Below are 56006 nucleotides of genomic sequence, written 5' to 3'. Positions count from 1 at the left end.
GTGGACCGGGACTGGCTGCTGGCGCTGCCTGCCATCATCCGCAACCATGTCGAGCGCGGGCGGCATGTGCACCTGATCGTGGAAAATGAAAACAACGATGCCGGCCTGCTGCGCGCAGGCTATCGGGCCCAGTGGAATGATGATGCCCATAACGCCCTGCATGTGCTGCTGACCGGCGAGGACGAGGGCTATTATGGCAATTTCGCCCCCGATCCGGCGCCCGCGCTGGCGCGCGTGCTGGCCGAGGGCTTTGCCTTTCAGGGCGAGGTGCAGCCGGTCAACGGCAAGGCAAGGGGCAGCCCGAGTGCCGACCTCGCCCCGGACCGCTTCATCATCTTCCTGCAAAACCATGACCAGATCGGCAACCGTGCGCTAGGCGAGCGGCTGGGCGTGCTGGCCACGCCACAGGCCCTGCGCGCGGCCTACGGGCTGGTGCTCCTGTGCCCGCAGGTCCCGATGCTGTTCATGGGCGAGGAATGGGGTTCGCACCAGCCCTTCCTGTTCTTTACCGACTACAACCCGGCGCTGGGGCGGATCGTGCGCGAGGGGCGGCGGCAGGAATTTGCCGGTTTCTCGCATTTTGCCTCGGCGGAAAAGCGCGACACCATTCCCGACCCCAACGCGCCCGAAACCTATGCCGCCTCGCGCCTTGACCCCGCCGAGCGCGATAAACCGGCCCACAGGGAATGGAACGCGCAGATTGCGCAACTGCTGGCCCTGCGTCACGCCGAGATCACGCCCCGCCTGCCCGGCGCGCGCGCCATGGGGGCGCAGGTTCTGGGCACGGGAGCGGTTTTTGCCCGGTGGCGCATGGGCGATGGGGCGGTGCTGTCCATTGCCCTCAACCTGGCCGATGCGGCAGTGCCGCTGCCAGACATGCCGCAGGGGCGCTGCCTGCATGCGGTGCTGCCGCACGGGGCGGACCTGTTCTCCGCAACCCTGCCCCCTTATGCCATGATGGCCTGCCTGAACGAGGCCGAGGATGAATAACCGCACCCTTGTCGAGCGCGCCCGCCATGCCGGGCTGAGCCTGCGCTGGCGCGATGCTGCAGGCGAGATGCACCGCGTCTCGAACGAGAGCCTGCGCCGCCTGCTGGCCGTGCTGGAAGGCCATGCCCCTGCGCCACGCCCGCGCGGGGCATTGCCCGCCATGGTGGTGGGCGTTGCAGGCCAGGCCACCGTGCTGCCCCTGCCACCGGATGATGGAGGGGGCCGGTTTCGCCTCGTGCTGGAAAATGGCGCGCAGATCGAGGGCAGCCTGCGCCTGATGCGTGGCCACCCCGCACTCCCCCCCGTGGGGGTATGCGGCTACCACCGGCTGGAAGTGGGGGATACGCCCACCACCCTGGCCATAGCCCCCGCATCCTGCCCGCGGGTGAGCCGGATATGCGCAGGCGGCAGCGTGCGCCCATGGGGGCTGGGCACGCAGGTTTACGGCCTGCGCATGGCGGGCGATGGGGGGATCGGGCATTTTGGCGCGGTCGAAACCCTGGCCCGCGCAGCTGCAGCACGCGGGGCGGATGCGCTGGCCATCAGCCCGGCCCATGCCATGTTTGCAGCCCGCCCCGGGCAGTACAGCCCGTATTCACCCTCATCGCGCCTGTTCCTCAACGTGTTGCTGGCTGATCCGCATGCCGTGTTTGATGCCGCAACCGTGCAGGCCGCCGTGGTCAAGGGGGGCGCGGCCTATGTCGATACGCTCAGGCAACTTGAGGATGCGCCGCTGATCGACTGGGTGCGGGCCAGCACGTGTCGCTACCAGCTGCTCAGGCGGCTGTATGATGACCGGATCGCGGCCAGCCCGCCACAGGCCATGCGCGACTTCCGCGCGGCGGGCGGTAAAGCGCTCGAGCAGCATGCCCTGTTCGAGGCGTTGCATGCCTATTTCGCCACCCGTGGCGAACGCGGCGGCGACTGGCGGCGCTGGCCCGTGGCCATGCGCCAGCCCGACAGCCCCGAAGTGGCGCGGTTTGCGCAGGAATTCGCCCATGACGTAACCTTCCATGTGTTCGTGCAGTGGCTGGCGGCCACCAGCCTAGCCCGGGCCTGTACGGGCGCGCGCTCAGCGGGCATGCGCATCGGCCTGATCAAGGACATGGCGGTGGGCGTGGACCCGACGGGCAGCGAATGCTGGGCGCGCCAGTCCGAATTCCTGCTGGGTGCCGGTATCGGCGCGCCGCCCGATGCGCTCAGCCCGCTGGGGCAGGACTGGGGGCTGACCACGTTTTCACCCGCCGGGCTGCGGGCCACGGGCTACCGCGCCTTTATCGACACGCTGCGTGCGGGCTTCGCCCATGGCGGGGGCTTGCGCATCGATCATGTCATGGCGCTGGAACGGCTGTGGATCATACCGCAGGGCGGTGCTTCGGCGGAGGGGAGTTACCTGTCCTTTCCCGTGCGCGACCTCATGCGGCTTGTCGCCCTTGAGGCCATGCGCGCCGATGCCATGGTGATTGGCGAGGACCTGGGCACGGTCACCACCGCCTTTCGCAAGGCGGCGGGGGCACATGGCATCATGGGCATGAACGTGCTGTTTTTCGAGCGCACGCCGCAGGGCGTGTTCAAGCCACCCGCCACGTGGTCGCCCCATGCCACGGCCATGACCACCACCCATGACCTGCCCACGGTGGCAGGCTGGTGGCAGGGGACGGATATTGCCTGGCGCGAGAAACTGCACCAGCTTCCCCCGGGCCTCGACCCCAACACCGTGCATGACGAACGTGAAAATGACCGCACCGCCCTGTGGTCCGCCCTGATGCAGGACCGGCCCGCACCGGCTGCCCGGGGCAGGTGCGCGCAAAGGCCCCCGCCCAACGCCACGGGCGCGGCAAGGGTGGTGGAGGAGGCCATCGGCTTCGTGGGCCGGGCCGCGTGCCCGCTGGCCCTCGTGGCGGTGGAGGACATGCTCGGCCTTGCCGAGCAGCCCAACCTGCCCGGCACCACGAGCGGCCACCCCAACTGGCAGCGCCGCTACCCCGCCATGACCGCAACCCTGCTGTCGGGGCATGATACGCGCAGGCGCTTCAACCGCCTGCGCGCGGGGCGTGCCCATGAATAGCGCCATTCCGGCCGCCCTGGTGCGGGCTACGCTGCGGCTGCAGTTCCGCGCGGGCATGACGATCGATGACGCCACGGCCCTCGTGCCGCAATTCGCCCGCCTTGGCATAAGCCATCTGTATGCCTCGCCCCTGTTTGCCGCGCGCCCCGGCTCGACCCATGGCTATGATACCGTGGCCTATGATCGCATCGACCCTGCGCTGGGCGGCGAGGCGGCACTGGTGCGCCTGGCCGACCGGCTGCATGCCCACGGCATGGGGCTGATCCTTGATATCGTGCCCAACCACATGGCCGTTGATGCCCATAATGCGTGGTGGATGGATGTGCTGGCCTGGGGGCAGGCTTCGGCACATGCCACATGGTTCGACATCAACTGGCATGACCCGGACCCGGATCTGCGCGGGCGCGTGCTGCTGCCCTTCCTTGATCGCCCGCTGCCCGAGGCAATGGCGGCAGGCAGCCTTGTCCTGCGCCATGACGGGGATGGGGGGCTGTTCCATATCCATCACCATGAGCACAGCTTTCCGCTGAGCCCGGCCAGCTACGCATGCCTGCTGGCGCAGGTGGGGGCACCCGGCGCGCTGCTTGCGGCCTTCACCACCGTGGCGCTGCGCGGCGGCCCGGGGGCGGAAGCGGATTCTGCGCTGGCGGCCCTGCGGCACTGGGCGGCAACACAGCGCGGGCAGGCGGCCATGGCGCGGCTTGCCAGCCTGCATGATGGATGCGACCCCGCAGGCCATGCCCGCCTCGAGCGCCTGCTGGCCATGCAGCCATGGCGTCTGGCCTGCTGGCGTGATGCCGCGACACGGATCAACTGGCGGCGGTTTTTTGACATTACCGGCCTCGTGGGCGTGTGCGTGGAGCGCGCCGAGGTGTTCGAGGCCGTGCATGGCTATCTGTTCTCGCTTTACCAGCGCGGGCTGGTTGATGGCGTGCGGGTCGATCACATTGATGGGCTGGCCGCTCCCGCCGCCTACTGCCAGCGCCTGCGTGCCCGGCTTGACGCGCTGGCCCGCCTGCGCCCCGAAAGCGCCCTGCCGGGGGCGGCCATTTACGTGGAAAAAATTCTTGCCACCCACGAGAGCCTGCCTGCCGCCTGGCCGGTGGCGGGCACCACGGGCTATGACTTCATGGATCAGGTTTCCGCCGTGCTGCATGATGCGCGCGCGGCACCTGTGCTCGATCGGCTGTGGGCGGCGTGCGGGCCGGATGCCAGAGCCTGCGGCCTGATTGCGCGCGAGGCCCGAGCTCAACTGCTGGCTGAGGGTTTTGCCGCCGAATTCGCGCATCTGGCCCGCCTGCTGGCCACGGCGCTGAGGGCAGGGGGAATGGACTGCCCGCCTGCGGGCCTGCGGACGGTGCTTGAGGCCGTTCTGCTCTCCTTCACGTCCTACCGCACCTATTTTGGCGATGAGGTGGTGCAGGACCATGCCGAAGATGGCGCGGCGCTGCACGCTGCGGCAAAGACCGCCCGGCCACGGCTGGAAGGCGGCCTTGAACCGGTTCTTGATGCGGTAACGGGCATCCTGTCGGCCCGGCCGGAGCACGCGCCCGCAGCCTGCATGCGCCGCGCCGAGCAGGCCTTCGAGCACCTGACCGCACCGCTGGCCGCCAAATCAACGGAAGATACGACCTTCTACCGCTACGTGCGCCTGATCTCGCGCAATGAGGTGGGGTCCGACCCCGCACGGCTTGGCCTTGCGGTTGCGGATTTCCATGCGGGCTGCACCGCGCGCGCGCGCCAGCACCCTGCCGCCATGCTCACGACTGCGACCCATGACCACAAGCGTGGCGAGGACAGCCGCGCCCGCCTGGCCGTGTTGAGCGAGATGGCGCCACAGTGGCACGCGCAGGTCAGCGAATGGTTTGCCCGCAATGGCGCGCAAACGGCTATCGGGCCGGACCGCATTGATGAACTGATGCTGTACCAGACCATGCTCGGCGCGTGGCCGCTCACCCCCTTTGCCAGCGAGGATGCGCGTAAGGCGTGGTGCGAGCGGATCGTGCAATGGCAGACCAAGGCCCTGCGCGAGGCCAAGCGCCATACCAACTGGCTCGACCCCGACATGGCCTATGAAGAAGCCTGCGCGGCCTTTGTGCGCCGCCTTGCCGCCAACCCTGCTTTCATGGCGCAGATGGAGGGGGTGGTAGCCCGGATTGCCCCGGCGGGCGCGCTCAACGGGCTGGCGCAGACCCTGCTGCGGCTGACCACGCCCGGCGTGCCGGACCTGTACCAGGGCTGTGATTTATGGGATTTCAGCCTCGTTGACCCCGATAACCGCCGCCCGGTTGATTTCGGCCTGCGCCATGCGCTGCTCGAACACGCGGGCAGTTTTGATGCCTCCGCTGCCTCATGGCGCACGGGGCAGGTCAAGCTCGACCTGATCCGGCGCATCCTGTCGTTTCGGGCCCGTTACCCGGACCTGTTTGCCCACGGCCGCTACCAGCCGCTTGAGGTGGAAGGAGCGGAGCGCGAGCACGCCATTGCCTTCCTGCGCGAGCATGACGGGTTCAGCCTGCTGGTGGTGGCCCCGCGCCTGCCGCTGGGCATGGACGTGCAGGCCGATACGCTGGCCGTAGGGCGCGACATGGCGCTGCGCGTGATCCTGCCGCAGCCAGTCGGCCCGTGGCACAGCCTGCTGGGTGCCGTGCCACTTCAGGCCGCCGTGCCGTTTACGCGCGGGCAGGTGCCCCTTGTCTGCCTCGTGCATGATGCGGGTGGCCGGGGACTGCCGTGAAATCAGGCGGTGGCGAGGGAACGCAGTTCGGTAAAAAGGATTTCCTTGCCGTCATAAACCGGTCGATCGTAGCTGAAACCAGTCAGGCGCTGGATCACGCTGACCGGTACACCAAAAAACATATCCACGCTTGTGTTCATGTTGGCCTTGGTACGGGCTGCCATCGATGATGGCCCTGCTTTCGGGCGGCAGGGTACCGGTGCACTCAAGGTTGTCGCACCTCTTGTGGCCATCGTAGGTAATATTCCACGAACTGCACATCCTGCCGTAATCATCATAATCATACCCGAAGCCGACGCTCATCATGGTTGTTTCCAGCACGCAGCAGCCCACGATGCTGTGCCTGCCCCTGAACGGCAGGTGAACCGGCTCGCTGTCGGGCAGGTATTCACACTGGCTGGACCACGGGATGGTCCACCCCGTGGGCCTGTCGGCAATGGAAAAATCGGCCTTGCGTGCCTCATCCCTGATCCCGGTATCCTCGAATTCCATAAGGGCCAGTATTTCTTCCCGGCTGACACCATGAAACGCAGGACAGGAGGAATTGAAGCCCATTATTTAAATCCCGAATATCATAAGCAGGTTATTATAGACAAAATATGCCATAATATTGGTGCCCGTGCAGGCACACCCCCTGCGCCTCTTGCCCGACACCGGTAAAACGGCGCAGGCCGGGCGTGCCGATATATTGCCACAGGCGGTTTCTTGCTACGGTTTGACGGCGGGGGAGAGGAAAATTATCCTGTCCACCCCATGAAAGCACAGGCCATGACAGCGGATTTCAAAAAGCGGCACATACACTCTTTCCAGACGGATGTGCATGGATGCTCGTGTCATGGAACCGGCGGGTTTTCCATGACAGGTGCCCGGCAGCCAGAGGTTTGAACGTGAACAGTTTTCCTGACGACCCGAAAAACACGCCCTCCCGCCTGGGCCGGAGGGGGCTGTTTGCCGGTTCCCTGGCGCTTGGTGCGCTGGCAGGGGGCCGGTGGGCCTCCGTGCCGGCTGCTGCGGCCGCCCTGCGGCGCACGGCGGTGCCCGGCACGGTGCCCCGGCTTGTGCCCATGCGCCCCCATGCCGACCAGATAACCGATATCAAGGTCTGCCTGCGCCCGTTCCGCGCCGCTGGCCCCCGGCTGGATGTCGAGCGGGTGGGCGAGAAGGTGGTCATCCATAATTACGGTCATGGGGGCAGCGGGTGGTCGCTTTCATGGGGGTCGGCCGAGATGGCGGTGGGCAAGGCGGCGGCGCTCTCGCCCCGGCGCGTGGCGGTCGTGGGGTGCGGGGTCATTGGCCTGACCACGGCGCTCGTGGCGCAGCGCGCGGGGCTTGATGTCACGATCTATACGCGCGACCTGCTGCCCCACACCCGCTCGGTCAGGGCCAATGGTAGCTGGACACCGGATTCACGCGTGGCGCTGACCGCCCCCGCAGGCCCGCAATTTGCCGATACATGGGAGCGGATGGCCCGTTATTCATGGAAGAGCTATCGCGATTACCTGGGCCTGCCCGGCAACCCGATCGACTTCCGCGACAGTTACGTCCTGTCCGACACGCCTTTTGACGCGCCGGAGCCCGAGCCGGAAAACCCGGGCCAAAAGGGGGATTACGCCACGACCGGCATGCCGCAGCAATCGAGCGAGTTTGCCAGTTATGGCGCGCGGATACGCGATATCATTCCTGCCGCCGAACTGCTCTCCGCGCAGGAAAATCCTTTTGCGGTGCCCTATGCCCGGCGCGCGCCGCTGATGATCTTCAATTTCGGGGCGTACGGGCATCTTCTGCTGTCCGAGTTTTATCAGGCGGGGGGGCGGATCGTCATCCGTGAGTTCCATACGCCTGCCGACATGAAGAGCCTGCCTGAGCCGGTCATCCTCAATTGCCCCGGCTACGCGGCGCGTGACCTGTGGGGGGACCGCTCGCTCATTCCCGTGCGTGGCCAGACCGCGTGGCTGCCGCCGCAGCCCGATGTGGCCTATGGGGTGCGATACAAGGGGGCCTCGGCGCTTTCGAAAAGTGATGGCTTGATGATACAGGGGTTTGACATGTCGGGCCTGGGCGAAATGGACGGCGTGGGCAACAGTTTTGAACATGCCGACCGCAGCGAGGCGGAAAAGGCGATTGGCATATTTGAAAACCTTTTCGCCCGTTTTCCCGCGGGGCAGGGCTGATGCGCGGCTTACGGGCAAAGGGGCTTTGTGCCGCGCTGGGGGCGGGGCTGCTGGCCCTGGCAGGGCAGGTGGCCCATGCGGCACCGTCGCGGGCCGGGACATCCTATTATACCGCAGCGCAGGCCGAGCGGGGGGCTGCGGCCTACCAGCAGTTCTGCGCGGTGTGCCATGGGGCGGATCTGGGCGGGGCGTTTGACGTGCCGCCGCTTGTGGGGCGTTTTGCCGCCAACTGGTCGGGCGCGCCGCTGGGCCAGTTGTTTGACTACATGTCAAAAGCCATGCCGCTTTTCGCGCCCGGCACCCTGACACAGGCGCAGAATGCGGACCTGCTGGCATTCATGCTGCATGAAAATGGCGTGCCTGCCGGCAGGCACGACCTCACCCCCGAGGGGGTGAAAACCATGCTGTTTCCCAAAACAACGGCTGCGAGCATGAAGTAAAAAAGCGGGCAGGAGGCAGCTAGTGGTGGACCATGCCCATGCCCGCTTGCATGGCGGTATGCAGCATGTCGTGCCACAGCGCGCCCCTGCCACCCTGCGGGCCGCCTTCGGCCGGGGTGTCCATTTCCCGGCCGTTTGTAACGGGCAGCCCGTCATCATCAAGCGGCACGTGATGCGCAGCGCAGCCCGCCAGCATCATGAAACACGTCAGCATGACCGCAGCCCGCATTCAGCCCGGCCCGCCGATGCGGATTGCCGATACAGCCACCGGAGCTGGTGGCCTGCGGATCAGGAAAAACATGCACGCTCCCCGTCATTGTCATGCCGGGCGCGATCCTAACGGGTGCGGCTTCGCAGGAGCCGTAACGAAACGTGAGGTTTGATTGCGGCATGTAAAAAGACCCTGGCATCACAGTATGGGGAGAGTGCATGCCCGCGCGGGAACCCGTGCTATGCTGCGGCGTTGGATGCGCGTGGCGGGTATGACCCACCGCACCAGCATAAACCTCGTGACAGTTCCAGTACCCACAACGCAGATGCAAGGGAGATGGACATGCCGAAGTCAGATCATGATGTAAACATTCAGGAAGTTGAACTGCGGGCGATCAGCCTGTGGAACAAGCAGCACCCCGACCGCCCCTGGCGGCGGCTGAGCAACCTGCATCGCTACCGCAGGACCGCGCATGCCCTGCAGGGCATTCCCGCCTTTCCTGAAGAACAGGCGCAGTTTCGCTACCTTGCCACCCATGCCATGACCATGTCGCACGCAAAAAGCTGCGCCTGAGGCGAATGCGGGGAGAACCGTTTCATATTTCTGGTTCAGACGTGACAATCAGATAAAGCGGGGTTGCGTGCAGCAGCCCCGCAAAAAACATGTCATTACGGGTCGTGCCCTATTGCAGGGCGGACGGGCTGCGCAGGGTCTGGTGGTTGGAAGACATGCCGGGAGCATCCGGGTTTTTATTGGCGGCGGGTTGACGGGTCAAAGGCTGGTCGGGCTGGTCCGTGGGGCCGGGCCGTTCACTCTTTTCGGGCAGCGGCACGGTCTTGCGGGCCTGCGGATGCGCCCGCTCTATGGATGAGGGGGAATTATCCCCCGGCAGGTCCACGCTTTTGTCGGTCGGGTGTTTCTGGGCCAGGGCCACGGGTCCGCTGGCCATGAGCATCACGCCCGTTACTGCAAATGCAGAAATAATACGCATGTTGTCCTCTTTCTCTGTAAAGAAACACGCATGGGTGAAGATGGCTTCGGGGCAGGCGCCCTGCTGGTCGTATCGTGCGGGCGCAGGCACAGTTCCAGCCATGGCCTGAATATTATGGAATATGACTGCCCTGGAAATAATTTGAAACTTCGTGATCAGAATCCTGTTTGTGCTGCCATATCCACGCCTTGGTGGTAATGTATGTCATCCATCGCCGGCCACCTCTGAAATGGTAATGGAGAGAAAAACATGACAATGCCAGAACAGGAAAAAACGGATTTCTTTGATTCCGATTTCTGCCAGCACAAGAATTTCTGGCAAAAACGCAAGGTGTCCGTCCTGACCGACATGGTGTTTGATTTCCATAACCGGAAGTATTCCCGCCATGTCAGGAATATTGCGCGCAGGCAGCCGGTGCGCAGGATTCTTGTCACATCCGTGCGGGTGCCCAAACGCGAGCGTAAGCTGCATGATGTGTTCAGGCGCATGAGAAATACAAAGCACAAGGTGGATTTCGTAACCGCCCAGATGCGCGACAGGGGCAAGTTTGGTAATATCAATACTGCGCTTTCAAAAGTAAAACTGCAGGATTATGACTGGGTGGTCATTACCGATGATGACGTCGCCCTGCCGCCGCGCTTCCTTGATGGGTTCATCTCGCTGTGCGAAGTCATGGGGCTGAAAATATCCCAGCCCGCCCATCGTTACCATTCCTATACATCCTTTACGTTCAATTATCGCAAATGGAACAGCCTCGGGCGCATTACCCGCTATGTTGAAGATGGGCCGGTCACAGCTTTCCATCGTGATGCCATGGCCTATGTCTATCCGTTCCCCGAACTGCGCTGGGCATGGGCGACGGATATTGCGTTCTGCAACGCGGCCCATCGCAACCACCATAATGTCGGCATTGTGGATTATACGGCCATAGAACATCTCAAGCCTGCGGGGCAGGACTACCCCATGCAGGCGGCAAAGGCCGAGGCGCGGGCGTTCCTCTCGCGCCAGGCGCTGCGGCCCGACCGGCGCGAGCTGTTTCGCAACATGGAAATCCTGCGCGACATCCAGCCCGACCACCTGACCTATGATGTACCCTGCCAGAGGGGCCTGCCCGCCACATGGCCTGTGGCCCAGCTCTGAAGCTGTGTGGACCTTTTCAATAATACCCTGAAATTGTAAAGGTTTCTGGTGAAGCTTTTTTCAAGAAGCTTTGGACGTCGTTGCTTTTTTGAAAAAAGCTTTACGGATCAGGATATGAAACCGACATGACCCAGGGCCACGACCCGCTGCCCGCGCTTGAACAGGAGCGCCTGACCGTGCAGATCTGGCAGAACGCCTTTCGCGCGGCGGTGCTTGATCTTGATGAAGCCGGGCGGGCGGCGCTGCTGCGGCGGCTCGGGCAGTTCGGGCAGGCCATGACGCAGGGCCGCGAGGGGGCCAGCCGTGTCAACACCCGCGCCGTGCGCGACCATGCGCTTGGCGTGCTGGCCGAAGTGACGCAGGCCGCATGCGAGCACGTGCCCCGCGCGCATGTGCCGCAATGGTGCCTTGATGCGCCCGATTGTGCCTGATGGTGCATAACCGTATGTATTCACACGGCTGTTGTCTGCCCGGGCCTGCCGGACCATCATGCGGCCTGTAGGCATGATGAACGGAGGCAGGACGTGATTGACCGTGAGTTGCAGGGGCAGTTGCTACGCCACATGGCCGATCAGGGCGGCACGACCACCCTGCGGCCCGTGCAGGCGGCTGATGAGGAAAAATACGCCCGTAACCTGATGGACCTTGAATTGCAGGGCCTGTGCAGGGGCGGGGTGGGCATACGGCCCACGGGCCTTGGCATTACGGGCGAGACCAGCCTGACGCCAGCCGGTCGCGCTTACCTCGACCGGCCCGATGACATGCATGTCACCCTGTCCGGCCCCGCCACGATAAAAGCGCTGCGCCAGCGTATTGTTGATGATCCCGACCTGTCTGATACCGAGCGCCACAGTCTCGACCGCGCGGTCGAGACCATGCACCCGCTTGCGCTCAAGGCGCTGGGGCAGGACCTGCTGGCGCGGGCCTTGCAGCATGACCCTGATGCCATACCGCTTATCCGCAAGCATGTGGGCAAGCCATAAACGGGCGCAGGGCAGGCAGGGCGGATTAATTTATTTTATGGATATAAGATAAATCGATATAAAATTATCATATAGGTATTATGTAAATAAAAATTAAGCATGGCAAGTAATTTTTACTGAAACAAAGTATAGGGCAAAAGGGTAGGGCAATTTATTGCATATCTGCCCGGCTTCCCCGTGCCTGCGCTTTTATATCCATCTCTGCGATAAATCGCGCCATCTGTCCGGGTAACGGCGCTTTCCTCGCCATGTCTGCCCGGCAGATCGGCAGGATCGAGCAGGCGGGACGGAATTTGAAAATGCGCCATTCAACACAGACCGGCCAGCAGGGCGGGGCGGGGCATTCTTGTACAGGGGGCCGGTGGCGCGAGACCCTTGTGGCCCTGTTGCGCACGGCTGTTCTGGGGCTTGTGGTCGTGCTTGCGGCTTACGGGCCGCACGTGGCCCATGCGGCGGATGAAGCCGCGGCCCCTGCGCCCGCGCACGGCATGACCCCCGATCAGGCGCGGCAGGTGCTGGCGGTAATCAATGACCCCGCCCGCCGCGCCGAGTTTCAGAATACCCTTGCGGCCATTGCCGCCCAGCTTCCCGCAGCGCCTGCTCCGGCCCCTGCCGCGCCGGCGCACGCGGCAGCGCCCGCGCAGGAACTGACCGTGCAGCCTGACAGCCTTGGCAGCGACCTGGTGCAGGACACGGAAGCCCTGCGGGCTAGCCTGATCGTGCAGGCGCAGCATTTTGTTGCCCTGTTCGGCGATCTGGCGTTCGTTGTTCACTGGACCCACACCATCTTCGCCGATCCGCAATCACGCGGCATCCTGCTTGATGCGGTAGGCAGGGCGACGTTGATCCTGCTTGTGGCGCTGGCGGCCGAGCATGGTGTCTCGCTGCTGATGCGCAAGCCCCTGCGCGGGGTGACGGCACGCGCGCTGGCGACTGAAAAACGCCTCAACCTGCCAGATGCCGCGACAGCCGCGCCAGACCCTGCCGCAACGGCAGCACCCGGGGTGGAGGCCGCTGGCCAGCAGGCCGCCACCGAGCAGGACATGCAGGCCCAGCACGCCACCCTGCGCCTTTTGGCGCGCGTGCCCTATTCGCTCATGCACCTGCTCATCAAGCTGGTGCCGGTGGGACTGTTCTTTGGCCTGGGCACCGGTTTCGCCTATGCGCTCACCACCACGCACCAGGCCATGCTGGTGACCCTGACGCTGACCAACGCCTATGTGGTGGCGCGGGTGGTCTACCTGCTCATGGAAACGCTGTTCGTGCCGCATTCACCCGCCATCCGGCTGTGCAGTGCCAGCGACCAGACGGCCTTCATGGTCACGCGCTGGCTCAACTTTCTGGTGGCTGCCCCCTCGGTTGTGGTGTGCCTTTCTACGCTTGGCGGTGTGTTCGACATGCCAGCCCGTGGCACGGAGGCCATCATCCGCTCGGTCGTGCTGATCGAACATGTGCTGGTGGCCATCTTTACATGGCGGGTGCGCAGGCATGTCGCCTCGGCGCTGCAACCCTCGGCACGGCTGCGCCAGCAGCCGTTCTGGGCGTTCGTGGGCCGGCTTGTGTACCTGTGGTGGGTGCCAGCCATGTTCTTCAACTTCGCGCTGTGGCTGATCTGGGCCACCCATATCCAGGGCGGTTATGCATGGATCATCCGCACGGTCATCCTGACCACGGCGGTCGTGATCCTGTCGCGCCTGTTCTCCGTGCTGGCCTATAATGTACAGAACCGGCTGTTCCAGATCTCGCCCGCCATGGAGGCGCGTTATCCCGGCCTGCAGGCGCGGGTGAATTATTATTACCCCGCCGCGCGCAAGATCCTGTCATTCCTGCTGTCATTCGCCACCGCCATCGTGTTCCTGCAGGCGCTGGGGCTGCCCGCCATTCATTTCCTGTTCCACGGCAAGCTGGGGCAGAAGGTGATGGGAACGATCAGTTCGGTCATCATTGCCTATACGGTAGCGGTGTTCATATGGGAGGCCGCGAACGCGGTGCTGCAGAGCCAGATCGTGCGGTTCGAGAATTCATCACAGGAAGGGCGCGCAAGCCGCCTGCGTACCGTGCTGCCCATCATCAAGACCGTGCTGCTGGCGCTGATCATCATCATCGTCGCGGTGACCACGCTTTCACAGATCGGCATCAACGTGGCCCCCCTGCTCACGGGCGCGGGCATCATGGGTGCGGCCATCGCCTTTGGCGCGCAGAGCCTGGTCAAGGATTTCATCACCGGCTTCTTCATGCTGGTGGAAAACGCCATACAGGTAGGTGACTGGGTCACGGCGGGCGGCGTGTCGGGCACGGTGGAGCATCTGTCCATCCGCACCCTGCGGCTGCGCTCGGTTAATGGTGACCTGCATATCATCCCGTTCTCCGGGGTATCGTCGATTGCCAATACCTCGCGTGATTACAACCTTGTCGTGGTCGATGTCATGATCGACCTCAGCCAGGACACGCAGCAACTGACCAGAATACTGCAAGAAGAGCTTGCCGCCCTGCGCAAGATCCCGCGTTTTACGCATCTGATCCTGTCGGACTTCACGTTTCTGGGCATTGAACAGGCCGATGGCAACGGCGCGCGCTTTCTTGGCTCCATCCGCACGGCACCGGGGTCGAAATGGACCGTGTACCGGCAGTATTACAGCCGCGTTGCCGTGCGCATGAATGCCGAGGGCATCAAGTTCCCCGTGCCAAGCTATCTCAACTTTGTCGATAACTGGGCGGGTAACGAACTCAGGATCGATGCCGCGGCCAAGGCGCCGCCGCAGCAGGAGCAGGCCTGACAAAAAAAGCCCCTGCCATGAACCGGGCAGGGGCCTTGCAGGTTACGCGCGGTATTACGCGACGCGCAGCGTTACCTTGTGCAGTTCCTTTTCCACCTTCGCATCGGGGTGGCCGGCATGGAATTCCTCACCGGGCAGCAGCTTGAGGTCAGTGATGGTGTCAAGCGGCAGGACGCTCCATTCCCCCATGGGCGGCACGCGCTTTTCGTGGGCATCCTCGCCACGATAGATCAGCACCTGCGGCTTGCCGTCGCGCTCGCCCAGTGCGTGGGGGGAGCCGATGTAGTTCTTGGCATCGAAAGTAAAACCGACAGCGGTTTTCTTGCTGATGGCGTCACGAAGCATGTTTTCAACGGACATGGCTGTTTTCCATTCTGGTAGATATTGACACGCTCCCGCATGTTATAACGGGCTGTGAGCGTTATAGCCTGTCTGGCCGGGCGCAGAAGGGGCGGGAATGGTCCATTGTTGCAACACAGCCCTGCACGGCCCGGCGTGGCCGTCAGGAAACCGTATCGAACAGCAGCTTGAAATTGAGCATGAGAATGACCGCCGCCACGACCCATGACAGGAGGGCCACGGGCCGCGATATGGCAAAAGGCCCCATCTTGCGCCGGTCAGACACAAACATGACCAGCGGTATGACTGCAAAGGGCAATTGCATGGACAGGATGACCTGGCTGAGCATGAGCAGCCGCCCCACGCCCTGGTCGCCATACAGCGCGGTCACAACCACCACCGGGGCGATGGCCAGCCCGCGCGTGAGCAGCCGCCGCGCCCAGGGGGGCATGTGCAGCCGCAGAAAGCCTTCCATGATGATCTGGCCTGCCAGCGTGCCGGTAATGGTGGAGTTGGTACCCGCCGCCAGCAGGGCCACCGCAAACAGCGTGGACGCGATGCCCAGCCCCAGAATGGGGGAGAGCAGGCGGTAGGCATCCTCGATTTCGGCCACGTCCCGGTGGCCGCTGGTGTGAAAGGCCGCTGCCGCCACGATCAGGATGGCGGCATTGATGAACAGCGCCAGCATGAGCGCAATTGTGCTGTCCCATGTGGCCCAGCGGATCGCATCCCGCCGCCCTGCCTCGGTGCGGGGAAAGGCGCGGGTCTGCACGATGGAGGAATGCAGGTAGAGGTTATGCGGCATGACCGTGGCTCCGATGATGCCGATGGCGATATAGAGCATCTGGCTGTTGGTCACGATTGCAGCGTGGGGGATGAACCCTGCCAGCACGGCGGCAATGGGCGGGTGGGCCGCGACAACCTGCACGGCGAAGCACAGGGCGATGATGCTGAGCAGCCCGATCACGAAGGCCTCGAGGTAACGGAAGCCCCGGTTCATGAGAAAGAGCACGATAAAGACATCGAGCACCGATATGACCGCCCCCATGAGCAGGGAAATGCCAAACAGCAGTTGCAGGGCCACCGCCGTGCCAATGACTTCCGCCAGGTCGCACGCCGTGATGGCCAGTTCACAGGCCAGCCACAGCATGATGTTCACGGCAGGGGGGAAGTGGTCGCGGCAGGCCTGCGCAAGGTCACGCCCGGTGGCGATGCCCAGCCGGGCCGAGAGCGATTGCAAAAGCACGGCCATGAAGTTTGACAGCCCGATAACCGCCAGCAGCGTATAGCCAAACTGCGCCCCGCCCTGCAGGTCAGTGGCCCAGTTGCCTGGGTCCATGTAGCCGACCGACACCATAAAGCCTGGCCCCATGAAGGCCAGAAGCCGCCGCAGCCATGAGGCCCCGGCCTGCGGCACCCGCACGGAGGCAAACGCTTCCGGCAGGCTGTTCTGGTCGGGTCCGGATGTTTTTTCAAACCGCCAGGCAGTGTTCCGGGTGGAGCGGGGCGGGGTTGGGCGGTTTGGCATCATGCTGTGACTTAATCGTATCGGCCTGAAATATGCAATACGCTATATTAGATAGCATAAGAAAATATCATCAGCTTATGGTATGATCCGGATGATGCGGGGAGAGGCATTGCAAAATGGGTATTTTCTCCTTGGAATGGTGTGATAATAATATAATTATTATGATTTAGAAAATATTGTAAATTAATTTCATGATGGAATAAGAAATGAAGAAGGAAATAGGACGTGATCTAGTCGAGTATACCGAGGGAACATCCAAAAAATACTTTTGTATGTAGAATATGATGAAGGATATATTTCTGATGCCATTTTTTTTCTGAATGATCATGGCACGATCGAATACAGGATGTGTTCGGTGGCGTTAGGGGATCTGCTGTTTGACTTCTGGCACGAATGCAAAAACAACGATGCGCATGATGTGTGGAGAATCATGTTCTATAAAATAGAAAGTGACAGTAGAAAATAGAATTTAAATATCCGGATGAAGTCAATATTTATAAAGAGAATACCTAGCGTAGCGATGCGGTAAAATCTTTTTTTGGGAAATCAGACGTAGATTATTCACATACTTTACGACGGCTGGAAGATAAGGGGAAACGCGCGGAGGCGGCGCTGGCGAACACAGGCCTTGGCGATGAATGACCCGGTTGTGACGCGTCTGATGCGATGCAGGTATATTTCAAAAGGCAGTGCTGTTTGCGGTTACGCCGCAATCTGAAACCGCGTTCAGGGAGCGGTCAGTCAGCAGGGCAGGGAACCCATATGGCCACGGGGCGTGATTCTGCCCTGTGGCCATATGCGCATTCCATTGCCGTCAGCGCATGCCGCCGCCCAGCGTGGCGCTGACCACGCCTGCGATCACGCCGGTGGTGACGGCCGTCAGCAGGTACTGGTTGCCATAGCGCATCCACTGGTAGCCTGATGGCGGGGCGGAAAGGCCGCGATGGCTCTGCCAGTCATTGACAATCCAGCGGCTGTTGCGCGGGCCATCATAACGCTCGCCCTGATGCCATACCCGGTTCATGTCCGGGTTATTGTCATGCCAGCCGCCATCACGGTTGCCGCCTGGGCCTGCCATGCGGCGGTCAGGGCCACCATGCGAGGCAGGGCGGTGCGCAGGGCCGGGTGCCGGGCCACCACGATGATCGGCGCCGGCGTGGGGCTCTGCATGGGGGCCTTCATGGCCAGCGGGGCCACCCATGCCGCCCGGACCGGATGCCTGCGGCCCACCAAAGGGCTGGGCCTGGGCCGATGTGGCAAAGCCCAGAAGACATGCTGCGCCAAGCGCTAGAAAAGAGTGTTTTTTCATTATGTTTACAGGCCTGATCCTGAGTGTTGGGTTAACCCTGATCCTAAAAAATGCAGGAAGGGTTAAAAATGATTAGTATTCCCGCACGGTACGACGCCATGCCGTATGCGGAGATCAGAAAGCCCCGGGCTCTGTCCGGGCCATCGTGGTCATGGAACCAGTAAGGTCGACTGTCAGACTGCATATTCCTATAAGCGTGAACATCCGGTCATATGGTGCCATCTGCTGCTTTGTGCAGCCCCATGCAGCCATCACGGCAAGCCCGGGGAACCGGAATATCAGCATTCACCAAGCCCGTTGCCGTTGGGCCAGTATATATACAAGCATATTCATATCCGGAATATGGCAATTTCAATAGTTTTCGTAATAAGATGTGCCTGCTGTTATCATACGCGACTGAAATGGAACCCGTGCAAAACCTCCTTATCGCCCCGTTTCGAGTGCGACCCGCCCTGCGGTGGCCAGCGCCACATCGGCCTGGGGCGTATGAATGCGCGCGCAGAGCACGTTGCGGTAATGCCGTTCAAGCGGGTTGTCCTGGCTCAGCCCCGGGTTGCCAATGGCGGCAAGGCCGAGTTCAACCGACTTTATGGCGTTTTCCGTGACCATATACTTGGCCAGATTGGCCTCATGTGCGGGGTAGTTGCCGCTTTCGGCCCTGGTCAGCGCGGTTTCAATCAGGCTTTCATTGACCATCAGCAGGGCATCGATCTCGCCCAGCAGGGTCTGGAAACGCGGCAGCGTGGCCAGCGGCTTGCCCAGCGCGGTCGGTACGCGCTCATGCAGGAAGGTAATCAGCCAGTCCCGTGCCGCGCGGGCCACGCCATCATACAGGCTGGCAATGGCGAGTACATGCCCCAGCACCAGCGAGCCGTCGCGGTTGTGCCATTCTTCGGGCGCGCGCAGGTCCACCAGCGCCGTGTCGGGCAGTTCCACGTTATCGAACACGACCGTATGGCTGCCCGTGGCGCGCATGCCCATCTGGTTCCAGCTGCGCTCTATGCTCACGCCGGGCAGGGTCAGGTCCACGAGCACCTGCCCCACGCGTGGCTCCGGCTCATCGGTCGCGGCCCAGACCGTGCCCCAGCGCAGGGCCGTGGAGCCGGTGGAATAGATCTTGCGTCCGTTCAGCCGCGGCCGGCCATCCACCCATGTGATGCGCGTGCCCGGCAGCCCACCGCGTGAGGGCGTGCCCAGTTCAGGTTCGACCCGCAGCGCGTTGATCAGCGCGCCCTCGCGCAGGGCGGTCTCGATCACCTGCCTGCGCGCGGCCTGCGGCCAGTTCGTGGCCGTGGCAATGATGGCGTGCTGCAGGTAGTGCATGCCAACAATCAGCGCCGTGGTGGGGTCGCCTTTGGCCAGCGTGCCGATCACCTCGACAATCTGCCGCAGGCCGCCCCCCTGGCCGCCATCCGCGCGGGCTATGGTCAGGCCCAGCAGGCCAGCCGCGCGCACGTCATCAAGGTTATCGGTTGCAATCTCCCCCGAGCGATCATACGCCGCCGCGCGCTGCGCAAAACGGGCTGCCATGTCCGTCAGGGTGGCTTTGGTCGGGGCGGGGGAGGGCGCTGCGTTCATGGATCACCTGTTTCCTTGCTACGGCTGTTCATGCCTGCCCGCGTGTGGGTGAAAGCACGCGGACGGTACCATCAAAATGCCCCATGGCGGGGAAAAAGAAGCGCTGCATAACGCACGACATGTATCCTGTCTGACAGATACGGCATAATTATAACGCTATCAATAGTGATTTTATGGTTTCACCATGATTAATGGTTTCATGCATGATTCCGTCCCTGCCCGGTAGGGCCGATGCCCGCAAGGAGGAAAAAAACAGTTTACGCCCAGAACGATAACAGCCCGAAAACGCTTATGTTCCGGTCGCCTCTTCGCCTGCCGGCGCATCGGGGCCGAAAGGGCGGCCTGTTGTTTTTCTGATATGATGGGGCAAGTAAAAAAATATCCGTTGCGTGCATATGCTCCTGCCGATAAGGGCAGGGCGCGTGCTATACAATGCAGCTTTTATTTTGTGGGTGTTCCGGTGGTCCTGTTTTTTTCCGGCCTGATTGCGCTTGTGCTTCTGGTCGCGCTCAATATATTTATTTCGCTGTCGGAAATATCATTTGCCGCCGCCCGTGATGCCCGCCTGCGCTCCCGCGCCGAGGCGGGCGATGAACGGGCCATCGCCTTCCTGAAATTGCGGCGCAACAGCGGCCAGGTCATGACCGTGTTGCAGATCTGCCTCAACGGCGTGGGCGTGCTTGGCGGCATGATCAGTTCGCAGATGCTCTCGCCCTCGCTCACGCATGGCTTTACGCAGTGGGGCCTGAGCGAGGCCACGGCCGGGACGCTGGCCTCCATGCTGGGGTTCATGCTGGTTACCGGCCTGTTCGTGCTGTTTGCCGACCTGCTGCCCAAGCGCATCGCCATGAACGCGCCCGACAAGATTGCGCTGGCCGTGGGGTGGTTTCCGGCCTTGGCGCTGCGGCTGCTCTTTCCCATCGTGTGGGTGTTTTCCAAGGTGTCGGATGCGATCCTGCGCGCGCTGCGCATTCCGGCGGCCTCGGCGGTGGAACCTGTAACGCCCGAGGACCTGCGGGCCATTCTTGCCGCCGGTACCGCCTCGGGCGTGCTGCTCGAGCAGGAACACCAGATGATCCAGAACGTGCTGGGGTTGCAGGACCGTTCCATCACCTCCGCCATGACCCCGCGTGACGAGATCGTGTTCCTTGACCTGCAGGAAACCACCGAGATGCAGAAGACCAAGGTGCGCGCCAAGCCGTATTCCCGCTATCCTTTATGCAATGGCGGGCTGGACAATGTGGTGGGCTCCATTCGGGCGGAAGACGTGCTGGCCGCCGTGGTGGACCGCGACCCCGCCAGCCCTGAGCCGCCCATGCGCAAGGGTGGCCCTTCGGCTGAAAGCCCGATCTTTCAGGTGCGCCGCGACGTGCTCTCGGTGCCCGAAACCATCAATTTGTGGGATACGCTGGCCCAGTTCGACATCCATGGCGTGGGTTTTGCGCTGGTGGTCAATGAATACGGGCTGGTCGTGGGGCTGATTACCTTCAAGGACATCATGGGGGCGCTGATGGGGGGCGTGGCCAACCCGTTCGAGGAGCAGCTGATCGTGCGGCGCGATGCCAATTCGTGGCTGATTGATGGCGCGGCCTCGATCGGGGATGTGCGACGTGAACTTGACGCCACCGATCTGGATGAAGCCGGGCCGTTCGATACGATTGGCGGCTTCATCATGCACCGCCTGCGCCGCATGGCGCGCAAGGCGGACCGGGTGGATACGATGGGCTTCCGCTTTGAGGTGGTGGACGTGGAAGGCTTTCGCATCAACCAGCTTCTTGTGACCCGCCTGAACTGAACTGAACTGAACTGAACGGGTAGCGGGTGGCGCAATATGCCCGCGTCAGGCGTCAGTTCTCTTTTTGAGGTACGGTGATGGATTGATATTCCAGCACCGGGCCGTTGTGACTGGTTGATTTTATCTTGCCCGTCAGCGTGACGTACTGCCCCAGGTAAGACGTGAACTCGCTGATTGAGTTCTTCGGGTCATGTTCCGTGATCGGGAGGAACGTCGTGGGCGTTACGTTGCTGTCCTCGATGTAGTCACCTTCTCCCGTATTTTCAACTTCCTTGAGCCGGTAAGGTGTATCTGTTTTCAATACGGCGTATTTATAATAATCACCCGAATTCCTGTCCCGTGTTTCAATAAACTCTATTGTGCCTTTGATTGTAATATCTGACCCATCATCTACAGTAGTCGTGTAGTTGGGTGCGGAATATTTAATAACCAGAGTGGTGTCATGATCACCGCTGGCATGGATCGCGCTTGAAAAACCGCAGAGGGCGAAAACAGAAATGACTAATGAGGAAGCAGAGATCTTGCCCCATGAGACAACAGTGCGGCGCATATCAGGTTCCGTGCTTGTGCTGAAAGAAAGGGGAAGAACTGCACGCCAGCAGGCAGCGTCCATTCACGCGACAAAACCTACCCTAGACCGAATTCCCTGATTGTCCAACGCGCTGGCGGCCGGGATTACATGCCAGGTTTATGGTCAGCCGGGAGCATCAGTCTTTCTGCGGCATGTCCGGCTCAAGGGCCAGGCAGGTTTTCGCGGGGAAGTGCGGCAGCGGGGTGCAGCCTTCGGGCGTGTTGTTGCGCAGGCATGTGGCGAAGTCGGCAAAGGCGGCCCCGCGTGGGTCAGATGCGCGCCAGACCAGCCCGATTGTGCGGCTTGCGGCGGGAATGGGCTGGACCGTGATCAGCCCATCCCATTCGCCACGGTTGCGCAGGGCGGGGCGGGGAATGAGCGAATAGCCTTCGCCCGCGCCAATCATGTGCCACAGCATCTCGAGGCTTGCGGCGAGGCGTTCTGGCTCATGGTTTGATGTCATGCCGCACAGGGCCAGCGCCTGGTCGCGCAGGCAGTGCCCGTCTTCAAGCAAAAGCAGGTCCGGGCCCTTCAGGTCGAGCATGGTCAGGTTCTTGCGCTCGGCCAGCGCATGCTCGGCGGGGAAGGCGGCCAGGAACGGCTCGCTGAACAGCGGCACGCTATGAAAGCCCTCGCCACTGACCGGCAGGGCCGCGAGCACGATATCGAGTTCATCATGGCGCAGCATGCGCAGCATGATGTCGGTCAGGCTGTCGGTCAGGCGCAGTTGCAGTTGCGGGTAGTTGTGTCGCAGCAGTGGCAGCAGGTTGGGCACGTAATAGGGGCCGAGCGTTGCAATCACGCCAATGCGCAGCAACCCTTCAAGCGAGCCGGTGCGCACGCGCGCGGCCTCAATCATCGCGCGGGCGGCAGCCAGCACCTCGCGCCCCATGCCGATCAGCCGTGCACCATCAGGCGTGGGGGCGACATGGCGGCGCGAGCGCTCGAACAGGACCACGCCCAGCAGGGCCTCAAGCTTGCGCACCTGCTCCGACAGGCCGCCCTGGCTCACGCCGCACCGCTCGGCAGCGCGTGAAAAGTTGCGCAGGTCATCGACCGCCACAACATATTCGATATCACGCAGGGAGAGGCCGGAGAGAGGAATGTAGGTCATGCGTATAGATAGAACCTATTTTGACTCATTTGTAAAAAGGTTTCTCCTATCACAGACATTGACAGAAACTGTTTCTGCGCATTTCGTGGGCGTGGGATAAGAACCCGTCGATAACTGACACGCGAAACCAAGGAGCATTCCAATGGCACGCATCAATGACTCGCTGAAACCGTTCGCGACCGACGCCTTCCATAACGGCCAGTTCATCAAGGTGACCGATGCTGACGTGAAGGGCAAATGGTCCGTCTTTTTCTTCTATCCTGCAGATTTCACCTTTGTCTGCCCGACGGAACTCGAAGACCTCGCGGATAATTACGCGGCCTTCCAGAAGCTGGGCGTGGAAATCTATTCGGTCTCGACCGACAAGCATTTCACCCACAAGGCGTGGCATGACACGTCGCCCGCCATCAGCAAGATCAAGTATGTCATGCTCGGCGACCCGACGGGCCATATCGCACGTAATTTTGATGTGTATATCGAGGAAGCGGGCGTGGCCGACCGCGGTGCGTTCCTGCTCGATCCCGAGGGCAAGATCCAGTACATCGAGATCACGGCAGGCAGCGTTGGCCGCAGTGCCGCCGAACTGCTCGCCAAGATCGAGGCGGCGCAGTATGTCGCCTCCCACCCCGGTGAAGTCTGCCCCGCGAAGTGGAAGGAAGGCAGCGCCACGCTGACCCCCTCGCTTGACCTCGTGGGCAAGATCTGATCCTGCCTCCGGCCCGGCCCCGCACCACGCAGGGGCCGGGCCGGAACCCCGCACACCCTGCCTGAAAAAGTGGAGAGACGTGCCATGTTGCAAGATGCCATCAAGACGCAGCTCAAGGGTTACCTCGCCAGCCTCGTGCACCCCATCGTGCTCGAAGCCTCGCTGGATGACACCCCGCCCTCGCGTGAGATGCATGAACTGCTGCACGAGGTCGCCGCCCTTTCCGACAGGGTGCAGGTGAGCGAGCAGGGCGAGGCCACGCGCAGGCCCTCCTTTGTCATCAAACAGGTCGGGGCGAAGGGGGCGGGCGTGAGCTTTGCCGCCATCCCCATGGGTCATGAATTCACGTCCTTCGTGCTTGCCATGCTGCAGGTGGGCGGGCATGCACCCAAATTCTCCGATGACATGGTGACCCAGATCCGCGCCCTGCCGGGGCAGTACGATTTCGAGACCTATGTGGCGCTTTCATGCCAGAACTGCCCCGACGTGGTGCAGGCGCTCAACGCCATGAGCGTCATCAACCCCAATATCCGTAACGTGACGATAGACGGCGCGCTGTTTCCCGATGAAGTGACGGCGCGCAACATCATGTCGGTGCCGCAGGTCTACCTCAATGGCAAGCTGTTCGAGACCGGACGCGCCGATGCAGGGCAGATCCTGGCGAAGCTCGATGCGGAGGCGCCAAAGCGTGCCGCGGCCAAGCTGAAGGACATCGCGCCCTTTGACGTGCTGATCATCGGCAGTGGCCCGGCAGGGGCATCGGCTGCAATCTATGCGGCGCGCAAGGGCGTGCGCACCGGGCTGGTGGCCGAGCGTTTTGGCGGCCAGATGATGGATACCGAAGGCATCGAGAACTTCATCTCCGTGCCCGAGACCACCGGTCCCAGGCTCTCGGCAGCACTTGAAGCCCATGTGCGCGCCTATGATGTTGATGTGATACCGGGCGAGGTGGCGACAGAACTCTTCCCTGCCGTCCATCCCGGCGGGCTGCATGGCGTGGCGCTGGAAAGTGGCGCGATCCTGCATGCCCGCACCGTTATCGTGGCCACTGGCGCGCACTGGCGCCACCTTGGCGTGCCGGGCGAGGAGGAATACCGCAACAAGGGTGTTGCCTACTGCCCGCATTGCGATGGCCCGTTCTACAAGGGCAAGCGCGTGGCGGTGGCGGGCGGCGGCAATAGCGGGGTGGAGGCGGCCATCGACCTTGCCGGTATCGTGGCCCACGTCACCCTGCTCCAGCGCGGCTCCCACCTCAAGGCCGATAAGGTGCTGTGTGACAAGCTCGCCACCCTGCCCAACGTGACCGTGCTGACCGAGGCGCTGACCACCCGCATTGAGGGCAATGGCCGTAACGTGACCGGCCTGACCTATCGCGGTGGCGACGGGGCGGACCATCATGTCGATCTTGAAGGCGTGTTCGTGCAGATTGGCCTGCTGCCCAATACGGACTGGCTGAAGGACACGGTGGAGCGCAATGCGTTTGGCGAGATCGTGGTCAATGACCATGGTGCGACCTCGGTGCCCGGCGTGTTTGCCGCAGGCGATGCCACCACAACGCCCTACAAGCAGATCGTCATTGCCATAGGCGATGGTGCCAAGGCGGCGCTATCGGCGTTTGACTATCTCATCCGCGTGCCCGCGCCGGTTGAGAAGAAGGTGCCTGCCTGAAGAAGGTTCTGGTGAAGCTTTTTTCAAAAAGCTTCGGATAACGCCGCCTTATTGAAAAAAGGCGGCGCCCGGAACCCCTTATTGCCTGCTGACTGCCATATGGCAGGCAACCCGCGCGGCTGCCTGCCGTTGGGCCAGAACAGGCAGCATGCAGGGGTCAGCCCATGCCTCATGAGCGGTCAATCGGGTCGCCACTGCACGAAAGAGCCTGCATCACTTCGTACGGAGGCAGAGCAATGGCCTACAGGACCGTCAATCCGTTTACCAACGAGACCCTCGCGACATTCCCTGACCTGACAGATGCTGAACTGGCGCAGAAGCTCGATTGCGCCCAGGCAACCTATAAACAGTGGTCGAAACAGCCCTTCAGCGCCCGAGCGGCCATTGTGGGGCGCGCGGCCCAGCTGCTGCGCCAGAACAACGAGCATTACGCCCGCCTGCTCACACTCGAGATGGGCAAGCTCTACCGTGAAAGCCTGGCGGAAGTCGAACTCTCGGCCGACATCTTGCAATATTACGCTGATCATGCCGAGGAATTCCTTGCTCCCCAGAAACTGACCGAAAAGAGCGGCCGGGGCGACAATGCCATGCTGATCAGCCAGCCGCTGGGCATCGTGTTCGCCATCGAGCCGTGGAACTTCCCCTATTACCAGCTTGCCCGTGTGGTCGGGCCGCAGTTCATGGCGGGTAACGTGGTGGTGGTCAAGCATGCCTCCAACGTGCCGCAATCGGCTGCCGCCTTCGAGCAGCTTTTCCGCGATGCTGGCGCGCCGGAAGGGCTGTACACCAACCTTTACGCCACGCGTGACCAGTTGGGCGAGATCATTGCCGATGACCGCGTGATTGGCGTGGCGCTGACCGGCAGCGAGGGGGCAGGAGCCATCGTGGCGGCGCAGGCGGGCAAGGCGCTCAAGAAAACCACCATGGAACTCGGCGGCAGCGATGCCTTTATCGTGCTGGATGATGCCGATATGGAAAAAGCCGTCAAATGGGCGGTATGGGGGCGGATGAACAATGGCGGGCAGTGTTGTGTTGCCTCAAAGCGCATCATCGTGGCGGATGCGATTGCCGATGAATTCCTCGACCGCTTCCAGACCGCCCTGGCCAGGCTCGTGCCCGGCGACCCGATGGATGAGAAAAGCGGCGTGCCACCCCTTTCATCCCAGGGTGCGGCGGACCAGCTGAACGACCAGGTTGCCCTTGCGGTCAAGCATGGCGCCATCGCCATCCGCGTGGGCGAGGCCCCGCCCGAGACCGGCGCTTTCGTGCAGACAACCATCCTGACCGGCGTCACGCCGGAGAACCCGATCTTCCATCAGGAACTGTTCGGCCCCGTGGCCATGTTCTTTCGCGTGCGCGATGATGAGGAAGCCATACAGCTCGCCAATGACAACCCGTACGGGCTGGGCGGTTCCGTCTTTACCAGCGATACCGCGCGCGGCGTGCGGGTGGCCGAGCAGATCGAGACCGGCATGGTCTATATCAACCACCCCACATGGACCACATGCGACCTGCCCTTTGGCGGGGTCAAGCGCTCGGGGTTCGGGCGGGAGCTGTCCTCGCTCGGCATTCAGGAATTCGTCAACAAGAAGCTGATTGACGTGGTGCCGATCGACGCGGCTCCGTGATCTTTTGACAAAAACTGCCGATGCTGCCTTTACGACGGATGAGGGGCAGCAGGCAGCGCAGCACTGGCATGCGCGCCATCCATTGCCGCGGGCCGTGCCGTGGGCTGCGGGGCGGTGGCGGTAACGGGGGCCGCAGGCAGCCAGCCGCCTTCAAAGCCCGCGCGTTCAAGCCCGGTGCGGATATAGGGGCTGCGCTTCATCACGTTCCATATCAGCCCGCTGCGCCAGTTTTCAATCATGAGCAGGATCGGCCCCTGGTCGATGCCAAGATATTCATGGTCGGTCCAGAATGTCTTTCCATCGTGAAAGCTGGGGTTGAAGGCATCAACAAAGCCGTACCGGCCGTAAATCTGCTGGCCATAGCGCGTTTTCATGTCGTGCAGGGTGGGCAGCACGATCTCGGGCGCAAACGCGATGGAACCGGCAGCGGCGGTCGGCGCGATGGTGCCGTCATCAAGCGTGTAGTCACGCCCCGCGCCCCGGGCGGAATAGGCCAGGAAATGCCGTGGCTGCCCGTCGATCTGCTGTGTGGCGTCACCTGGGCCGTCACACGCCGTCAGGCCCCACATCGTGGCGCTGTAGCCCTGCCACTTGCCGGGATTGGCAATGGCATAGGCCTGCTGGGCATAGACCGCGCGGCGGCTGTTCTCGAAATAGTCGATCTGCTTTTCACGCGCCCATGCATCATGCAACCCGCGAAAATCGATCCACGCATGGGTGTACTGGTGGCCAAAGAGCGGGGCGAAGTTGAGAAAGGTCTGGCCGTAATAATCGCCCCAGCGCTGGTTGTTGGTGGCAAGCCAGGCCTGCCACGAGGCGGGCTCCAGCCCGTGCGTCGGCGCGCCGAGGGCAAGGATGTAGGCCATCATCCCCTCGCTGTAGCCTTCCCAGTAATTGGGGATGAACTGGTGCTCGGGGCTCCAGCCCATGCTCAGGCGGTTATCGGGCCTGCGCATCCACTGCCAGTCCACGCGCGTGTACAACCTGTCCGCCAGGGTGCGGATTTCACGCTCGGCGGCCGTGTCGCGGGTGTAATAGGCCTGCGCGAACAGCACGCCCTGCATGAGCAGTGACGTGTCGATGCTGGAGAGTTCGATATCGCGGTTGAAGCGCAGCCCGGTCGTGCGGTCGAGGAAGTGGTAGTAAAAGCCATGATAACCGGCGGCCTTGTCCGGGCTGTCATTCTGCGGGCTCTGCATCAGGTAGCGCAGGGTGGCGAGCGTGCGCTGCACCGCCTGCGCGCGCGTGATATAGCCACGCTCGGCCCCGATGCCGTAGGCGGTGAGCCCAAAACCCACGGACGCCACGCTGCTCAGGGTCTGGGGCGAGGGGTAGCGGTCGGGTATGAGGCCGGTGCGCGGGTCGCCCGCATCCCAGAACCACTGGAAGGTGCGCCGTTCAAGGTCATTGACCATGATGGTGTCGGCATTACCGGGCGTGGGGGCGGCGGTCTGTGCAGGGGCTGCAGGCGTCGTGGCCCAGAGGGGAGGAGCGGACGCGCAGCACAGCATTGCCGAGAGGGCTACGGCTGCATAGCCCCGCATGTGGGTAAATCGCAAAGCCCGGTCTCCTGCCTGGTGCTATTGCATGCCGTTATGAATTCAGATCAGGCATGCTGGCAAGGTCCAGGCCTCGCTTTGGGCACGCGAGTTGCATTGCAAATTGTAACGTCTGTGCCATGCGCCGCACGCCTATCCCCACAAGGGGGGTGGGGTTAACGCGCCGCAGCCTGCGGGGGCGTTGCCTGCCGGACCGTGGCCTGGGCATCGGGTGGGGCCTGCCAGCCCAGGCCAAGGGCTTTTTGCAGCGCGATGTAATCCGTGGTCATGCTTGCGCGCGCCTGCGCCTGCTGCTGTTCGATCTGGATGCGCTGGCGTTCGACATCCAGCGCGTCGATGACCGAGAGCGTGCCCGCGTGCTGGCGCTGCTGGGCCAGTGTCCATGACTGGTCGGAGGCGGTGCGGGCCTCATCGAGCTTGAGCACGTATTCGCGCTGGTGGCCAAAGCGCGACAGGCTGCCTTCAGCATCCTGCAGGGCCGCGAGCACGACGCTCTGGTAATGCGCAAGGGCCGCATCACGCCCGCCTTTGGCCTGCCCCACGCGCGAGTTGGTGCGGGCAAAGTTCAGGATGCTCCATTCCAGCGTCGGGCCACCCATGTAGGAAAAACTGTCACCCGAAAAAAAGCGCTGCCCGTTGGCGCCGGTAAAGCCCACCGTGCCAAACAGGCTGATCTTGGGGAAATACTGGCCAATGGCCTGACCGATCTGGGCATTATTGGCGGCAATATCACGCTCGGCCACGCGAATGTCGGGCCGCCTGCGGATCATGTCGGCAGGGTTGCCCACGGGCACGACCGCAGGCGGCACGGGCACGGGGGCGGGGCTTGCCAGCATGGCGTCAAGCTGGCCGGGTTCGCGGCCCACAAGGGTGGCGAGTGCATCCATATAGCTGGCCTGCTGGGCCTTCATCGGGGCAATGGCGCCCTCGACCTGCGCAAGCTGGCCTGCAAAGCGGGCCACGTCCTCCTGCGATACGGTGCCCTGGGCGCGGCGCTGGCGGGTCAGGTCAAGCATCTGGCGCTCGATCGTGATCGTGCGCTCCATCAGCGCCAGGCGGTTCTGCACATCGCGCAGGCTGACATAGTTGCGTGCCACATCGGCCACGAGCCTAAGCCTTGTATCGGCCATCTGGGCCAGTTGCGCCTCGCTTTGCGCGCGCGCGCCTTCATAGCCGCGCCTGTTGCCGCCAAAGGGGTCGATTTCCCAGCTTGCGTCAAAACCCGCGCCATAGGAATCGGACTTGATGGCTGGCGGCAATGTCAGGCCCTGCTCGGCCCCGCTGCCGCCAAGCACGGACGTAATATCGCCCGTGGGGATGCGCGTGCGGTCCCAGAAGGCGGCAGCCCCGCCACCGGGGAAGAAGCCCGCAAAACGCTCGCGCTGGGTGGCGCGGGCCGTGTGCAGGCGGGCTGCGGCCTGTTTCACGTCAGGGCTGTTTTGCAGCGCGGTGGTGATGAGCGTGTTCAGGATCGGATCATTGAGCCCGGTCCACCACTGCGCCAGGGGTTCCTGCGCCGGGGTACGCGTGGGATCAGCGCGGTTGAAGGCCTGCGCATGCTCGGCTTTGGGGGCCACATGGGGCGGGCCCTTGTAGTCCGGCCCGACCGAGCAGGAGGCAAGGGGGAGGCTGGCCGCCATGCCCAGCACGAGGTGGCGTGGCGTGCGGCACAGGGAGGGGAAAAGGCGCTTCATATCTATCATCCCACCGTCATGCCGGCGTCTTTGGGGAGGGGTTTGATCAGCATGACCAGTGGCAGCATGGCCAGCAATGCGATGCCAAATATCCAGAACAGGTCGCTATAGGTCATGACCGTGGCCTGCCGGGTAATGAGCGCGCTGAGGCGGGCGAGGCCAAAATGCTGCACGAAGTCCTGCCCGGCCAGGGAGTTGGCGGTGACCGTTTCCTCCAGGCGGGCGGTGTGCAGGTCCAGCCTGCGGTCATGCAGGGTGGCGACCGCCGCCAGTCCGAACGAGCCGCCAAGGTTGCGCGCGGCGTTGAACAGGCCCGATGCATCCTCGGCATACTGTATGGGCACGGCGCTGGTCGCGGCCTGGTTGAGGAACAGTAGCGAGAAGAACTGCGCAAACCCGCGCACGATCTGTGACCAGAAGAAGTGCTCGCCCGCGCTGTCGGGCGAGAGATGGGCGTTCATGAAACAGCTCACCACATACAGGAACATGCCAAAGCCGATGGCGAAGCGGATGTCGAGCTTGCGCACCAGGATGGGGAACACCGCCAGCATGAGCAGCGTGGGCACGCCACTGATGGCCGCGACCATGCCCGACTGCTCGGAATTGTAGTCCGGCACGGCGGCAAGGAACTGCGGTATGAGGTACAGGATGCCGTAAAGCGCCCCGCCCACACCCAGGCTGAGGATGAAAACGCCAAAAAAGCTCTTTTGAAGCAGTATTTTAAGGTGAATGACCGGCCGGGGCGAGCGGAACTGGCCAATGATCAGCAGCGCCATGCCAATCGCGCACATGACGCTGAGTTCACGGATCATGTCGGATTCAAACCAGCGTTCGCGCTGCCCTTCCTCCAGCACCACCGTCAGGCCGCCGAGGCCCATGATCAGGCCGGCCAGCCCGTAATAATCCGTCTCGCGGAAGGCACCCCAGTCGATCTTGCCCGCGGGCAGCCCCACGAACAGCAGCACGCAAAGCCCGATGCTGATGGGCAGGTTGAGGAAGAAGGCGTAATGCCAGCTCAGGTTCTCGGTCAGCCAGCCGCCGATTACCGGCCCGATCACGGGGCCAAGCACGGCGGTCATGCCAAACAGCGCAATGCCCACAGGCCGCTGGGCGGGCGGCAGGCGGGTCGCCACGATGGTCATGGCGGTGGGGATCATGGCCCCACCCGTAAAGCCCTGGCCCACGCGGCCGATGATCATGTGCAGAAGGTTGGGCGACAGCCCGCACCACATGGAAAAGATGGTGAACAGCACGGCGGCGATGAGCAGGAAGTTGCGCAGCTTGAAAATGCGCTCGAACCAGCCCGCCAGCGGGATCATGACAATCTCGGCCACCAGATAGGCGGTGGTGACCCATGTGCCCTCGCTGCTGCTGGCCCCGATCTCGCCCTGGATGGTGGGCAATGCCGAGTTGACGATGGAGGTGTCAAGCGTTGCCATGAGCGCGCCGATGGTGCCCGCCGCAACCGCCAGCCAGGCGGCGGCATCCGCCTTTTCGGGCGGGGCCTGTTCTTCAGCCGGGGCGGCGGTCATGGCCCACCATCCGCTGCCGGCTCGACCAGCGTGTCGACCGCAGCGGTAACCGACAGGCCGGGCACCAGCACCGCGCGTTCGCTGCCTTCGGGCTGGATGCGGATGCGCACCGGCACGCGCTGCACCACCTTGGTGAAGTTGCCTGTGGCGTTATCGGGCGGCAGCAGCGCGAACTGCGCGCCGGTGCCGGGGGCGAAGCTCTCGACCGTGCCCTTTATTTTCGCGCCGCCCAGCGCATCGACCGAGACTTCAACCGGCTGGCCGGGCCGCATGCGGCGGATCTGCGTTTCCTTGAAGTTGGCCACGAGGTAGAGGTCCTGCACCGGCACGATGGTCATCATGCGCGTGCCCACGGTGGCGTACTGCCCCACGCGGGCGGTCTTGTCGCCCACGCGGCCATCAACGGCGGCGCGGATGGTGGTGGCGTCAAGATCAACCTGGGCGGTGCGCTGCTGGGCAATGGCCTGCTCGATACGGGCCTGCGCCTGAAGGATCTCGGCGCTGTAGGTGGCAAGCTGGCGCTGGGCCGACTGCAGGCCAGCCGTCGCCTGCGCAAGCTGGGCATGGGCCTGCGCGCTGCTGTTGCGCAGCTGGTCGTAATGCTCGCTGGTTTCGGCGCCAGTGGCGGCAAGGGCGCGGTAGCGGGCCACCTCGCGGTCAGCAAAATCGGCCTGTGCCTGCGCTGCCTGCACGCGGGCCTGCGCCTGCGCGATCTGGGCATCCTGCGCATCGATCTGGGCCTTGGTCTGGGTAATCGCGGCCTGCCCCTGATCGGCCAGCGCGCGGGCCTGCTCGAAACGCGCGCGCGGGTCGCGCTCATCAAGGCGCAGCAGGACCTGGCCCTTGCTCACCGTCTGGTTCTCGGCCACCAGCACTTCATCCACGAATCCCGCCACACGGGTGGACACCGTGACCTGGTCGGCCTGCAGGTAGGCATCATTGGTGGACTGGATAAAGCGCCCATGTGTCCACCAATGTACCAGCCATATGGCAAAGGCGATGAGTGCCACGCCGCCAATACCGGCGAGCACCATCTTGCGGATGGTGGCCTTGCGCGGGTCTGCCGGTTTTTGGGGCGTGGCAGGCTGGCCTGCGGGGGAAGGGTCGGTCGGGGGGGTGTCAGGCATGCGCCACCATTTATGGAACGGGTCGGTACGGTTTTGTTAGGATGGACAATACGCTCCGGTCAAGCCACATAAAGCGCGGGGCCTGTGCCCTGACCGCCGCAGACCGGAAGTTTCACGATGTCGAACGCCATGACCCGACCGCGCCGCTCAGGCCGCCCCACGCCCGCGGATTCAGCCCAGCTTGACCGTTACCTGCTTGAAGTGGCGGGCAGCCTGTTCATTGCCCATGGCTATGCGGGTACCTCGATGGGGCAGATCGCGCGCGCGGCAGGGGCGAGCAAACAGACGCTGTATCATCGCTATGCCTCGAAGGAGGCGCTGTTCAAGGCGGTCATTACCCATTTATGCGCGCAGCTTCTGGAACACGATACGCAGGTTTCGCTGCGTGACCCGCTCCAGGCCCTGCATGCGGTCTGCCGGATGCTGCTCGACTTCATCATGCAGGAGGACGTGATCGCGACCTACCGCATGATGATTGCCGATGGCTACCGCTATCCGGCCCTGATCGACCATGCGATGGATGAAATCGTCGCCCCCTTTCACCGCCGCATCATCAACCTGCTGCGCGCGGCGGGGGAGGCGGGACAGATCCCGCCCGGCCATGACACCGAACACACCGCCCGCCTGCTCACCGGCCTCATGACCGGCTGGGCCATACAGCAGCGCCTGCTCGGACGTAACCCGCTGCCCGATACGGCCATGCGCGCGGCTTATGTTGATGATACGTGGCGGTTCTTCCTGCATGGGCTGGGCGTGCGGACAGCACCGTGAGCAGGCGCAGGGGCACTTCAGTGTATGTGTCCTGTCCTTGCTGGCGATGGGGCAGCGCGCCCTAGCCAAAGCGGAAGCCGGACAGGGCCTTGCCCATGACCGTATCAGTGTAATCCCGCCTGCCAGGGTCATTTCCCGCGGCCCCTGTGGCAAAAACCAGTGGCAGCAGGTGCTCGGGCGTGGGGTGGCAGATCCGCGCGCCGGGTGCCTGAACCCAGTGGGTCAGGGCCTCGGCGCGGGTGGGGGGCGGGGATTCCACCGCCCGCGCCAGCCATGTATCGAACGCGCGCGACGGGGCATCGGATTGCGGGTCGCGCCCCATCAGGTGGCGCACGTTGTGATAGGTCATGCCGGTGCCCACGATCAGGATATTGCATGCCCGCAGCGGCTGCAGGGCGGCCCCCATGTGCAGGGTATGCGCCGCGTTGCATTCACGCGGCAGCGAGAGTTCCACTATGGGAATATCCGCCTGCGGGAAGGCCAGCATGAAGGGAATGAACACCCCATGGTCAAACCCGCGCCCGGGATCGGCTTCGCCGGGCATGCCCGCATGGGCCAGCAGATCGAGCACCTTTTGTGCCAGCGCGGGCGCGCCGGGGGCAGGGTATTGCAGGTGATAGGTATGGGGCGGAAAGCCCTCGTAATCATAGATCAGCGGCGGGTGCGCGGCGGCTGTCACCGTTGGCACGCCTGTCTGCCAGTGGCCGGACATGACCACGATGCCATCGGGCCGGGCAGGCAGGGTGGCAGCGAGCGTGCGCAGATAGGCGGCCATGTGGTCCCACGTATCGGGCCAGTCCATGAAAAAGCACGGGCCGCCGCCATGCGGCATGAACAGCACCGGCTGGCGGGGTGGGGATGGTTCCATGAGGGCGTTCTCCCGGTGGTCGGATCCTGACAGGATGCTGCCTGAAAATAACCTGTTCATGCAGAGATCGGGTAAACGTCCCTGCGGTATGCCGGTTCTCTCGACGGCAGGCTGCCCAGGGCGCGCCTCATGGTAGACAGGGCCGGGCAGGCAATGCCGGCCCTGTCACGGGGTTTTACTTCCCGCAGCTTTTTTCAAACTCGTTGTGCACGTCCTGCTCGTTGATCTTGATTTCCCCGCGATAGACCGACTGGGGCTTGAGGTCCACGCGCGCGCCGCCAACCGTGACGGTGGTGTCGGAATTGATTTTCCACTCGCCCGAAGGCTCCTTGGACACGGACTTGCAGTAATCGGGGTGGCCCTGTGCAAAGGCCGGTGTGGCCAGCGCGATGGCTGCTACGGTTGCGAGAATGGAAGCAGAGCGGATCATCATGGTCTGTATTCCTCATTTATGTGCTGGTTATTGTCGATTCATCGACCTGATGAGTGTGCGCGGGTAAATGTGGCGAGCATTTGGCAACAAAAAGTTACAAAACCGCATATTCAGGAATTAGGGCAGTACCGCTACCGCTCAGAATTTGATCTGGAAAAGCGACATGACGGCATGAAAATGCTCAGGCACCCTGCCGCCGTTCTCCTGCCCGTATTCATACTGCACGGTGGTGCGGATGATGGCGGTGGGCCACCAGTTCAGGCCCAGCGAGCCTGTCTGCTGGCTGCCGCCGTGCACGGTGGCGGAATCCAGATTGACCTCGGAATAGCGGGCCGCGACTTCCAGCACGCCATAGCCGTTGCACAATACATCCTGCCCCCGCGCGCATGTGGGGGAAGAAAAGGCGGCCGTGCGCCCTTTCCACTGGCGCGGCGTGCCATTGATCGTATAGGCCAGCATGCCATACCAGCCATGAAAGTTCAGGTTCTGGCTGCCGGCAGTAGGGCTGGTGTCGAGCAGGATGTCATAACCCTCGCCCTGAAACAGCAGCCTTTTCCACGCTATGGCGGCCTCCGCGCCAAAGGCTCCGGCGGATGTCGCGGCAAGGCGGCCGGTATTGAGGTATTTCGAGACCGTGCCGGTGTTGAGTTCAGGGTTGTCGGACAGCGCAATGGCCGGGGGGCTGTGTGTCATGGAAGCCGGGCGGAACACCCATTCCCCCGAAATGCCGGCATGCACCACCATGTCATGGCTGCGCACCGGCAGCCCCACCAGGCGGAAGGCCATGGCGCGCTGGTTGCCATCCTCGCCGGGGCCTGCGGTGCCAGCAGTGGCGGAAAGGGCAAGATGGTAGCGCCTGCCATAGGCCTCCGCCTGCACGGCCTGCCGTTCGATGCCCGTGGCGAGGTTGCGGGTAATGGTGGAAATGCTGGAGCGTTCGACAAAAACCGTATCGCCCTGCGCCTGCATGGATTCAAGGCCGAAGCTGGGTTTGAAGATACCGGCGGTAAACACGAAATGCTTCAGCCCCGTATAGGAGACCTGCCCCTCGAACAGCCGCATGGGGCCATTGGGGGCAGGCCCGAAATCCCATATCGCGCCAATTTCAACCTGGTCATGGATATTGACGCGCACGCCGTTGCGCAGCCGTGCCCCGCGCGCGCCCGTGCCGGGATGGGCGGGGCCAGCCGAGACAAAGCCCCCCGTATCAAGCTGGTCGGTCGCGTAGGGCCGGATGGTAACGCCATGCAGCCTGACCACGGGCACGCTCTGGGCATGCAGGCTTGCTACCGGCGCAGCGACCGCCACGATTGCTACCGAGAGGGATGCCAGGCATCCGGTGTGCAGCCAACATGCCAAGGGTACGCGCTTTCTCCAGCCATAATCGATGTGGCGGGATAGCATGGCGGGCAGGGCAGGGTATCTATCAAAAAGTTGCGCAAACCGGCCGGGAGCGGGTGAAGATTACGTGATGGCGGCCCTGTCATTGACCACGCGCTCATCCATGGTGCTGGCCTGCTGGTGCTCGAGCGGGTGGTCACTGGCGCGCAGTACCCTGCCATGGCGTGTCGTGCCAAAACCCGGCACATAGCGGCCATTGGTCCACACAGGCTGGCCCGCGATCATGACATGGCGCACCACCCCGGTGGGGCGGTTGATGACCTGGCGGCAGCCAAATTCGGAGCGGTGCACGAATTCATAGGTGTCCTCCGGGTTCCACCGCCGCAGGGCCTCGGGGTCGATCACGCACAGGTCAGCCTGCGCGCCCACCCGCAGCCTGCCTGCGTTGAGGTTAAAGAAATCAGCCGGCAGGCCGGTCAGGCGGTGGATGGCGAGCGCCACCTTTTCCAGCCCGTCGGGCTGGGCGATCTTGAGGAAGCGCAAATTGCCATCATAAAAGGCGATATTGGCCAGATGCGCCCCGCTATCGTTGAATCCGGGCAGGGTCTGCTGGTTGAACAGCAGCTTTTTCAGCCGCGCGGGGTCGCGATTGGCGAAGGTTGTCTCCCACCGCAGGTCCGTATCCCATTGGCGCAGCAGGTGCAGGAGGAAGGTGGCGTCATCGCGCACGGGGTCGGGGAAGGTGGCGAAGAACGCGGCCTCTGCCGTATTGGCAGCGCCCTGGCGGCCCTTGGTGTGCTGCCAGCGCACAAGGCGCTCATAGGGGGCGAGCAGGGTCTCGCCCTGCCAGTTGGGCAGCGGGCATTCGGCCACTTTCATGTCGGCCAGGCTGCGGGTCAGCACGGTTTCTTCCTGTCGCATCAGGCGGCGCAGGCGGTCGAATGTCCAGCCCGATTTGCCCCTGAGCCACATCTCGCGAAAGCCCGCGATCCATTCCGGGTCGTTGAGAATGCGCGCCCGCCCCGCGCGGTCATCAAGCTCCAGTTCGTTCAGGGCGCGCAGTTGCGGTATTTCATCGGCAATGGGGTTGATTGCCCCATCGCTCCAGATCCGGAACGAGGCGGCCAGCACCTGAAAGCGGAACATGCCGCCCAGCAGGCGGGAATTGAGCATGGCCGAGAGCATGAGGCACATCGAGACTGCGGCGCGGTTGGTCTGCAAATCAATCGCGGCCAGCACCGTGGTCCTGAGCGGGCGGCCAAACAGCCGCCCGCTGGTGAGCAGGAAGCTGCGCACGGCATCGATGATGTCATCCTTGGGCGGTGTCGCCTGCCACACGCGCCCGTAGCGGCGCACGACCCCGGTCAGCTGCCTGAGTTCGCGAAAGCTGGCATATTGCGTGGGGATCTTGCGCTTTTTGTGCGGGTCGTTTGCCAGGAAATGAAAGGGCAGGGCATCGGTTGAAAAACCGGCATAACCCTGCGCCATGCCCGCATCGACCAGGCGTTCCATGCGCGCGCGCTCGCGCCTTGTCGGGCGGCGCGAGATGGAATCACGCAGGCCCATCACCTCGATGCGCAACATGGAATGCGGAATGAGCGGCACCACGTTGGGGCCAAGCTTCAGGCCGGAAAGGTGGTCGAGATAGCTTTGTGAATCCGTCCAGTCGCACGCATCGGCCACTTTGGCCAGCACGGTCTTGGGCATGTTCTCCACGCGGGCGAAGCAGTCCACGATCGGGTCCTCGCCCTCGCGGCGCTGGTTGCCATAGGTCACGCCAATGGAGCAGTTGCCAATGACCACCGTAGTGGTGCCGTGGCGCACGACCTCGGGCAGGGCGGGGTCGAGTTCAAGCTCGAGGTCGAGATGGGTGTGAATGTCAAGCAGCCCCGGCATGAGCCACATGCCATTACAGTCGATCTCGGTCGTGTGGCTGTCGGCCACGAGCATATGGCCTATGGCGGAGATCCTGCCCGCTGATACGGCGATATCGATTCGGGTGGGGCTTGCGCCCGTGCCATCGAAAAACAGCGCATTGCGGTAGATGGTGTCGGGCACGCAGGTCTCCAGGGGGGATGGTGGGCAGACAGCATGACGGGACAGTATTGCGGCGTATTGATGGCATTGCCCCGGCCCATGCCCCTGTTCCAACCGCCTGCAGGCCGCAGGGTTGCATGCGGCATTGCCCGTGTAAACCACTGCCCGGTGCTGCGCCGGGGTGTCGGGGCAGGCGCAATACAGGCTGTTCACGCGCAGGGCGGCCCGCTATGCACACGCCCTTGGCCGATGGGCATGGGGCAGGAAGATGATGGCGATGGATGTCAGGACAGGGCAGATGGGTGGGGCAGGCGCATGCTGACACGGCTTTTTCCCGTATGGGCGGTGCTGGTTTCGCTCGCAGCCGTGCTGGTGCCCGGTCCCTTCCTGCGCGTGACGCCTGCCATTACCCCGCTGCTGGCCTTCATCATGTTCACCATGGGGGTTACCCTCACGCCTGCCGATTTCGGGCGCATCGCGCGCAGGCCCGCGCCGGTGCTGGCGGGGGTGGGGCTGCATTACCTCGTCATGCCACTCGCGGCATGGGGTATTGCGCACATGCTGCGCATGCCGCCCATGATTGCCACGGGCATGGTGCTGGTGGGCTGTGTCTCGAGTGGCACGGCGTCGAATGTCATGATCTACCTTTCGCGCGGTGACGTGGCGCTTTCGGTCAGTATCAGCACGCTGTCCACGCTGGTGGGCATCATCGCCACCCCGCTGCTGACCCGGCTTTATGTCTCGGCGGGCGTGAGCGTGGATAGCTGGGGCCTGTTTCGCAGCATCATGGAGATGGTGGCCCTGCCGGTGTGCGGCGGTGTTGCGGTCAATACGCTGTGCCCGCGCCTCATCCGCCGCATCTCGCCAGTACTGCCGCTGGTGGCCATGGTGTCGATCATGATCATTATTGGCAGCATCGTGGCTGGCGTGCGGCCCGCTCTGGCCAGTATCGGCCCCATCGTGCTGGTGGGCGTGATCGTGCATAACGCCATCGGGCTTGCGGGCGGTTACTGGGGGGGCAGGCTGCTGGGGTTTGATGAATCCGTATGCCGCACGCTGGCGCTGGAGGTTGGCATGCAGAATTCGGGCCTGGCCGCCACACTGGGGCGGGTCTATTTCTCGCCGCTGGCGGCATTGCCTGGCGCGGTCTTTTCGGTGTGGCACAACATATCGGGCTCGGCGCTCGCGGCCCTGTGGGCCGGGCGGCCGCCCCGTCATGAAAACCCGCCAGAATAACGCTTTTCATTCTGGCCGCGACAGGGCGGGGCATGCCGCAACGCATGCCCCGTCCGTGCCGGGTGGTCAGGGCATGGGCGTCGTGTTTGGCGTATGAAACAGCAGGAACAGCGCGATGATGAGGAGGATGACAGGCAACAGCCCCAGCCCGTTGAACCCCGTACTTCGGGGGCCGCCGTACCAGCCGGAGCGATAGCCATACCCACCCCCGCCAATGGCGAAGATGATGAGTGCGATGATGAGAAGAGTCAGCATGGGATATACTCCACAAAATGCCTGCTGACCCAACGTGGCCCCTTATGGATGGTTCCGCCCGGCTACTGGGCGCGCTGGGGCGTTTTTCCGTTTTTTTCGTGCTTTATGGCTGTTGCGGCAGAAGCTCACACGACAGGGGTGGGCAGGGGCGTGCGGGCAAAGTGGGCGGCTAGGTTGGCCACCACCAGTTGGCCCATGGCCAGCCGGGTTTCGACCGTGGCGCTGGCGCGGTGGGGTTGCAGCACGGTGCGCGGCGATGTGCGCAGGGCCGCGGGCACATCGGGTTCATGCGCAAACACATCCAGCCCCGCGCCGCCCAGCGTGCCCGCTGTCAGCGCGGCCACCAGTGCTGCTTCATCCACGATCGACCCCCGCGCTATGTTGATCAGCACGCCCTCCGGCCCAAGGGCCGCGAGCACGGCCGCATTGACCAGATTGCGCGACCCCGCGCCCCCTGATGCCGCGACAACCAGCGTATCCACCCCCCGTGCAAGCGTGAGCAGGTCCGGCACGAACGCGCAGCCCGGCAGGTTCTTGTCGCGGCGGTCGGTATAGGCAATGGCCATGCCAAAGGCCCGTGCCCGTGCGGCTATGGCCTGGCCCACATGCCCCATGCCAAAAATGCCCATGCGGCGGCCCGATACCCTGTGGCCCAGCGGCGGAGCCGGATCATGGCCCCATGCGCCCGCGCGCACGTAGCGATCAGAGTCAGGCAGGCCGCGCAGCAGCGACAGCAGCAGCCCCATGGCCATGTCGGCCACGTCATCGGTCAGCACGCCCGGCGTGGTGGTGACCCGGATGCCCCGCCTGCGGGCTTCCTCCAGATCGACCGCATCGGTGCCGATGCCGTTGATGGCGATGATTTCCAGCGCAGGCAGGCTGTCCATCAACGCGCGGGGCACGCCCGTGCCGCCGCCGGTGGCAATGCCGCGTATGCGCCCCGCAACATCCGCGGGCACCCCGGCAGGCCCCGGCCTGTGCACGACATAGGCCGCCTCGAGCTGTTTCTCGATGGGGGGCATCATGGGTTCAAGCAACAGGATTTCGGGTTTCATGGTCATGTCTCCCGCAGGGTCAGGCCAGGTGGGCACGCACCGTGCCGATGGAGGGAAAGCTTGCGCGCACATCGGTGTCATGCACCACGAACATCGTGCCGGTTGTCGAGCCGGTCGTAACCAGGCACCCCGCCTCGATGCCCAGCCCGCGGCGCGCGGCATGGTTGGCCAGCCACACCAGCAGGCGCAGCGGGTCGCCCGCGCTGTTGCCGCCCACATGCTCGACCACCGTGCGCCCGTTTATGGTCAGGCTGACCGGCTCGCCAGTGGGATTGACGCCGCGCCAGCCCGCAAGGCCGGGGCCTACGATCAGCGCGCCGTGGCTCTGGTGGTCGGCGGTGTGGAGCAGCTTGTGCTGCGAGCCGGGTTTTTCAAACCGCGTATCCACAATCTCGATCATGGGGTGGATCGTGCCGATGGCCGCCATCACTTCATCAGCCGTCCATTCCGCCTCCCGTGCCGGGAGGGCCTTGGCAAAGCGGTAGCCGATTTCGGCTTCCACGCCCAGGTGGCGGCAGACATGGGCGGGCACGGTATCGCCATCCTCAAAGATCGTGGCGGCATGGATGGGCGCGGCAAACGGCTCGGAATGCGGGGTTTCCGCGCCGACCTTCCACCCCCGTACCGGCCCGAGATGCAGCCCCACCGCATCCTGCACCGCATAGGCATCGGCCAGGGTGCGCGGGGCCAGCGCTTCGTGCACGCTGGCGAGTGGATCGGTTTTGTGCTGCCTTACCGCAAGGAACAACTCGGCCAGACTGGTCGGGGCAGAAGTGGGCATGGGGTTTCTTTTCCAGGTCGCCATTCATGATTGTAACCTGCATGGTGGCATATCGCCCCGGGCAAGACCATACATGCCCCCGCGCCATGCCGCAGGCGCGGGCTGTGGCCCGGTTTGCGGGGGCAAAACGGGCAGGGAGGGATGAAATCAGGCCACGGGCGCGCGCCGCAATATTCATATTTGCACCGTAAAATCAGCGTTATGGGCAATAATAATAAAATGCGGCATGCGGGCATTTGGTGTATTGCGATGCAGGAAGTGCATGGTAGCCTCCGGCCCACACCCCACTGCCGGTTTTTGTGGAACCGGCGCATCAGGAAGTGGAACGCAATGCCCAACCCGTTCTCGACATTCAGTTCCCTGTCGGCGCAATCCCGTTCAGCCGAGGTAAAGGCCGCCCTGGCGGAGCGTGCCAGGATCATGCAGCTATGCGATGCCAGCGGGCAGGCTGTCGTTACCCCTGCCGCGTGCGGCAACCTGCCCCATGCCCAGCGCTGCGCCATCGCCATCCGCATTGCGCGGGCCAATGGCAGTGAAGAACTGGCCACGATCTACACCACCCTGCTCGCCACCATGCAGGCCCCCCCGCAGGTCGCGGCCATTGCGGATGGCGCGGAGGCTGCGGATGCGCGCGGAGCGGCGATCCTGTCCTATGTCGATACGGTAACGCTCACGCCTGCAAAGGCCAGCCGCGCGCATGTTGATGCCCTGCTGGGCGCGGGCCTGACTGACAGTGATGTGGTCAGCCTGGCCGAACTGGTGGCGTGCATCAATTTCCAGGCTCGCGTGCTGGCCGGCGTCCGTCTGGTCGAGGAGACATTCGCATGAAGCCCGTCACCCGTTTTACCACCGACACGCTTGACTGGGAGCCCTACATCACCCCGGTGGATTATGACACGGCCACCCCCGCCCAGCGCGAGGCCCTGCAGGAGACCCCATCGCACCGCAAGATCTCGAAATATACGCTCACGCTGGCGCATGACCCCGAGAGCCTGAAATACCGCTCGCCGCTGTTCAACCAGATCATGTACGGCAAGGATGGCCTGCCACGCGCGGAGCGTGAACTCGCGGCGGTTGCGACATCGGTGGTGAACCACTGCATTTACTGCGGCTCGGTCCATGCCGCGCGTTATATCGAGCTGACAAAAAGGCCCGAGGTGATGGACGCGATCTTTACCGATGGCGTGGCAGCCGAAATGGATGAATATTCGCAGGGCCTGTTCGACTTTGCGGTCGCCCTTTCCAAAACGCCCATTGCCGCGACACAGGCTGATATGAACCATGTGCGCGATCTGGGCTTCAACGCGCTTCAGGCGCTCGACCTTGTGCTGGCCAGCGCCATTTTTGGCTGGGCCAACCGACTGATGCACACGTTGGGGCAGGCGGTGGAACCCGCAGAAGACTGAAAAAAGAGGATGAAAGTTTTTGGGCGCCGCCTTTTGCAAAAAGGCGGCGTTCCCTGAAGCTTTAAAAAAACTTCTCCAAAAACAATATCATATGTCCGACCCTACGGGAGCGGATAATGGCAGGCGACTTCATGGCCGGGCCGCAGGGCGCGCAGGGCGGGTTCCTCCACGCCACACCGCGCCTGCGCGTGCGGGCAGCGTGTGTGAAACCGGCAGCCCGCAGGCCGATTGACCGGGCTGGGCACATCGCCACGCAGCAGCATGGGTGGCGGTGCGCCCACCACGGGGCGCGGCACGGCGGCGGTCAGGGCGGCGGTGTAGGGGTGGGCGGGCGCATGCAGCACGTCATCCGTCTCGCCACATTCAACAATCGCGCCAAGATACATGACCGCGACGCGGGTGGCGATCTGCCGCACCACCGCCAGGTCATGCGCCACGAACACATAGGTCAGCCCCAGCCGCTCGCGCAGGTCGGCAAACAGGTTGACGATCTGGGCCTGGACCGACACATCAAGCGCCGAGACCGGCTCATCCGCCACCACCAGCCGGGGCGAGGGCGCAAGTGCGCGGGCGATGTTGATGCGCTGGCGCTGCCCGCCCGAGAAGGCATGCGGATACCGCGCAAGCGCCGCGGCAGGCAGGCCGACGAGCGCCATGAGTTCGTGCAGCCGCGCGGTGATCGTTGCCACCGTGCGTTTGCGCCCGTCAGGCGCAGGGTGCACGCGCAGCGGCTCGGCCAGCAGGTCGCCAATGCGGCGGCGCGGGTTGAGGGCGGCGGTGGAGTTCTGGAACACCATCTGCATATGCGGCCGCAGCGGGCGCAGCTTTCGTTCGCTCAGGGTGGTGATGTCGCGCCCTTCAAACAGTATCTGCCCTGACGAGACATCATCAAGCCGCAGCATGCACCGCCCGAGCGTGGACTTGCCGCAGCCGGATTCACCCACCAGCCCCAGTATTTCGCCGGGCATGACGCGCAGCGATATGCCATCAACCGCCCTGAGGCTTTGCCCACGGGGCAGGCGGTACGTCCTGCGCACGTCGCGCAGTTCCAGAACGGGGGCAGGGTGGCTCATGGCTGTACGGCCTGTGCGGTGGCGCGGGGCGGCAGGGGCGTGCCCTCGGCGGGCAGCACGCAGGCCGCAACCTGTTCCGCCCCGATGCGGACCAGCGCTGGGGGTGCCTGTAGGCAGGTGGTATGCACATGTGCGCAGCGTGGGCCAAAGGCGCAGCCCGCGGGCCGCTCCTGTGGCGTGGGGGGCACGCCCGCAATGGCGGGCAGGCGGTGCGGGCGCGGGCCGTAAAGCGGGGGGATGGAGTCCAGTAATGCCGCGGTATAAGGATGCGCAGGCCGGGCGAACAGGGTGGCGGTCGGCCCGCTTTCCGCCATGCGGCCGGAATAGAGCACGAGCGTGCGCGAACAGGTCTGGGCCACCACGCCCATGTCATGCGTGATGAGCAGCACGGAGGAGCCATGGCTGTGGCGCAGGCCGCGCAGCAGGTCAAGGATCTGGGCCTGCACGGTGACGTCAAGGGCGGTGGTCGGCTCATCGGCAATGAGCAATGTGGGGTTGCATGAAAGCGCCATGGCGATCATGGCGCGCTGGCGCAACCCGCCCGAGAGCTGGTGCGGGTAGCGCTGAGCCGTGCGGGCGGGGTCGGGCACGCCCATCTCGGCCAGCAGTTGCACCGTGCGTGCCCGCGCGGCCCGGCGCGAGAGGCGCTCATGCGCGCGGATCTGCTCATCAATCTGCCAGCCAATGGTATAGACCGGGGTGAACGCCGTCATGGGGTCCTGGAAGATCATGGCGATGTCACGCCCGCGCAAGGCCCGCAGGGCGCGCGGGGCCATGCCCACCAGTTCCTGCCCGTGAAAGCGCGCCGAGCCACGGACCTGCACCCCGGGGCTGTCGATCAGCCCCATCAGCGCCATGGCCGTGACCGACTTGCCCGAGCCCGATTCACCCACCAGCCCCACGATTTCGGATTCATCCACGCAAAAGGACACGTTCTCGACCAGCGGGAGCATGCCGCCATTGGCGGGCACGCTCACGCACAGGTTGCGCACATCGAGCAGGGGCATGCGATCAGTGGGCATCACGCACCCTCGGGTCAAGGAGTAAATACACCATGTCCACCACCGCATTGGCCACCACCACGAAAATGGCGGAATACATGACCGTGGCCATGATGACCGGCAGGTCGAGATTGGTGAGCGCCCGATAGGTCAGCCGCCCCACGCCGGGCAGGCCGAACACCACTTCGGTCAGCAGCGCGCCGCCGCCCACAAGCTGCGCAAAATCCAGCCCGAACAGCGAGACGAACGTGACCAGCGCCGTGCGCAGCCCGTGGCGCAGCATGACCCGCGCGGGCGAAAGCCCCTTGGCGCGGGCGGTGCGCATGAAGTCCTCGCCCGCAAGGGCTACGAGATCGGCCCGCAGCACCCGGCTGTAGATGCCGATGAACATCACCGCCAGCACGACCCACGGAATGACCAGCGCGCGGAACCACCCGCCGGGGTCTTCGCTGAACGGCACGTAGCCCAGCCCCGGCACCCATGAGAACAGCCATGTGTCGTGATAGCGGCTCTGCGTGATCAGGTTGGTGACCTGCCCCAGCCAGAACACGGGTATGGAAATGCCTACCAGCCCCGCCAGCATGAGCGTGCGGTCCACCCACGTATCCCTGAAGGCCGCGGCCAGCGTGCCCATGATGATGGACACACTGACCCAGATGAACGCCGCCCCGCACACAAGGCAGGCCGTGACCGGGGCGGCCTGCAGGATCTGGGGCACTACCAGCTCGCCCCGGTCGGCGTAGGAGGCGAGATCGCGTGTGATGAACAGCTTTTTCATCATGGTCATGTACTGCACCGGCAGGGCGCGGTCGAAGCCGTATTCACGGCGCACTTTTTCCATGATCTGCGGCGAGGCGTTGCGGCCTGCAATGCGTGCGGTCGGGTCCGCGCCCGGCGTTGCGAAAAACACCGCGAATACCAGCACCGACACGCCAAACAACACGAGCAGCGTCTGGCCCAGGCGGCGCAGCAGGGCAGGGATCATCGTGCGCCCTCGCGCCCGTCAAGCGCATCGCGCAGGCCATCGGCCACGATATTGAGCGCCAGCACCACCGCCACGATGGCCAGCCCCGGCACGACTGCCACAAGCGGGCGGGTATAGATCAGGCCCTCGCCATCCTGAATGATGGTGCCCCATGAGGCCTGTGGCGCCTGCACGCCCAGCGAGAGGAAGGACAGCGCGCTCTCCGCCAGCAGGGCCAGCGCCATGAGCAGCGGGCCGAGCGTTACCAGCGTGGTGCTGATGTTGGGCATGATATCAAGCACCATGATGCGCCACCCCGGCACGCCAAGGCTGCGCGCGGCGGTGACGAATTCCGCCTGCCGCAGCGCCAGCACCCGCCCGCGTATGGGCCGGGCGGCATAGGGCACGTAGACCAGCGCTATGATGAAGATGGGAATGAGCAGGCTGTCCGCCCCCAGCACGAACGGACCGAGATGGATTTTCTGGCTGACCATGACAATGGAGAGTGAAATGGCAAACAGATAGACCGGCACCGCCCACATGATGTCCATGATGCGCGACAGGACCGCATCGACCACCCCGCCGCAAAAACCGGCCACGATGCCCGCAAGTGTTGCCGCCACAAGGCACAGCACGGCGGCACAGGCCGAAATGAGCAGGGAGTTGCGCCCGCCATAGAGCAGGCGGGCGGCAAGGTCGCGGCCCTGGCTGTCAGCACCCAGCAGGTAGGCGGCGTGCCCCGTGGGGCCTATGGGGCTGAGGCCGAGATGCAGCGGGTTGTCATTGGGCTGCATGATGTCCACCTCGTGGCCATCCAGCACGATGCTGCCCGCTACATTTGAGGCGAACGGATCGCTATGGGCCACGTCATGGGCATAGAAGGGTGCCAGCAGGCAGGCGCAGGTAATGAACGCCAGCGCGCCCAGCGCGCCCATGGCCGACCTGTTGCGCCCGAACGCGCGCACGGCCTGCCGCCACGGGCCGGATGGAAGGGAGGGGGAAGGCGAAGGCATGGTTGGTGGCGCACCCCGATGGCTTGCAGGACTGGGTTTGGGCAGGCAACGGACCTGAACAGATGGCTACCATAACCCGGCTTGCCCTCCATGCGGGAGTGCCTGCGGCCATTTTATGTCACGATCACGCAATGGCCTTGCAGCGGGGCGGTCTGCATCACGCGGCATGAACGGGATGTTCAGGCCAGGCGACGGCGCATTTCCGTGCTGAATTGCTGCATGGTGTGCAGGTCTGTCTGCCAGGTAGAAACCTTTTGTCCGTCTTCATCCGCAAATTCCATCTCTTCCAGATCGGTGTGGAAAGAGAGAATATCAGTCAGGCAGTAATTATCGGCAAAAATTATTTTATTTTAAATATAAACTGTCCCATCAATTACGGAGCAGGGCCAGGACATAAAGAAATTGACTCTTTCGGAGGCATGAACATTCACCAGGAAATACGATTTCCCGGTTGCCAGCACTCTTTGCGCTGCCGCAAGCCACTGTTCCTGATACTGGCGTGCATTCCCAATTTTTATGGTGCCATCATATCCTGTTATTGTGAAACCGACCCTGATAACAAAACGGTTTCTGCTTGATTGATAGGAACAGGCCATGACGGAACTGCTACCATGCCCGTGCTGTGAATCACTGGAAATTTCAGCATATGGAGGCTACGAAATCTGTCCCGTCTGTCATTGGGAAGATGATCCCGTGCAGTCAGCAGACCCGGACTATTCAGGCGGGGCCAATAAACTCAGCCTGAATCAGGCAAGGGCCTGTCATCAGGCTGAAGCACAGATTTAAATTTTCAGACTTCGCAACAGGCGATGACAGCGCGGGTTTTTTCCACAAAATCAGGCGATTCATCATTTATCCGCCTGCATGTGACAAATGCTGATTCCTTGATGTTTTTGGAGGACAGACTGAGCTGCGACAGGAGTATTTTCTTACACTTCTGGTTGTTTATCAATCTTATCAACGGCAAGACAGACCATTCAGGAGAAATTTTCATTAATTCAGGAAAGAATTCCAGAAGTTTATTTGTGTAAACATGATCATCCTGATCTTCCGCGGCCTTGAGTATCAGGAAACTGGCTTCATCTATTTCGTCTTTATCTGAAAATAGCCCAACATATCGGGAATGAAATCAGGAACAGGGGCAAAATTCTTATGAAGTTGCGTAACCAGTTGATCTACGGCCAATGTATCCGGATAATCCACGTCAAGCTGCTTTTTTAACGCACCCAGAACTGATCTGTAGGCTTCGTCCATATCATCATTTCTGTGAAAATTGCTGGCAAAAGACTTTATGGGCTGCCATTCCCATCAGGCGGCCTTTTGCCATACAGGCCCTAATTTTCCAGTAATGATATGGCAGTCGCAAAGCTTGGCGCAAGTGGCAGCAGCGGCGTGAGGGTGGCCTGCCAGGCGTGGTACAGATCGGCCTTGCCTGCATAGACCACGGCGGATGGCCGGTTGTTGCGGTCAAGCTCCTGTATCCAGCCGCCCCGTTTACGGTCGATCATGTAAAGGTCGATATAATCCCATATCGTGCGGTACCACTGTTCATACTGCGCGTGCCCCGTGCGCTTGAGCAGGGCGGCGGCGGCGGTCATGGCCTCGGCCTGGCACCAGTGGGGGCGGTTATGCACCACGGGCTGGCGGGTCCAGTCGATGGTATAGACCAGCCCTGGCGCACCATCGCGCGCCCAGCCGGTTTCCATGCCACGGTGGAACAGGGCAATCGCATCCTCCAGCAGCCACGATGGCGCGTTGCCCTGCGTGCGCAGCAGGGCGGCTTCCAGCTTGAGCAAAAGGTGTGACCACTCCACAAAATGCCCCGGTGTCATGCCATACGGGCGCAGGGCGTCGGTAGGGGTGTCGCGGTGGTAGTCGGGCAGGCGTGTCCAGTTCCGGTCGTAATGCTCGGGCAGACAATAGTCGGCCTCGCGGGCCAGCGTGTGGATGAAGCGCTCCACCACGCGCAGCGCGCGCTGTCGCCACACGGGGTTGCCCGTTACGTCCGCCACCGCCATGCAGGCCTCGACCGAATGCATGTTGGCGTTGGCGCCGCGATAGTTTTCCTCATCCGACCAGTCAGCGGCAAAGCTTTCGCGAAAGACGCCTTCCGCCTCGCTCCAGAAACGCTCTTCCCATACCTTTAGCGCCGCATCGAGCAGCGTGCGCCCCTCCGGCACGCCCGCAACTGTTGCGGATGAGGCGGCAAGGGCCACGAAGGCGTGCAGGTAGGCCTGCTTGCGGGCATCTTCTGGCTGTGCGCCATCGGTCGGGGGCGTGAGGAACCAGCCATCATGCATGCGGTCGCGCAGGGGGCCGAGCAGGTTCGCCACGCCATGGGCGGCAAGCGGACCACACCCCGGCAGGCCACGCCCTGACGCCACGGCATAGACATGGGTCATGCGTGCACTGAGCGTGCCATCCGCCGTGGCGGGGGGCGGCAGGTTGCCGTCGTCATCAAGGGCGGCAAACCCCTGCGCCACGCGTGATGGCTTGGAGAAATCAAGCAGGCGCTGGCCCTGCATGTCGAGCCAGCGGCGATGGGGCGAGAGGCGCAGCCATGATGCGGCGGGCAGCATCAGGGCGGGCAACGGCTCAGCCATTGACGATCATGCCGCCATTGACATGCAGGGTCTGCCCGGTCACGAACGATGAATCCTGCGCGGCCAGATACACGTAGGCCGGACCCAGTTCGCTGGGCTGGCCCACGCGGCCAAGGGCAGTCTTGTCACCCAGATGGGCAACCGAGTCCGGGTCGACCGGCCCCCAGCTTGCGGGTTGCAGCGGGGTCCAGACCGGGCCAGGGGCCACCGCGTTCACCCTGATGCCCTTTGGCGCAAGCTGTAGCGCCAGCGCGCGGGTAAAGCCCATCTCGGCAGCCTTGGTGGTGGTATAGGCCACGAGCGAGGCATTGCCCGCGAATGCATTGACCGAGGATGTATTGATGATGGCGCTGTCACGCCCCAGATGCGACAGGGCGGCGCGGGTGAGGTAGAAATAACCGTTGATGTTCACATCCATGTGGTGCTGCCACATGTCATCGGTAATATCGGTCAGGTCCTCGCTCACGTACTGCACGCCTGCATTGTTCACCACAATGTCGAGGCCGCCCAGCGTATCGACGGTCTGTCTGACCGCATCATCGCATACGGCGCTGTTGGCCACGTTGCCGCGTATGGCGAGTGCCTGCACGCCCTCGGCTTTGGCCAGGCGTACCGTCTCGTGCGCGTCTTCGTCTTCTTCAAGGTAGAGAATGGCGACATCGGCGCCCTCGCGGGCAAAATGCAGCACGGCGGCCCGGCCGATGCCACTGTCGCCACCGCTGACCAGGGCTCGGCGCCCCTTCAGCTTGCCGCTGCCGCGATAGCTCTCGCGGATATGCTCGGCCTGCGGGTTCATCAACCGCTCGACGCCGGGCTGGTGGGGCTGGCTCTGGGGGGGAATGGTGGGGGTGGCCATGCAGGCGCTCCGTTGTGGTGGAGGAAGGGCAGGGTCATGCCCCGCCTGTACCTAACGCGCGCACTGCGCGGGATGTTGCCTGCGCATTTGCCTGCGCCGGGCTGGTGTTACCAGCGCCCGCCGGGGCCGCCGCGCATGCGCGCGCCATGGGGGCCGTAGCCATCATCGTAATGACCGTCCTGCCACTCCCGATGGTGGCGGTGGTGTCGGCCATCGGCGCAACTGGTCATGGACAGGGTAAGCGAAAGGATCGCGAGGATCTGTAGGGTCCGGCTCATGGGGATCTCCTGTAACTGCCGACAGGCAACGTGGCAGGAGGCGAAAGGTTTGGGCGGGTGCAAGGGGAATATCTGCTCACACCCCGCTGTCTTGCCTTCAGGGCACATGAGGCGGGCCTGCCCGGCTTTTCCTGGCCGGGCAGGCCCGGTGCAAAGGCCCTCTGCCTAAAGAAGGAAGATCATCGCCGTTGAAAGTGCGAAGGCGATGGCCAGCAGGGCCGGGCCCATGATGTCCCACCGGCTGGCATAGCCGAGATTGTCCGTGCCGGTTTGAAAGGCACGGCGTAGGTGAAGCTTCATTGATGCCTCCTGTATCCGGAGCCTGCGGCCGATCCGGCGTGCCTGTCGGGCCGCATGTTCATATTCATATGAAGATAAAGGATAACCATAGCGCCAGCGTCAGCAGGACCATGCCAAGCCCAACCAGATCCATGACACCGGGGTTTGTGCGGTACCGTGTTCCCATATTCATGGCAACCTCCCATGCGGGGGGACATGTCCCGCCCGATGGAGATGACGTGGGATGCACTGTGGCTGCCGCAAAGAGGCGCAAGAGCCGGATGAATGGCCCGTCCCATCACGTTTATGGCATCGACAGGCGCGTGTCCCCCGCAAGGGCAGGCAAGCCTGCTTCAGCCGCCGCTTTTTTCAACAGGGTGGCGGCTGGGTCGATAAAGGCCGCGCCCCTGTATGGTCAGGGGCGCATGCGGGTTCAGCCCTTTGCCTGGGCTGCATCGATCTCGAGGGCGAGCTGCGCCATTTTCAGCGCGCCCGCGCGGCTGGCCGCCCCGCAGATGAAGCGGGCAGGATGGGCGAAGACCGCATCGGCAACGCCGGATACGCTGGCCAGTGTCGCGCCATCAAGGCCACGCCAGGCCTCGGGCAGGGAGACACGCTGGCCAAAGTCACCGCGCACGGGCGGAATGGCCTTGACGTTCCACCGGTCGGGCGCTGCGGGGGAGACGACATAGACCACCGGCAGGTCGTGGTCGAAAATGACCTTTTCCGTCGGCATGCCGGTTTCCATGAGCAGGATGCGCTTGTCTTCCGCCTGTGCATAGGCGGCAAGCACGCGGCTTTCCGCCTTGAGGCTGGCGCGCACGCGGTCGATCATGTTGACGAGATGCCCCGCCACCGCCACCGCCGCGTTGGCGAAGCCTTCGGTCTCGCGGGTTTTGGCGGCATCGGGGCCGTACAGTTCAACCGTGTCCCATGTGGGGCGGCAGGCGGAGACGATATCGGCCAGCGAGAGCTTGCCCATCTTGGTCACGCCATTATCATCAAGGTCGATGGGCAGCACGAGCGAGCGGTCAAGGCTCTGCCATATGGCGGCGACCTCGGGTTCCGGCGCCGGGTTTTTCAGGATGCTGCGGATCGCGGCCATGCCGTAATCCTTCCACAACAGCCCGGCCGCGCTATAGGGCGTGCCATCCTCGCGCAGGGGCTTTTCCTTCATGTGGTGGTCATAGCGGCCCGTGGCGGGGTCATATCTGCCGCCCACGTCAAAGACGATGTCGGCTGCGGCAATGCGCTCGGGCGAACGGGTGCGTGCAAACGCCAGCCGCCCGTCCGGGCCGGTGCCCATCACGCGCCCGCGCAGGTCGCCATCGGGTGCCAGCGCGTAATGCAGGATCACATAGCCCAGCGTCTCATCAAGGTGGAAGTTACCTGAATGTGTCACCGCGCTGATGGGAGCGGTGGGGTTTTCAAGACCGATGGGCGTGTGTTCTGACATAAGGCGACCTGCTGCGGGCAAAAGTGAACGTGATAGTGCCGTCATGCCGCAAAGCCCCCGGCAAGACAATGGGCAGTTTCAGGTGCCGGGCAGGGGGTGCCAGCCATCGGCCTGCCTGCCAAAGAGCGGAATATGGCCCAGCGCATGCACCGGTGGTACGGTGCCGGGGCAGGCCGCCTCCAGCGCCGTGCGCCAGGCCCAGCCTTCGGTCAGCACGGCTGCAATGGCCACCACGCATGCCCCTGCGTGCTCGAGCAGGCGCACCGCAGCCGCAGCCGTGCGCCCGGTGTTGAGCACATCATCAATCACCACCACGCGCCTGCCCCGCACGCGTTCCACCAGCGCGGGGTCAAGGTACAGGTGCTTTGTCTGGTCGGGGCTGGTCGAGGATGTCAGCGGGATGGCAAGGCTGTCATCGTACCAGAATTTGCGTGAATGCCCCAGCGCCACGTAGTCACCCATGCCAAGCTTTTCCGCCACGGGCCGGGCATAGGCCAGCCCCATGGTGGGCACGCCCACGATCGCCTGGGGCGCAAGCGGGCCGACCATTCCGGCCAGCTGGCGGATGAGGGTGTGCTCCACGGCAAAGCCGGTCTGGTTGGCCATGAGCAGGGCGATGGCCCGCTCATGGCCGGGCAGGGCGCGTAGCGGCAGGGTCAGGGTGGAGCCATCAGGCAGTCGCACCGGATAGGATTCACCATAGGGCGCAGGAGCAACGGGTGCGCCCTCAGGCGACCATGTGGCGTGGTAGGCGGGAAGGGTCACGGATCAATGGGTCCAGGTTATGGCGTGGTCAGTCCGGGGCGCGGTATTGCGCCCCGGACTGCATGATACACACTACCCACGGTTCAGGCGATGGTATCGACCAGAATGATCTCGGCATCCTCGAGCGCGCGCACGTGCACGGTCTCGATATCGGACAGCGCCGCCCCATCACGCTCGCCAACCCGCACGCCGTCTATTTCCACCGCGCCGCGCGCGGGCACCAGGTAGCCCAGGCGCTGCGCCCCCAGCCTGTAGGTGGCTGTCTGCCCCTTGGCCAGGGTGGCGCCGAGCACGCGGGCATCGGCATTGATGGGCAGGGCGTCATCATCACCCGGCCGCCCCGAGGCCAGCACCACGAACTGCCCGGCACGCTCATTGCGCGGGAAGGCGCGCGTGCCCCATGAGGGCGCATGGCCCGCGCGGTCGGGCATGATCCAGATCTGGAACAGGCGCGTGGCGACCGTGTCGCGGTTGTATTCGCTGTGGCGGATGCCGGTGCCAGCCGACATCACCTGCACGTCGCCTGCCTCGGTGCGCCCGGTATTGCCCAGGCTGTCGGTATGGGTGATGGCGCCTTCGCGCACGAAGGTGATGATTTCCATATCCCGGTGCGGATGGGTGCCAAAGCCGGTGCCGGGTGCGATCATGTCGTCATTCCATACCCGCAGCGCGCCCCAGTGCATGCGGGCGGGATCATGATACCCCGCAAACGAAAAATGATGCCTTGCATCAAGCCAGCCATGGTTGGCGTGGCCCAGCTGGCCAAAGGGTCGGACTTCGATCATCGGTTTTTTTCCTTTCTGTTGCCCTCATGGTATCGGCCCGGGTCTGGTGTTTATATAGAAATGAATGAAACCTTTCATTTCCCGTTTTTACATCGTCTGTGCATCACAGGCCGGCGTAGAGACAGCGGCCCGCAGATAAGTTAGGGAAACATATGGCGCGCCCCCTTTCCCGAGTTTGCCGATGAGACTGCCGGATTTCGAAGCCTGGGCCATTTTTGCAAAAGTGGCGGAGCGCGGCTCGTTTGCCCGCGCGGCGGAGGACATACAGCTCTCCAAGCCCACCGTCTCAAAGGCCATCAGCCGGCTTGAGCAGTCGCTTGGCGTGGCCCTGTTCAACCGCAATTCGCGCCAGATGTCGCTGACCGAGACCGGGCGCATGCTGCTGGGCCATGCCAACACCATCGTGGCCGAAGCCGAGGCCGCCGAGACACAGGCCCGCGGCGGCACGCGCGCGCCTTCGGGGCTGATCCGCATGGCCGCCCCCATGACCTTTGGCATACAGCACCTGGCTCCCGTTCTGCCCGAATTCCTGCGGCGCTATCCCGAAATCGACCTCACTATCGATTACAGCGATGCGCTGGTTGACCTGGTGGCAGGCGGCTATGACCTGGCGCTACGGATCGCGGCGCTGGCCGATTCATCGCTGCGTGCCCGGCGGCTGTGCAGCGTGCGGCTGGCGCTGGTGTGCACGCCCGGCTACCTGGCGCAGATTGGCGCGCCGGAGCATCCGCGCGCGCTGGCAGGGCACAGGAGCTTTGTCTATACCAATACCGCAGCCCCCGGCATGATCCGCCTGCACCATGAAAGCGATGGCCGGGAATTCGTGCTTTCGCAGACAGCGCGGCTGCGGGCTGATAACGCGGCGGGCTTCCTGCCTGCGCTCGAAGCGGGGCTGGGGTTTGGCCTGTTCCCCGAATTCATGGTGTGGGAGGGGCTGAAGGCGGGCCGCTTCGTGCGCATGCTGCCCGGATGGGATGTCCCGCCGGTGGGGCTGTACCTCATCACGCCCGCAAGCGGGCTGCGCCCCATCCGGGTCAATGCGTTCATTGATTATCTGGTGGGTGCCTTTGACCACCCGCCCTGGGCGCGGGAAGGTGGCTGCCCGTAGGCGGCGCGGTCGCCCCCGGCGCAACGGGCCGGGGGCAGGCGCTCAGGCGGTGAGCTTGCGCGCAAGTCCTGCCACGTGCTGGCCAAGATAATGCGCACCATCAAGCTCGGTGGGGCTGGGCTGGCGCGAACCGTCGCCTGCCGCGATGGTGGTGGCACCATAAGGCGCGCCGCCAGTCACTTCATCGAGCCGCATCTGGCCCTGAAAGCTGTAGGGCAGGCCGGTGATGACCATGCCATGATGCAAAAGGTTCGTTATCAGCGAGAACAGCGTGGTTTCCTGCCCGCCATGCTGTGTTGCGGTGGAGGTGAACACCGCGCCCACCTTGCCAACCAGCGCGCCCTTGAGCCACAGCCCGCCGGTCTGGTCCCAGAAATTGGCCATCTGTGAAGGCAGGCGGCCAAAACGGGTGGGCGCGCCGACGATGATGGCATCATACTCCGGCAGTTCCGCCGTGGTGGCGAGGGGGGCACTCTGCTCGGTTTTGAAATGATGGTTTTTGGCGACGTCCTCGGGCACGAGTTCCGGCACGCGCTTGACCACGGCCTCCAGCCCGGCCTCGCGCACGCCTTCGGCCACGGCGTGGGCCATCGTTTCCACATGGCCGTAGGATGAGTAATACAGTACGAGAACCTTGGGCATAGTCATGACCTTCCGCTATGTTGCACGCTGCGCCACCGGGCCAGCCCGGCAGGCGCCTTGACAATACGGCCCCCTGTGCCGGGCGATACGCCAAAATTGGAAACGCTTCGTTTCCGGGGCTTGAAGGCTGCCTGCGGGCAGAAACGTGGTTTCACGCAATGCGTTGATAAAATGAGCGCAATTTCATGCGGGCAGGGGCACGAACATGGTGGCGGTGACCCCGTCGGCGCGCCATTGCATGTCGAACGTGCCCGCGCAGGCCTTGACGATGCGGCTGATCAGGCGCAGCCCCTGCCCGCGCGCGGCGCGTGCTGGCAGGGGCTGCGCCTGATCAGCCGCGTCGT

The 56006-nt window shown here is 63.5% G+C and carries 56 protein-coding genes and 1 pseudogene (1 of these 57 running past the window's edge); 21 read left to right on the top strand and 36 right to left on the bottom strand.

The window, feature by feature from the left end; translation table 11 throughout:
• The 3 genes in view from treZ to treY are tightly spaced (each overlapping or abutting the next) and all read left to right on the top strand, a layout consistent with a single transcriptional unit that may run on beyond the window.
• On the top strand, nt 1–990 hold the 3' portion of the coding sequence (gene treZ / locus DV027_RS09870; protein WP_130731640.1) for a malto-oligosyltrehalose trehalohydrolase. It extends 792 nt beyond the left edge of the window; the window shows 990 of its 1782 coding nt (coding positions 793–1782); its start codon lies off the left edge, out of view; its stop codon occupies nt 988–990.
• Nucleotides 983–3058 (top strand): 4-alpha-glucanotransferase, encoded by a 2076-nt coding sequence (gene malQ / locus DV027_RS09865; protein ID WP_130731639.1) that lies wholly within the window; start codon nt 983–985, stop codon nt 3056–3058. The genes treZ and malQ overlap by 8 nt, the downstream gene beginning before the upstream one ends.
• Nucleotides 3051–5795, top strand: a complete 2745-nt coding sequence (gene treY, locus DV027_RS09860; RefSeq protein ID WP_130731638.1) for a malto-oligosyltrehalose synthase — start codon at nt 3051–3053, stop codon at nt 5793–5795. The genes malQ and treY overlap by 8 nt, the downstream gene beginning before the upstream one ends.
• A 51-nt stretch (nt 5796–5846) precedes the next feature.
• Here the strand turns inward: treY and DV027_RS09855 are convergent, their stop codons facing one another.
• Nucleotides 5847–6350, bottom strand: a complete 504-nt coding sequence (locus DV027_RS09855) for a hypothetical protein (protein WP_130731637.1) — start codon at nt 6348–6350, stop codon at nt 5847–5849.
• A gap of 374 nt (nt 6351–6724) precedes the next feature.
• Between DV027_RS09855 and DV027_RS09850 the strand changes: the two genes are divergently transcribed.
• Both DV027_RS09850 and DV027_RS09845 read left to right on the top strand, forming a co-directional pair.
• Nucleotides 6725–7966 (top strand): FAD-dependent oxidoreductase, encoded by a 1242-nt coding sequence (locus DV027_RS09850; protein ID WP_207303468.1) that lies wholly within the window; start codon nt 6725–6727, stop codon nt 7964–7966.
• Entirely contained in the window at nt 7966–8406 is a 441-nt protein-coding gene (locus DV027_RS09845; RefSeq protein ID WP_130731635.1) for a c-type cytochrome, read from the top strand. The genes DV027_RS09850 and DV027_RS09845 overlap by 1 nt, the downstream gene beginning before the upstream one ends.
• Nucleotides 8407–8425: 19 nt before the next feature.
• Here the strand turns inward: DV027_RS09845 and DV027_RS09840 are convergent, their stop codons facing one another.
• Nucleotides 8426–8620, bottom strand: coding sequence for a hypothetical protein (locus DV027_RS09840; RefSeq protein WP_130731634.1), 195 nt, complete (start codon nt 8618–8620; stop codon nt 8426–8428).
• Nucleotides 8621–8959: 339 nt separating this feature from the next.
• Here DV027_RS09840 and DV027_RS09835 point away from each other — a divergent pair, with 339 nt between their 5' ends.
• Nucleotides 8960–9190, top strand: coding sequence for a hypothetical protein (locus DV027_RS09835; RefSeq protein WP_242621829.1), 231 nt, complete (start codon nt 8960–8962; stop codon nt 9188–9190).
• Between the two features lie 109 nt (nt 9191–9299).
• On the opposite strand, the gene DV027_RS09830 is transcribed toward DV027_RS09835, so the two are convergent.
• Both DV027_RS09830 and DV027_RS17885 read right to left on the bottom strand, forming a co-directional pair.
• Complete coding sequence (locus tag DV027_RS09830; protein WP_242621828.1) at nt 9300–9608, bottom strand: hypothetical protein; 309 nt, start codon at nt 9606–9608, stop codon at nt 9300–9302.
• A 204-nt stretch (nt 9609–9812) separates the two neighbouring features.
• On the bottom strand, nt 9813–10079 hold the full coding sequence (locus DV027_RS17885; RefSeq protein ID WP_242621827.1) for a hypothetical protein: 267 nt from the start codon (nt 10077–10079) through the stop codon (nt 9813–9815).
• A 15-nt stretch (nt 10080–10094) separates the two neighbouring features.
• Here DV027_RS17885 and DV027_RS09825 point away from each other — a divergent pair, with 15 nt between their 5' ends.
• The 4 genes from DV027_RS09825 to DV027_RS09810 all read left to right on the top strand — a co-directional run bounded on the left by DV027_RS09825 (nt 10095) and on the right by DV027_RS09810 (nt 14508).
• Entirely contained in the window at nt 10095–10748 is a 654-nt protein-coding gene (locus tag DV027_RS09825) for a glycosyltransferase (protein WP_242621826.1), read from the top strand.
• A gap of 125 nt (nt 10749–10873) precedes the next feature.
• Complete coding sequence (locus DV027_RS09820) at nt 10874–11179, top strand: hypothetical protein (protein WP_130731632.1); 306 nt, start codon at nt 10874–10876, stop codon at nt 11177–11179.
• A gap of 93 nt (nt 11180–11272) precedes the next feature.
• Entirely contained in the window at nt 11273–11731 is a 459-nt protein-coding gene (locus DV027_RS09815; RefSeq protein WP_130731631.1) for a hypothetical protein, read from the top strand.
• Nucleotides 11732–12030: 299 nt separating this feature from the next.
• A complete protein-coding gene (locus DV027_RS09810) occupies nt 12031–14508 on the top strand; it encodes a mechanosensitive ion channel family protein (protein WP_408884464.1) in 2478 nt (825 codons plus the stop codon).
• Between the two features lie 54 nt (nt 14509–14562).
• Here the strand turns inward: DV027_RS09810 and DV027_RS09805 are convergent, their stop codons facing one another.
• The 5 genes from DV027_RS09805 to DV027_RS09790 form a co-directional block, all read right to left on the bottom strand.
• Complete coding sequence (locus DV027_RS09805) at nt 14563–14868, bottom strand: hypothetical protein (protein WP_130731630.1); 306 nt, start codon at nt 14866–14868, stop codon at nt 14563–14565.
• 142 nt (nt 14869–15010) lie between these two features.
• Nucleotides 15011–16378 carry an Nramp family divalent metal transporter gene (locus tag DV027_RS09800; protein ID WP_130731629.1) on the bottom strand — a complete coding sequence of 456 codons (1368 nt, stop codon included), beginning with the start codon at nt 16376–16378 and terminating at the stop codon, nt 15011–15013.
• Nucleotides 16379–17189: 811 nt separating this feature from the next.
• Complete coding sequence (locus tag DV027_RS17880; protein WP_242621825.1) at nt 17190–17399, bottom strand: RcnB family protein; 210 nt, start codon at nt 17397–17399, stop codon at nt 17190–17192.
• Complete coding sequence (locus DV027_RS17875; RefSeq protein WP_242621824.1) at nt 17396–17605, bottom strand: hypothetical protein; 210 nt, start codon at nt 17603–17605, stop codon at nt 17396–17398. The genes DV027_RS17880 and DV027_RS17875 overlap by 4 nt, the downstream gene beginning before the upstream one ends.
• 502 nt (nt 17606–18107) lie before the next feature.
• Complete coding sequence (locus tag DV027_RS09790) at nt 18108–19262, bottom strand: acyl-CoA dehydrogenase family protein (protein ID WP_130731627.1); 1155 nt, start codon at nt 19260–19262, stop codon at nt 18108–18110.
• Between the two features lie 460 nt (nt 19263–19722).
• Between DV027_RS09790 and DV027_RS09785 the strand changes: the two genes are divergently transcribed.
• A complete protein-coding gene (locus DV027_RS09785) occupies nt 19723–21057 on the top strand; it encodes a hemolysin family protein (protein ID WP_207303462.1) in 1335 nt (444 codons plus the stop codon).
• Between the two features lie 52 nt (nt 21058–21109).
• Here DV027_RS09785 and DV027_RS09780 read toward each other — a convergent pair whose 3' ends face one another.
• Both DV027_RS09780 and DV027_RS09775 read right to left on the bottom strand, forming a co-directional pair.
• On the bottom strand, nt 21110–21607 hold the full coding sequence (locus DV027_RS09780; protein ID WP_130731626.1) for a hypothetical protein: 498 nt from the start codon (nt 21605–21607) through the stop codon (nt 21110–21112).
• A gap of 157 nt (nt 21608–21764) precedes the next feature.
• Nucleotides 21765–22742: a hydrogen peroxide-inducible genes activator gene (locus DV027_RS09775; RefSeq protein ID WP_130731625.1), complete on the bottom strand. Its 978-nt coding sequence runs from the start codon at nt 22740–22742 to the stop codon at nt 21765–21767.
• Nucleotides 22743–22884: 142 nt separating this feature from the next.
• Between DV027_RS09775 and ahpC the strand changes: the two genes are divergently transcribed.
• The 3 genes from ahpC (at nt 22885) to DV027_RS09760 (ending at nt 26744) form a co-directional block, all read left to right on the top strand.
• Nucleotides 22885–23448: an alkyl hydroperoxide reductase subunit C gene (ahpC, locus tag DV027_RS09770; RefSeq protein WP_130731624.1), complete on the top strand. Its 564-nt coding sequence runs from the start codon at nt 22885–22887 to the stop codon at nt 23446–23448.
• 84 nt (nt 23449–23532) lie between these two features.
• Nucleotides 23533–25116: an alkyl hydroperoxide reductase subunit F gene (gene ahpF, locus DV027_RS09765; protein WP_130731623.1), complete on the top strand. Its 1584-nt coding sequence runs from the start codon at nt 23533–23535 to the stop codon at nt 25114–25116.
• A gap of 236 nt (nt 25117–25352) precedes the next feature.
• Nucleotides 25353–26744 carry an NAD-dependent succinate-semialdehyde dehydrogenase gene (locus tag DV027_RS09760; protein WP_130731622.1) on the top strand — a complete coding sequence of 464 codons (1392 nt, stop codon included), beginning with the start codon at nt 25353–25355 and terminating at the stop codon, nt 26742–26744.
• 29 nt (nt 26745–26773) lie between these two features.
• On the opposite strand, the gene DV027_RS09755 is transcribed toward DV027_RS09760, so the two are convergent.
• From DV027_RS09755 to DV027_RS09740, 4 genes are all read right to left on the bottom strand, one after another.
• Nucleotides 26774–28255, bottom strand: coding sequence for a glucoamylase family protein (locus DV027_RS09755; protein ID WP_242621832.1), 1482 nt, complete (start codon nt 28253–28255; stop codon nt 26774–26776).
• A 203-nt stretch (nt 28256–28458) separates the two neighbouring features.
• Nucleotides 28459–29997 carry an efflux transporter outer membrane subunit gene (locus DV027_RS09750; RefSeq protein WP_130731621.1) on the bottom strand — a complete coding sequence of 513 codons (1539 nt, stop codon included), beginning with the start codon at nt 29995–29997 and terminating at the stop codon, nt 28459–28461.
• A gap of 5 nt (nt 29998–30002) precedes the next feature.
• Nucleotides 30003–31529 carry a DHA2 family efflux MFS transporter permease subunit gene (locus DV027_RS09745; RefSeq protein WP_130731620.1) on the bottom strand — a complete coding sequence of 509 codons (1527 nt, stop codon included), beginning with the start codon at nt 31527–31529 and terminating at the stop codon, nt 30003–30005.
• Nucleotides 31526–32656 carry an HlyD family secretion protein gene (locus tag DV027_RS09740; RefSeq protein ID WP_130731619.1) on the bottom strand — a complete coding sequence of 377 codons (1131 nt, stop codon included), beginning with the start codon at nt 32654–32656 and terminating at the stop codon, nt 31526–31528. The genes DV027_RS09745 and DV027_RS09740 overlap by 4 nt, the downstream gene beginning before the upstream one ends.
• Before the next feature lie 117 nt (nt 32657–32773).
• On the opposite strand from DV027_RS09740, the gene DV027_RS09735 reads away from it, so the two are divergent.
• Complete coding sequence (locus DV027_RS09735; protein ID WP_130731618.1) at nt 32774–33427, top strand: TetR/AcrR family transcriptional regulator; 654 nt, start codon at nt 32774–32776, stop codon at nt 33425–33427.
• 61 nt (nt 33428–33488) lie between these two features.
• Here DV027_RS09735 and DV027_RS09730 read toward each other — a convergent pair whose 3' ends face one another.
• The 4 genes from DV027_RS09730 to DV027_RS09715 form a co-directional block, all read right to left on the bottom strand.
• Nucleotides 33489–34295, bottom strand: coding sequence for a DODA-type extradiol aromatic ring-opening family dioxygenase (locus tag DV027_RS09730; protein ID WP_130731617.1), 807 nt, complete (start codon nt 34293–34295; stop codon nt 33489–33491).
• A gap of 175 nt (nt 34296–34470) precedes the next feature.
• Nucleotides 34471–34728, bottom strand: coding sequence for a hypothetical protein (locus DV027_RS09725; RefSeq protein WP_240906385.1), 258 nt, complete (start codon nt 34726–34728; stop codon nt 34471–34473).
• A gap of 138 nt (nt 34729–34866) precedes the next feature.
• Nucleotides 34867–36087, bottom strand: coding sequence for an OprO/OprP family phosphate-selective porin (locus tag DV027_RS09720; protein ID WP_408884463.1), 1221 nt, complete (start codon nt 36085–36087; stop codon nt 34867–34869).
• 105 nt (nt 36088–36192) lie between these two features.
• Complete coding sequence (locus tag DV027_RS09715) at nt 36193–38127, bottom strand: N-acyl-D-amino-acid deacylase family protein (protein WP_130731615.1); 1935 nt, start codon at nt 38125–38127, stop codon at nt 36193–36195.
• Between the two features lie 294 nt (nt 38128–38421).
• Between DV027_RS09715 and panS the strand changes: the two genes are divergently transcribed.
• A complete protein-coding gene (gene panS / locus DV027_RS09710) occupies nt 38422–39342 on the top strand; it encodes a ketopantoate/pantoate/pantothenate transporter PanS (protein WP_130731652.1) in 921 nt (306 codons plus the stop codon).
• A 66-nt stretch (nt 39343–39408) separates the two neighbouring features.
• On the opposite strand, the gene DV027_RS09705 is transcribed toward panS, so the two are convergent.
• The 3 genes from DV027_RS09705 to DV027_RS09695 form a co-directional block, all read right to left on the bottom strand.
• Complete coding sequence (locus DV027_RS09705; protein WP_130731614.1) at nt 39409–39597, bottom strand: hypothetical protein; 189 nt, start codon at nt 39595–39597, stop codon at nt 39409–39411.
• 125 nt (nt 39598–39722) lie between these two features.
• Nucleotides 39723–40652 carry a 2-hydroxyacid dehydrogenase gene (locus DV027_RS09700; RefSeq protein ID WP_130731613.1) on the bottom strand — a complete coding sequence of 310 codons (930 nt, stop codon included), beginning with the start codon at nt 40650–40652 and terminating at the stop codon, nt 39723–39725.
• Nucleotides 40653–40671: 19 nt separating this feature from the next.
• Nucleotides 40672–41433: a 2-keto-4-pentenoate hydratase gene (locus tag DV027_RS09695; RefSeq protein ID WP_130731612.1), complete on the bottom strand. Its 762-nt coding sequence runs from the start codon at nt 41431–41433 to the stop codon at nt 40672–40674.
• A gap of 330 nt (nt 41434–41763) precedes the next feature.
• Here DV027_RS09695 and DV027_RS09690 point away from each other — a divergent pair, with 330 nt between their 5' ends.
• Both DV027_RS09690 and DV027_RS09685 read left to right on the top strand, forming a co-directional pair.
• Nucleotides 41764–42261, top strand: a complete 498-nt coding sequence (locus DV027_RS09690; protein WP_130731611.1) for a hypothetical protein — start codon at nt 41764–41766, stop codon at nt 42259–42261.
• Nucleotides 42258–42839 (top strand): peroxidase-related enzyme, encoded by a 582-nt coding sequence (locus DV027_RS09685; RefSeq protein ID WP_130731610.1) that lies wholly within the window; start codon nt 42258–42260, stop codon nt 42837–42839. Before DV027_RS09690 ends, DV027_RS09685 begins: the two co-directional genes overlap by 4 nt.
• Nucleotides 42840–42940: 101 nt before the next feature.
• Here DV027_RS09685 and DV027_RS09680 read toward each other — a convergent pair whose 3' ends face one another.
• From DV027_RS09680 to DV027_RS09665, 4 genes are read right to left on the bottom strand one after another with little or no spacing between them, the layout of a single operon-like run.
• A complete protein-coding gene (locus DV027_RS09680; protein ID WP_130731609.1) occupies nt 42941–43912 on the bottom strand; it encodes an ABC transporter ATP-binding protein in 972 nt (323 codons plus the stop codon).
• Nucleotides 43909–44934 (bottom strand): ABC transporter ATP-binding protein, encoded by a 1026-nt coding sequence (locus DV027_RS09675; protein WP_130731608.1) that lies wholly within the window; start codon nt 44932–44934, stop codon nt 43909–43911. Before DV027_RS09675 ends, DV027_RS09680 begins: the two co-directional genes overlap by 4 nt.
• Nucleotides 44924–45898: an ABC transporter permease gene (locus DV027_RS09670; RefSeq protein WP_130731607.1), complete on the bottom strand. Its 975-nt coding sequence runs from the start codon at nt 45896–45898 to the stop codon at nt 44924–44926. Before DV027_RS09670 ends, DV027_RS09675 begins: the two co-directional genes overlap by 11 nt.
• Complete coding sequence (locus DV027_RS09665) at nt 45895–46890, bottom strand: ABC transporter permease (protein WP_130731606.1); 996 nt, start codon at nt 46888–46890, stop codon at nt 45895–45897. The genes DV027_RS09670 and DV027_RS09665 overlap by 4 nt, the downstream gene beginning before the upstream one ends.
• Before the next feature lie 254 nt (nt 46891–47144).
• Between DV027_RS09665 and DV027_RS09660 the strand changes: the two genes are divergently transcribed.
• The gene (locus DV027_RS09660) at nt 47145–47468 is read left to right on the top strand and encodes a hypothetical protein (protein WP_130731605.1); all 324 of its coding nucleotides are present in this window, start codon (nt 47145–47147) and stop codon (nt 47466–47468) included.
• 16 nt (nt 47469–47484) lie between these two features.
• A pseudogene (locus DV027_RS18175) lies at nt 47485–47595 on the top strand (CPCC family cysteine-rich protein); the annotation flags it as partial.
• A 12-nt stretch (nt 47596–47607) separates the two neighbouring features.
• On the opposite strand, the gene DV027_RS18075 reads toward DV027_RS18175, so the two are convergent.
• From DV027_RS18075 to DV027_RS09630, 9 genes are all read right to left on the bottom strand, one after another.
• On the bottom strand, nt 47608–47742 hold the full coding sequence (locus DV027_RS18075; protein ID WP_275100999.1) for a hypothetical protein: 135 nt from the start codon (nt 47740–47742) through the stop codon (nt 47608–47610).
• A gap of 231 nt (nt 47743–47973) precedes the next feature.
• Complete coding sequence (locus DV027_RS17545) at nt 47974–48144, bottom strand: hypothetical protein (RefSeq protein WP_165399160.1); 171 nt, start codon at nt 48142–48144, stop codon at nt 47974–47976.
• A gap of 80 nt (nt 48145–48224) precedes the next feature.
• Nucleotides 48225–49493 (bottom strand): AGE family epimerase/isomerase, encoded by a 1269-nt coding sequence (locus DV027_RS09650; protein ID WP_130731603.1) that lies wholly within the window; start codon nt 49491–49493, stop codon nt 48225–48227.
• On the bottom strand, nt 49486–50289 hold the full coding sequence (locus tag DV027_RS09645) for an SDR family oxidoreductase (protein WP_207303467.1): 804 nt from the start codon (nt 50287–50289) through the stop codon (nt 49486–49488). The genes DV027_RS09650 and DV027_RS09645 overlap by 8 nt, the downstream gene beginning before the upstream one ends.
• A gap of 167 nt (nt 50290–50456) precedes the next feature.
• Nucleotides 50457–50627: a hypothetical protein gene (locus tag DV027_RS17540; RefSeq protein ID WP_165399159.1), complete on the bottom strand. Its 171-nt coding sequence runs from the start codon at nt 50625–50627 to the stop codon at nt 50457–50459.
• 165 nt (nt 50628–50792) lie between these two features.
• Nucleotides 50793–50927, bottom strand: a complete 135-nt coding sequence (locus tag DV027_RS18070) for a hypothetical protein (RefSeq protein ID WP_275100998.1) — start codon at nt 50925–50927, stop codon at nt 50793–50795.
• A gap of 412 nt (nt 50928–51339) precedes the next feature.
• Entirely contained in the window at nt 51340–52362 is a 1023-nt protein-coding gene (locus DV027_RS09640; RefSeq protein ID WP_130731601.1) for an MYG1 family protein, read from the bottom strand.
• 78 nt (nt 52363–52440) lie between these two features.
• Nucleotides 52441–53127 (bottom strand): phosphoribosyltransferase, encoded by a 687-nt coding sequence (locus DV027_RS09635; RefSeq protein WP_130731600.1) that lies wholly within the window; start codon nt 53125–53127, stop codon nt 52441–52443.
• Between the two features lie 83 nt (nt 53128–53210).
• Nucleotides 53211–53912, bottom strand: a complete 702-nt coding sequence (locus DV027_RS09630; RefSeq protein ID WP_130731599.1) for a pirin family protein — start codon at nt 53910–53912, stop codon at nt 53211–53213.
• Between the two features lie 181 nt (nt 53913–54093).
• Here DV027_RS09630 and DV027_RS09625 point away from each other — a divergent pair, with 181 nt between their 5' ends.
• A complete protein-coding gene (locus DV027_RS09625; protein WP_130731598.1) occupies nt 54094–55020 on the top strand; it encodes a LysR family transcriptional regulator in 927 nt (308 codons plus the stop codon).
• A gap of 42 nt (nt 55021–55062) precedes the next feature.
• Here the strand turns inward: DV027_RS09625 and wrbA are convergent, their stop codons facing one another.
• Nucleotides 55063–55662: an NAD(P)H:quinone oxidoreductase gene (wrbA, locus tag DV027_RS09620; RefSeq protein WP_130731651.1), complete on the bottom strand. Its 600-nt coding sequence runs from the start codon at nt 55660–55662 to the stop codon at nt 55063–55065.
• Nucleotides 55663–56006: the final 344 nt, after the last annotated feature.

This window comes from Komagataeibacter xylinus (genome assembly GCF_004302915.1).
GTDB lineage: Bacteria > Pseudomonadota > Alphaproteobacteria > Acetobacterales > Acetobacteraceae > Komagataeibacter > Komagataeibacter xylinus_C.
The sequence above is the reverse complement of the archived record's forward strand: the minus strand, read 5'-3'. Positions and strand labels throughout refer to the sequence as shown.

What these genes read in the sequence shown, in the direction of transcription:
- DV027_RS17540 (WP_165399159.1), bottom strand. Translation starts at nt 50,627, where the DNA reads ATGAGCCGGACCCTACAGATCCTCGCGATCCTTTCGCTTACCCTGTCC.
- DV027_RS09810 (WP_408884464.1), top strand. Translation starts at nt 12,031, where the DNA reads ATGCGCCATTCAACACAGACCGGCCAGCAGGGCGGGGCGGGGCATTCT.
- DV027_RS17545 (WP_165399160.1), bottom strand. Translation starts at nt 48,144, where the DNA reads ATGGACGAAGCCTACAGATCAGTTCTGGGTGCGTTAAAAAAGCAGCTT.
- DV027_RS18070 (WP_275100998.1), bottom strand. Translation starts at nt 50,927, where the DNA reads ATGAAGCTTCACCTACGCCGTGCCTTTCAAACCGGCACGGACAATCTC.
- DV027_RS09775 (WP_130731625.1), bottom strand. Translation starts at nt 22,742, where the DNA reads ATGACCTACATTCCTCTCTCCGGCCTCTCCCTGCGTGATATCGAATAT.
- DV027_RS09680 (WP_130731609.1), bottom strand. Translation starts at nt 43,912, where the DNA reads ATGAGCCACCCTGCCCCCGTTCTGGAACTGCGCGACGTGCGCAGGACG.
- DV027_RS09670 (WP_130731607.1), bottom strand. Translation starts at nt 45,898, where the DNA reads ATGATCCCTGCCCTGCTGCGCCGCCTGGGCCAGACGCTGCTCGTGTTG.
- DV027_RS09690 (WP_130731611.1), top strand. Translation starts at nt 41,764, where the DNA reads ATGCCCAACCCGTTCTCGACATTCAGTTCCCTGTCGGCGCAATCCCGT.
- DV027_RS09700 (WP_130731613.1), bottom strand. Translation starts at nt 40,652, where the DNA reads ATGAAACCCGAAATCCTGTTGCTTGAACCCATGATGCCCCCCATCGAG.
- DV027_RS09800 (WP_130731629.1), bottom strand. Translation starts at nt 16,378, where the DNA reads ATGATGCCAAACCGCCCAACCCCGCCCCGCTCCACCCGGAACACTGCC.
- DV027_RS09840 (WP_130731634.1), bottom strand. Translation starts at nt 8,620, where the DNA reads ATGCTGACGTGTTTCATGATGCTGGCGGGCTGCGCTGCGCATCACGTG.
- DV027_RS09730 (WP_130731617.1), bottom strand. Translation starts at nt 34,295, where the DNA reads ATGGAACCATCCCCACCCCGCCAGCCGGTGCTGTTCATGCCGCATGGC.
- DV027_RS09830 (WP_242621828.1), bottom strand. Translation starts at nt 9,608, where the DNA reads ATGCGTATTATTTCTGCATTTGCAGTAACGGGCGTGATGCTCATGGCC.
- DV027_RS17880 (WP_242621825.1), bottom strand. Translation starts at nt 17,399, where the DNA reads ATGAACCGGGTATGGCATCAGGGCGAGCGTTATGATGGCCCGCGCAAC.
- DV027_RS09665 (WP_130731606.1), bottom strand. Translation starts at nt 46,890, where the DNA reads ATGCCTTCGCCTTCCCCCTCCCTTCCATCCGGCCCGTGGCGGCAGGCC.
- DV027_RS09625 (WP_130731598.1), top strand. Translation starts at nt 54,094, where the DNA reads ATGAGACTGCCGGATTTCGAAGCCTGGGCCATTTTTGCAAAAGTGGCG.
- DV027_RS09745 (WP_130731620.1), bottom strand. Translation starts at nt 31,529, where the DNA reads ATGACCGCCGCCCCGGCTGAAGAACAGGCCCCGCCCGAAAAGGCGGAT.
- treY (WP_130731638.1), top strand. Translation starts at nt 3,051, where the DNA reads ATGAATAGCGCCATTCCGGCCGCCCTGGTGCGGGCTACGCTGCGGCTG.
- DV027_RS09845 (WP_130731635.1), top strand. Translation starts at nt 7,966, where the DNA reads ATGCGCGGCTTACGGGCAAAGGGGCTTTGTGCCGCGCTGGGGGCGGGG.
- DV027_RS17885 (WP_242621827.1), bottom strand. Translation starts at nt 10,079, where the DNA reads ATGCAGCTTACGCTCGCGTTTGGGCACCCGCACGGATGTGACAAGAAT.
- DV027_RS09780 (WP_130731626.1), bottom strand. Translation starts at nt 21,607, where the DNA reads ATGCGCCGCACTGTTGTCTCATGGGGCAAGATCTCTGCTTCCTCATTA.
- DV027_RS09805 (WP_130731630.1), bottom strand. Translation starts at nt 14,868, where the DNA reads ATGTCCGTTGAAAACATGCTTCGTGACGCCATCAGCAAGAAAACCGCT.
- DV027_RS09675 (WP_130731608.1), bottom strand. Translation starts at nt 44,934, where the DNA reads ATGCCCACTGATCGCATGCCCCTGCTCGATGTGCGCAACCTGTGCGTG.
- wrbA (WP_130731651.1), bottom strand. Translation starts at nt 55,662, where the DNA reads ATGCCCAAGGTTCTCGTACTGTATTACTCATCCTACGGCCATGTGGAA.
- malQ (WP_130731639.1), top strand. Translation starts at nt 983, where the DNA reads ATGAATAACCGCACCCTTGTCGAGCGCGCCCGCCATGCCGGGCTGAGC.
- DV027_RS09695 (WP_130731612.1), bottom strand. Translation starts at nt 41,433, where the DNA reads ATGCCCACTTCTGCCCCGACCAGTCTGGCCGAGTTGTTCCTTGCGGTA.
- DV027_RS18075 (WP_275100999.1), bottom strand. Translation starts at nt 47,742, where the DNA reads ATGATGAATCGCCTGATTTTGTGGAAAAAACCCGCGCTGTCATCGCCT.
- DV027_RS09645 (WP_207303467.1), bottom strand. Translation starts at nt 50,289, where the DNA reads ATGAACCCGCAGGCCGAGCATATCCGCGAGAGCTATCGCGGCAGCGGC.
- DV027_RS09725 (WP_240906385.1), bottom strand. Translation starts at nt 34,728, where the DNA reads ATGATGATCCGCTCTGCTTCCATTCTCGCAACCGTAGCAGCCATCGCG.
- panS (WP_130731652.1), top strand. Translation starts at nt 38,422, where the DNA reads ATGCTGACACGGCTTTTTCCCGTATGGGCGGTGCTGGTTTCGCTCGCA.
- DV027_RS09750 (WP_130731621.1), bottom strand. Translation starts at nt 29,997, where the DNA reads ATGAAGCGCCTTTTCCCCTCCCTGTGCCGCACGCCACGCCACCTCGTG.
- DV027_RS09685 (WP_130731610.1), top strand. Translation starts at nt 42,258, where the DNA reads ATGAAGCCCGTCACCCGTTTTACCACCGACACGCTTGACTGGGAGCCC.
- DV027_RS09825 (WP_242621826.1), top strand. Translation starts at nt 10,095, where the DNA reads ATGAGAAATACAAAGCACAAGGTGGATTTCGTAACCGCCCAGATGCGC.
- DV027_RS09820 (WP_130731632.1), top strand. Translation starts at nt 10,874, where the DNA reads ATGACCCAGGGCCACGACCCGCTGCCCGCGCTTGAACAGGAGCGCCTG.
- DV027_RS09855 (WP_130731637.1), bottom strand. Translation starts at nt 6,350, where the DNA reads ATGGGCTTCAATTCCTCCTGTCCTGCGTTTCATGGTGTCAGCCGGGAA.
- DV027_RS09650 (WP_130731603.1), bottom strand. Translation starts at nt 49,493, where the DNA reads ATGGCTGAGCCGTTGCCCGCCCTGATGCTGCCCGCCGCATCATGGCTG.
- DV027_RS09760 (WP_130731622.1), top strand. Translation starts at nt 25,353, where the DNA reads ATGGCCTACAGGACCGTCAATCCGTTTACCAACGAGACCCTCGCGACA.
- DV027_RS09705 (WP_130731614.1), bottom strand. Translation starts at nt 39,597, where the DNA reads ATGCTGACTCTTCTCATCATCGCACTCATCATCTTCGCCATTGGCGGG.
- DV027_RS09835 (WP_242621829.1), top strand. Translation starts at nt 8,960, where the DNA reads ATGCCGAAGTCAGATCATGATGTAAACATTCAGGAAGTTGAACTGCGG.
- DV027_RS09740 (WP_130731619.1), bottom strand. Translation starts at nt 32,656, where the DNA reads ATGCCTGACACCCCCCCGACCGACCCTTCCCCCGCAGGCCAGCCTGCC.
- DV027_RS09735 (WP_130731618.1), top strand. Translation starts at nt 32,774, where the DNA reads ATGTCGAACGCCATGACCCGACCGCGCCGCTCAGGCCGCCCCACGCCC.
- DV027_RS09790 (WP_130731627.1), bottom strand. Translation starts at nt 19,262, where the DNA reads ATGAACGCAGCGCCCTCCCCCGCCCCGACCAAAGCCACCCTGACGGAC.
- DV027_RS09755 (WP_242621832.1), bottom strand. Translation starts at nt 28,255, where the DNA reads ATGCTGTGCTGCGCGTCCGCTCCTCCCCTCTGGGCCACGACGCCTGCA.
- ahpF (WP_130731623.1), top strand. Translation starts at nt 23,533, where the DNA reads ATGTTGCAAGATGCCATCAAGACGCAGCTCAAGGGTTACCTCGCCAGC.
- DV027_RS09630 (WP_130731599.1), bottom strand. Translation starts at nt 53,912, where the DNA reads ATGATCGAAGTCCGACCCTTTGGCCAGCTGGGCCACGCCAACCATGGC.
- DV027_RS09640 (WP_130731601.1), bottom strand. Translation starts at nt 52,362, where the DNA reads ATGTCAGAACACACGCCCATCGGTCTTGAAAACCCCACCGCTCCCATC.
- ahpC (WP_130731624.1), top strand. Translation starts at nt 22,885, where the DNA reads ATGGCACGCATCAATGACTCGCTGAAACCGTTCGCGACCGACGCCTTC.